Genomic DNA, 54,250 nt, shown 5'->3' with positions numbered 1-54,250 from the left:
GGCGCGCAGGTCGAGCGCAGCGTGCCCACGCCGCTCAACGACGGTGACACGATCCAGCTCGGGCTCGACGCCTCGGACTTCCAGACCGCGCGCCGCGTCGCCGAGGTCATCAACGCGCGCCTGGGCGCGGGCCTGGCGCGCGCGCTCGACGGGCGCACGGTGCAGGTGCGCGCGCCGCAAGACCCGGCCGGGCGCGTGAACTTCATCGCCGATCTCGAAGACCTGGAACTGCAGGCCCCCACGCCCGCGGCCAAGGTGGTGATCAACGCGCGCACGGGCTCGGTGGTGCTGAACCAGGCCGTGACGCTGGGCCCCTGCGCGATCGCGCATGGCAACCTCTCGATCACGATCAGCTCAACGCCCGTGATCAGCCAGCCCAATCCGTTCTCGCAAGGGCAGACGGTGGTGGCGCAAAAGAGCAACATCCAAATCAACCAGGAGCCGGGCCGCGTCATCCAAATGCCACCCTCGCCCCAGCTGGCCGACGTGGTGCGCGCGCTCAACACGCTGGGCGCTACGCCGCAGGACTTGCTCGCGATTCTGCAGGCCATCAAGGCGGCAGGGGCGCTCAATGCGGAGCTGGAGGTGATCTGATGGCGCTGTCCTCGGCCCCCGCAAGCCTGAGCGCCGGCACGGCAAATACGCTGGCTGCCGACGCGCGCTCGCTCAATGCCCTCAAATACGCCGCCGGCAACAAGGACCCGCAGGCCGTGCGCGCGGCGGCCAAGCAGTTCGAGTCGCTGTTCATGCGCGAGCTCATCAAAAGCATGCGCGAAGCGACCATGAAGTCCGGCCTGCTCGAGGGCCCGCAGGGCGATCTGGCGACCGACTTGCTCGACCAGCAGCTCTCGGTGCAGATGGCGGGTCAGCCCGGCGGCCTGTCAGATGCCATCGTGCGCCAGCTTTCGCAGCAAATGGGCGGCAGCGGCGACACCGCGCTGTCCGTGCCTTCGACACTGAGCCTTGCAGCGAGCCGCGCGCGCTTTGCGGGCGGCGCCGCCACCGGAAACGCCGGGGTCGGCAACGCTGGCGCCGCCGCACCGGCGGGACGTGAGGGCTTCGTGCAGTTCCACCGCGCCGCGGCCGAGCGCGTGGCGCAGGAAAGCGGCATTCCCGCGCACTTCATGCTCGGCCAGGCCGGACACGAAACCGGCTGGGGCCGGAGCGAAATCCGCCAGGCCGACGGCTCGCCCGCGTACAACCTGTTCGGCATCAAGGCCGGCAAGGGCTGGACGGGCAAGGTGGCGACGGTGACGACGACCGAATACGAAGGCGGCGTGGCGCGCAAAGTGGTGGCCAAATTCCGCGCCTACGACTCTTACGAAGACGCTTTCCGCGACTACGCGCGGCTCATCAACGGCAACCCGCGCTACGCCGCGGCGCGCGCCAAGGTCGGCTCGGCCGTAGCCTACGCGGCAGAGCTGCAAAAAGCCGGCTACGCCACCGACCCCGCCTACGCGCGCAAGCTCAGCAATGCCATTCATAGCGCCTCGAGCGTACAACGCACCTGAGGAGCACGATCATGAGCCTCTTCAACATCGGCGTGCGCGCATTGCAGACCAACCAGGTGGTTTTGCAGACCACCGGGCACAACATCGCCAACGTGAACACGCCCGGCTATTCGCGCCAGACCGTGGCGCTGCAGAACCTGCCGGGACAGTTCACCGGCAGCGGCTTCATCGGCCAGGGCGTGGAGGTGCAGGCGATCGTGCGCAACCAGAGCGACATGCTCACGCGCCAGGCCACGGCGGCTGCCGCCGTGAGCGCCGCTGACAGCGCACGCGCGCAGAGCCTGCAGCGCCTGCAGGACGTGTTCAGCGGCGGCGACAGCGGCCTGGGCGCCGCGATCAACGACATGATGAATGCGCTTGCCGACGTGGCGAGCGCCCCCACCGACCTTGCCGCGCGCACCGTGGTGCTCACGCGCATGGACGCAACCGCCACGCGCATGCGCTCGGCGTCCGACCAGCTCGACCAGATCGCTGCCGGCGTGCGCAGCGACCTCGACACCGGCGTCCAACAGGCCAACGACCTCGCCGGCCAGATCGCGCGCCTGAACGAGCTGATCGTGCGCGCGCAGGGTAGCGGCAAAGCTCCCAACGACCTGCTGGACCAGCGCGACCAGGCGATCCGCAATCTCAACCAGTACGTGCAAACCACGCAAGTGCCGGCCGACGACGGCTCGCTGGGCGTATTCGTGGGCAACCAGCCGCTCGTGCTCGGCACCACGGCGGCGACGCTGTCGGTGGGCGACGCGCCGGATTTTTCTGGCAGTGGGCAGCTCAAGCTGTTTTTCACGGCGCCAGGCGGCACGCCCCAGGCGATCGACGAACAGGTCATTGGTGGCGGCGCCATGGCCGGGCAGCTCAGGTTCTACAACGGTGACCTCGAGGAAGGGCGCAATCTGCTCGGGCGCATGGCGCTGAGCCTGACGCAGGCGCTGAATGCGCAAAACCGCCTGGGCCTCACGCTCGACGGCAAGGTCGGCGGCGATTTGTTCCAACCTGTCGCCTTGAAGGATGCCATTGCAGCCGCAGGCAATCCTTCGGGTGCAGGGGCTGGCATCGGCTTGGCGGTGGCCGACCCTGCCAAGCTCAAAGCCTCGGATTACACGGTCGCGTTCACGGCAGGCGCGGTCGGTACGGTCGTGCGCCAGTCCGACGGCGTGACCCTGTCCTTCGATGGCACAGCCGGCAATACGCTGCAGGACGTACTGCGGGGCGAAGGGCTCACGGCCACGGTGACGGGCGCGCCCCAGGCGGGCGACAGATTCCTGATCCAGCCGGTGCGGGACGCGGCCGGGAAAATGCAGGCGCTGGTGCACACACCGAGCCAGCTCGCCGCAGCCAATCCGGTCAATGCAGCCATGGGCACGGGAAACACCGGCTCGCTGCAGTTGGCGAGCCTGCAGGCGCTGTCGAACCCTCCGGGCACGTCGGTGCCACTCACGCTGACATTCACCGGGCCGAACACCTACACCCGCAGCGATGATCCGGCCGTCCCTCCGGCACTGCCCACCGCCTACAGCTATGTTTCCGGGCAGGCCATCAGCTACGACAACGCCACACCGCCCACGGGCTGGTCCGTGACCTTGAGTGGTACCCCGAACCAGGGCGACACCGTCACCGTGGGGAATGCGCTGGCTGCGGGCGACTACTTCCAGCGCGATGCCGGCAACGCCAAAGCCATGCTGGCCTTGCGCGACGCGCCCATGTTCGACGGCGCGCCTTTGAGCGACGGCTTTGCCAGCGCGATGGCGCAGGTCGGAACGCGCACACAGAGCGCGCAGTTCGCAGCGCAGATGTCAGGCACCATCGCCGCGAACCTCGAAAATGACCGCACCGCCGTCTCGGGCGTGAATCTGGACGAGGAAGCGGCCAAGCTGATCCAGTACCAGCAGGCCTACCAGGCCTCGGCCAAAATGATCCAGGTCGCGCAAACGGTCTTCGACAGCCTGCTGCAGACCATGGGCTAAGCGCCCGAGAAGCAAGGAGCACCACGCCATGAGCAGCAACCTCATCGCCCGCACGGGCACGGCCAACCTCTACGACAACACGATCCGCAATCTGCAGGCGCAGCAGACGACGCTCGCGCAGCAGCAGGAGCACCTCAGCGCCGGCAAGCGCGTGCTGCGCGCGAGCGACGACCCCGTGGCCGCCGCACAGGCCGAGCGCGCACGCACGCGCATCAGCCGCAACGAAACCGACTTGCGCGCCCTGAATGCGCAAAAGGACAGCATGGCACTGGCCGAGTCCACCCTGGGCAGCACCATGGACGCCATGCAGGCGTTTCGCGAACTCGTGGTGCAGGCTGGCAATGGCACCCTCTCGGCCACCGACCGCAACACCATCGCGTTGCAGTTGCAGGGCCTGCGCGAGCAGATCCTGGGCTACGCCAACAGCAAAGATGCCAATGGCCTGCCCTTGTTCCAGGCCCTGGGCAGTGCCAGCACCCCGTTCACGGGCGCTTCGCCCCCCACTACCTTCAAGGGCCTGCCCGGGCAGTTTGCCAGCGGCACAACCAGCATCGCGCCGCTGCTCGACGGTGACGCCGCCTGGATGAGCGTGCCCACGGGCAATGGCGTATTTGCCGTGACGGCAACGCCCGGCAATGCGGGTACGGCGCAAGTGACGGCGGATCAGGTCACCAATCCTGCCGCTGCGGGCGATGGCCACAGCTACCAAGTCAAGTTCACGGTCGATACCACCACGGGTGCCACTACTTACACCGTTACCGATCAAACACCTCCACCCGCCACGCCTACAACCGGCCTGCCCACCAGTCTGACCTACACCTCGCCCACGACCATCAGCTTCGCGGGCCGCGCTATAGACATCACGGGCGCACCTGCCAATGGCGACAGTTTCACGGTCGCGCCGAGCAAGCAGACCAGCGTCTTCCAGGTGCTCGACGACACCATCGCCGCGATCCGCAGCGGCAACCCAAGCACCGTGTACAGCGGCATCGCGCAGGGGCTGAGCCAGATCGACGTCGCCATGAGCCGGCTGTCGGATGCGCGCGGCCTCGCGGGCGAGCTGCTGAACCGCGCCGACCGCATCCAGAGCGACCTCGACACGCGAGGCTCGCAGCTCGAAGCCCAGCGCTCGAGCGCCGAAGACCTCGATATGATCAAAGGCATTTCAGACTTCCAAAACCAAAACACCAGCTACCAGGCTGCGCTGCAGTCCTACGCACAGGTGCAAAAGCTCTCCTTGCTCAACTACCTTGGCTGAGACTTTGGCAGGTGAGCTGAGCTGCTCCTCCAGCTTTGCGCCTATAAAGAAGTCCCATGCCCCGCCCCGAGATGCTCCAATCCGTTCTTCGCAGCCTGGTTCTGGGCTACCGTCCGCTATGGAACCGTGCGCGCCAGCTCGCCGGCATAGAGCTGTATGCCCAGTGCAAGTCTGCCGAAGGTGTGCAAGCCGTGGACGGCGCGCACCTGTTGCGCACGATGCAAGAGCTGTGGTCGTCCAGCTCTCCGCCCGTGCTCATCGCGGCGCAAACCAAGCCCTTGCTGTGCAGCCTGCTCGACCACCCCGAGCGCGTCGCGCCCTGGATAGAAGTGCGTGACCATTGGCTGCAGGACGCCGAGGTGTTGCAGCGCGTGCAGGCAGCGCACCGGCGCGGCCTCAAGCTCGTCTGGCGCGGCGACCTGGGCCGCGAGCCCGCGCCCGAAGTCCTCGATTGCTTCGACCACTGCCTGCTGGGCATCCCGCCCGCCTACGCGCTCGCGGCGCTGCAGTCCGCACCCGGCGCAAGCCCGCTGCCCGCGCGGCAGATGTTCGAAAACGTGCCCAGCCGGGCGCTGGTCGCGCACTGCTTCGACCAGTGCGACGCACTCGCGCTGGCTGGCTGGCCGGCCGAGGATGTGCTCTACAGCCTGCGCCACCAGCCCATCCAGCCGGCGCACGAGGTCGTGCACGCACTCATGAAAGCCATAGACCAGGAGCAGTCGATAGAAACCTTCGAGGACATCCTCGGGCGCGATCCTCTCCTCGCCTACCGCTTCCTGGTGCACGTGAACTCTGCCGCGCTGGGGCTGCGCACGGGCATCGATTCGCTGCGCCGCGGCTTGGTGCTGCTGGGCTACGGCACGCTGGAGCGCTGGCTCGCGCAGCAACTGCCCACCGCCAGCACCGAGCCTGACCTGCACCCCGTGCGTGCCAGCATGGTGATGCGCGCCGAGCTCACCGCGCGCCTGCTCGACGCCGGGGAGGGAAACGACCTGCGCCGTGAGGTGTATCTGTGCGGTCTGTTCTCGCAGCTCGACCTGCTGTTGGGCGAACCGCTGGGCAGCATCCTGCGCCGCATCCCGCTGTCCGAACGCATTTACGACGCCAACGTGCTGCGCACCGGCCCCTACGCGCCGCCTCTGGAGATGGCCTGCGCCCTCGAAACCGACGACGCGCAAACCATCCTGCAGCTGTGCGAAACCCACGATTACGACATCGAGGAAGTCAACCGCGCCCTGTTGCGCATGCTTGCCGACCTCGAAGTGGCGCACGCCTGACGCGCGGCCAGTGCACCGTCGGCGCCTTGCACTCCTGAGGAGCGCTTGCGCCACACCGCGCAATTGCTACGTAACTAATAGCTGCCGTCGCTTGTGTGAAAAGCACAAAGTGGCTTTTTCATCCACAATTTCGACATGGGAACCCTCTACCTCGTGCGCCACGGCCAGGCCTCGTTCGGCGCGCATGACTACGACCAGCTCAGCGCGCTCGGCCAGCGCCAGGCCGAACGGCTGGGCGCACACTGGCGCGCCCGCGGCCTGCGGTTCGACGCCATCCTCACAGGCACGCTGCGCCGCCACCTCCAGACGCTCGCAGGCATCGCCGCGGGCCTGCAAACCGCACTGCAGCCTGTCGAGCTGCCCAGCCTCAACGAGTACGACAGCCAGGCGCTGATCCACGCCATCCACCCCGAGCCGCTGCCGCGCCCGGACACGCCGGCGCTGTACCGCGCGCATTTCCGCCTGCTGTGCGACGCGCTCGCACAGTGGATGGCAGGCACCATCAGCCCCGCCGGCATGCCGAGCTGGCAGGAGTTTGCAGGCGGTGTGCGCGCCGTGCTCGAGCAGGTGCGCAGCCAGCACGCCCAGCAGAACGTGCTGCTCGTGAGCAGCGGCGGGCCCATTTCCACGGCGGTGGGCGAGGTGCTGGGCACGGCGCCTGAAGTGACGATCGCGCTCAACATGCGCATACGCAACAGTGCCGTGACCGAGTTCAGCGTCTCTCCCAAGCGGCTCATGCTGCAGACCTTCAACACCCTGCCGCACCTGCACGAAGTCGAGCACGCGGACTGGATCACTTTCGCCTGAGATTCCTAAAAAGAGAGCTTCTAGCGCACGTCTATTACCGTGTAGCAGGGCTTTTTACTATGGAAAGCTGCAGCTTCATAGACACCCACTGCCACCTCGACGCCCCCGAATTCGCGCGCGACATGGATGCTGTGCGCCAGCAGGCCGCCGCGCTTGGCGTGCGCCACTGCGTGCTGCCTGCCGTCACGCGCGCCGGCTGGCCCGCGGTGCAGCGGCTCGCGCAGCGCTTTGGCGACAGCTATGCGCTGGGCATCCACCCGCTCTACACGGGCGCCGCAGCCGACGAAGACCTGGCCGCGCTCGAGGCGCTGCTCGCGCAGCAGCTCAGCGACCCGCGCCTCGTGGCGGTCGGCGAAATCGGGCTCGACCATTTCGTGCCGGGGCTCGATGCGGCGCGGCAGCTGCACTTTTACCGTGCCCAGCTGCGGCTCGCGCGCCGCTTCGGCCTGCCGGTGATCCTGCACGTGCGGCGCTCGGCCGACGCCCTGCTGCGCGCGCTGCGCGAAATTCCGGTGCCGGGCGGCATCGCGCATGCGTTCAACGGCAGCTTGCAGCAGGCGCAAGCCTTTGTTGCGCTGGGCTTCAAGCTCGGTTTTGGCGGCGCACTCACTTTCGAGCGCGCGCTGCAGCTGCGGCGCCTGGCCACGCAGCTGCCGCTGGCCGCGCTGGTGCTCGAAACCGACGCGCCCGACATGCCGCCGCAATGGCTCTACACCCCTGCAGCGGCGCGTATGGCAGGCCAGGCACAAGAACGCAACAGCCCCGCCGAACTGCCGCGTATCGCCCAGGTGCTGGCCGGGCTGCGCGGCCTGACGCTGGAGGAACTGGCGCGGGCGACCACGGCCAATGCGTGCGCCGCGCTGCCACGGCTGGCGTTATTGATTGATGCGAAAAAGCATTAAGGCGCGCGTAATACGTGCGTAGATAGCTCTGCTTATAAGAGCATCAACTGGCGCTCAGGTTGGCCGAGGCCTCGCCCGCCAGCACCTGCTGCGCCCAGGGCGCGAGGCGGCGCGTGTCGGCGCGCAGCACTTCTTGCTTGACGGCCAGGATTTGCGCCGGGTGCATGGAAAAGCTGCGCAACCCCAGCCCCAGCAGCAGCCGCGTCATGCCCACGTCGCCCGCGGTTTCGCCGCACATGCTCACGCTCTTGCCCTGCGCGCGGCCCGCGGCGATGACCTCGGCCACGAGGCGCAGCACTGCCGGGTGCAGCGGGTCGTACAGGTGCGCCACGGATTCGTCGGCGCGGTCTATGGCCAGCGTGTACTGGATCAGGTCGTTCGTGCCGATCGAGAGGAAGTCGAAGTAACGCAAAAAAGTATGTACCGTCAGCGCAGCCGCGGGGATTTCGATCATGGCGCCGAGCTGCAAGGCGCCGTAGGCCACACCGCGCGCCTCGAGCTCGGTGCGCGCCAGGTCCAGCTGCGCCAGCGTCTGCTCGATTTCGTGCACATGCGCGAGCATGGGAAACAGCAGCTTCACCGGGCCGTGCGCAGCGGCGCGCAGCACCGCGCGCAGCTGCGTGCGGAACATGGCCGGGTCGGCCAGACTCCAGCGGATCGCGCGCAGGCCCAGTGCCGGGTTCAGGTGCTCGTCCTTGAAGGTTTTGTCGAGCTGTTTGTCCGCACCCACGTCTATGGTGCGAATGGTCACGGGCAGCCCCTGCATGCCCTCGATGGCGGCGCAATAGGCGCGGTATTGCGCGTCCTCGTCGGGCAGTCTGCCTGCGCGCCCCATGAACAAAAACTCACTGCGAAACAGCCCCACGCCCATGGCGCCGGCCTGCACTGCGGCCGCGGCGTCGGTGGGCTGCTCGATGTTCGCGAGCAGCTCGATCGGCTCGCCGTCCAGCGTCACCGCGGGCGTGTGCAGCAGGCGCGCCAGGCGTTCGCGCTCGAGCGCGGACTGGCGCTGGTGAAAGCCGTATTCGGCCAGCACCAGGGGCGAGGGATCGACGATGAGCACGCCCGCATCGCCATCGATGATCACCCAATCGTCCTGGCGCACGAGCTGGCTCGCAGTGCGCGCCCCCACCACGGCCGGGATGTCCATGCTGCGCGCGATGATGGCGGTGTGCGAAGTCTTGCCGCCCACGTCGGTCACGAAGCCCGCGAACACGCTTTGCTTGAACTGCAGCATGTCGGCGGGCGAGAGGTCGTGCGCCAGCAGCACCAGCGGCACATCGACACTGCCGTCGAGCAGCAGGTCCTGCGCAGTCTGGCGCCGCGGGCCGCTCGCAGGCGCCGCCACGGGTGGCGGCGTGCCCTTCATGTGGCGCAGGATGCGCTCGACCACCTGCTCGAGGTCGGCCTTGCGCTCGCGCAGGTAATCGTCCTCCATTTCGTCGAACTGGCGCGCGAGCACTTCGAGCTGCGTGGTCAGCGCCCATTCGCCGTTGTAGAGCCGCCGGCTGATCCACTGCTTGACCCCTTCGCTCAAGGTTTCGTCCTGCAACAGCATCAGGTGCACGTCGAGCAGCGCGGCAATCTCCGGCGGGGCGTCGTGCGGCATCTCGGCCTGCAGACGCTGCAGCTCCTCGACCACGGCGTTGCGGCCCCGGCGCACGCGCTCGATCTCCGCCTCCACCTGCTCGGGCTCGATGAAATAGTGCGCGACTTCGACGCGGCTCGACGCCACCAGCACGGCCCGCCCTATGGCGATGCCGCGTGCAACCGCAAGACCGTGGATGGCAAAGCTCATGAGCGCGTGCCTTTGTCCGCGGCTTATTCGCCTTCGCCGAACTTGTCGGCAATCAGGGCCAGCAGCGCGTCCATGGCCTCCTGCTCGCGTTCGCCGCTGGTTTCGACTTCGACCTCGGTACCCATGCCCGCGGCAAGCATCATCACCCCCATGATGCTCTTGGCATTGATGCGGCGCTCGCCGCGGCTCAGGAACACCTCGCACGGGAAGCTGCTCGCGAGCTTGGTGAGCTTGGCCGAGGCGCGGGCATGCAGGCCCAGCTTATTGCTGATGAGAGTACGGGTCTTGATCATGGGAGTTGCGGCGAAACGTCTGGTACTGCGGCGCAGTGGCGGCGACCTGCATCACCCCCTGCATGCCACCCACCACCGCACGCGAGGCCACGGCCTCTAGCGGCTCGGCGCGGTAGCTGATGGCGCGCAGCAGCATGGGCAGGTTCACGCCCGTGACCAGGCGCGCGTGCACGCCGTCGATCAGGCGCTGCGCGATGTTGCAGGGCGTGGCACCAAACACGTCCGTCAGGATCAGCGTAGGCTCGGTGCCGAATCGGCGCAGCAGGGTTTGCGCCAGCGCGAGCGACTCTTCGGGCGGCACATGGGGCTGCACGTCGAGTGCCAGCACGGCCGACCCGCAATCGGCAAACACGTGCAAGGCGCACTCCCGCAGCGCATGGGCCAGGGGCGCGTGGGCGATGATGAAAATGTTGGTGCTCATGGAATCAGCCGCACATTATCGCGTGCGCTATGTAGGCAGCAGGAAGGGGAGCACAGCGCCTGGCCACGGGGCTGAAGGCTGCACCGCAGAACAAACACCCCAGGAGCCTGTCGGACTTTGGAATCGTCGGCTGCGAATGCGCCGCAGCGGCCCATTTTTTATCGTCTTCTTGCCCCATAGCACCTCTATGGGGCGGCGAATCCGGCAAAAACTGGCCTCGCTGGGGCGCCTTCTCGCTATCGACGCCCAAAGTCCGACAGGCTCCCAGCGTCGAAACGCGCCGGTCATTGCAGCGTCAGTCCGTCAAAAAAACTGTCCGCCAACGCGGGCCGGGCCTTGTTCGTGTAGAGCGCGGCATGGTACAGCCGCACCTGCGGCCCCAGGGCGCGCGCAAACCAGACCGCCTGCAGCGTGACGGCGCCGCCCTCTGGCCGCTGCCCATGCGCCACGATGCGCACGGCACCCGGCAATGGCAAGGAACCACGCGGGGCAAAGTCTTGCTCGAGGACGACGCGCGCCGAAGCTCCCAGCCGCGCGAGCACCGCAGCACGCCAGCGCCCCAGCGTAGCGCTCGCCTGCGCGGGATCGGCCAGTGCCAGCTGCGACACGGCAAACAGCGCGCCATCAGCCTCGCAACCCACCATGGCCAGATCGGCCTTGACGCCGCCCAGGTCCACCGCGCGCACGGCGCGGTCGGGCTTGCAGGGCAGCGCGACGCTGAGCGCGGCCCCCTCGAGCGGCACGCTGCGCCAGTTCAGCGCCGGGCTGCAACCGGCCAGCAGCAATGGCAGCAAGCCGACTGCGCACAGTGCCCGCATGTTTCGTTGGATACGCATGCGTCAATTATCAGCAGCCCGCCATGCCGTCGCGAACTTTTTTCATTCCTGGCCGTCTCATGCGCAGAATCACGCGCTCTTGCACAATCACGGTTTTATGGAAATTGCCATGCAGATCAAGCAATGGAAACGCGGGGCTGTCGTCGCGGCCCTGGCCGTGTTGGCTCTCGTCGGGGCCTGGGTCTATCTGGGGTCGGGCCGCGCACCCGCGCCCGAATCCACCTTCGTGCTGCTCGACGGCTCGCGCCAGACGACCGCGGACCTGCGCGGCAAGGTCACGCTGGTCAACTTCTGGGCCACGAGCTGCACCACCTGCGTGGCCGAAATGCCGCAGATCGTCGCCACCTACGACAAATACCACGCCCGCGGCTTCGACACGCTGGCCGTGGCCATGAGCTACGACCCGCCGAGCTACGTGCTCAACTTCGCCCAAAGCCGCAAACTGCCATTCAAGGTCGCCCTGGACAACACCGGCGCCGCGGCGCGGGCCTGGGGCGACGTGAAGCTGACCCCGACCACCTTTATCGTCAACAAGCGCGGCGAGATCGTCAAGCGCTACGTGGGCGCGCCCGACTTTGCCGAGCTGCACCGGCTGATCGAAAAGCTGCTCGCCGAAGGGTGAAAACGCAGCGGCCGATTTGCAATGAAATCGGCCGAAAAAGCAGGTATATCAAGCGCAAGCAGCTCTTATAAAAAGAGCAAATCGCACATCACTTGCTGCGGAAGTCGTCGTGGCAAGCCTTGCAGGTATTGGCCGTGGCGCCGAAAGCCGTCTTGATCTGCTCCAGATTGCCGGTCTTGGTGGCGGCCACGAGCTTCGCTGCCTCGGCCTCGAACTTTTCCGCGTCCTCCTTGAATTTGGCGGATTCCTTCCAGACGGCAGGCTTGGCCTTGCCGCCCTCCGTGCCCGGCCCAAAGGCGGCCCAGGGCAGCTTGGCCAGGCTTGCCACCAGTTCGGCGTTCTCCTGCGCGGCCTTGGCGTCGAACGGTGCCTTGCCGTTGACCATCGCGCCTATGCGTCCGAAATGCTGACCGATGACGAACAGCGCACCTTGGCGGTATTCGATCGCGTCGTGAGCTTTAGCGAACTGCGCGGCGGCCGGCGCGCTCGCGCCCGCGGCGGCGACGGCAAGAATGAGGGCAGCAAAAGCTTTCATGGTTGAGCTCCTTGGGGATGGGGGGGGAAATTGCAGCGCGCAAGTATGCCGCAGTCTGCCTTTGCATGTGCATGGCACTCGGGCATTGCCGGTCTGCCTGACGGCCATCCTGCACAATGTGCGCTCTTCGCTGGGAGCGCATTTTCATGGTTTACACCGTTCGCATCTGGGATCTTCCGACACGCCTGTTTCACTGGGCGCTGGTCGTGTGCGTCGTCAGCCTGGTCGTCACGGCCGAAATCGGCGGCAACGCCATGGTGTGGCATTTCCGTCTGGGGTACACGATGCTCGCGCTGCTGCTGTTTCGGCTGGTCTGGGGCTTCGTGGGCGGGCACTGGTCGCGCTTTGGCACGTTTTTATCGTCCCCCGCCAGAGCGCTGCGCTACCTGCGCGGCATCCACGATCCCGCCGATCTGGTCGGGCACAACCCCCTGGGGGCTTGGTCGGTGCTCGCCATGCTGCTGCTGCTGGCGGCGCAAGTAGGCTCGGGCCTACTGAGCGACGACGAAATCGCCTTCGCCGGGCCGCTCACGCGCTTCATCTCCAGCGCCACCGTGGAGCTGGCGACGGCCTACCACACCGAGGTCGGTAAATTGCTGCTGCTGGCGCTGGTGACGCTGCACGTGCTGAGCATCGTCTTTTACACCGTGAAAAAAAAGCAGGCCCTGGTGCCGCCTATGCTGAGCGGTGACAAGCAATTGCCCATGCCCGTGCCCGCTGCGCGCGACGACGCCTGGACGCGCCTGGGGGCTTTGGTACTGTTCGCGCTGTGCGCGGCGCTCGCATGGTGGGTGTCGCGGCTCGATGTCATGTGATCGGTACACTGTGCTGCGCATACATGCTTTTTTCTTGCCACTGTGGACAAGCCCCAGATCACTTTGCTGACGCCTTCGACCGCCGAGGAGATCGAGGCGACGCGCACGATCTTTCGAGAATACGCTAACAGCCTCAGCATAGACCTGTGCTTTCAGGATTTCGAGGCCGAACTCGCAGCGTTGCCCGGCGAATACGCCCCGCCACGCGGCTGCTTGCTGCTGGCGCACATCGACGGCGCCATCGCGGGCTGCTGCGCGCTGCGCCCGCTGGACAATGCCGACTACCCCAATGCCGCCGAGATGAAGCGCCTTTACGTGCGCAAGGCCTTCCGCGGCTTCGGGCTCGGGCGCGAACTGGCGCAGGCCATTTTGGACGCGGCGCGGCAGTCGGGCTACGCCTGCGTGCTGCTCGACACGCTCGATGAGATGGAGTCGGCACGCGCCCTGTATGCCGGCCTGGGCTTCACGGAGATTCCACCCTACTACCACAGCCCGATTCCCGGGGCACACTACCTCAAGGTGGAGATCGATTGAACCCCGCAGGCTGGAAGCCTTTTTGGCCTCCAGCCCAGTCACATCAAGCGCAAGTAGCTCCTATCCGAGGAGCATCATGCGCCATTAGCCCTTGAGGCTTTTGGCTTGGGCGAGCAAGGTGTCGGCATCGCTGACCTCGAACTTGCCCGGCCCTTCGACGTTCAGCGTCAACACCTTGCCGTCACGCACCAGCATGGAGTAGCGGTTGCTGCGCAGCCCCAGCCCCTTGCCAGTCAAGTCCAGCGTCAGACCGGTGGCCTTGGCAAACTCCGCATCCCCATCGGCCAGCATGCGCACCTTGCCTTGCGCGTTCTGCTCGCGCCCCCAGGCGCCCATCACGAAGGCGTCGTTCACGCTCAAGCACCAGATTTCATCGACGCCGGCGGCCTTGAATTCCGCGGCCTTCTCGACGTACCCCGGCAAGTGCTTGGCAGAGCAGGTCGGTGTAAACGCACCGGGCACCGCAAACAACGCAATGGTCTTGCCCGCAGCCGCCTGCTCCACGGGCACCGGATTGGGGCCCAGGCTGCACCCTTCGGTGGGCGTGTCTATGTATTCCATCAGCGTGACGGCAGGCAGCTTATCTCCGACTTTGATCATGAAGTTTCTCCTCCGGGGGCTCGCCGGAGCGCACCATGCGCCCGCAAAGCAAGGCCCACAAAACAAAACGACCCACGATGTGGGTCGCACATTGTGGGTCGTTTGCCGGGGCTTTGCAGCCCGCGCGGCGATGGGCTTAAAGAAGACCCGCCTTTTGCACCAAGCGGGATGCCACCCAGTTCTTGGTTTTGGAGAGCGGACGGCTCTCGGTGATTTCGATCAGATCGCCGAGCTGGTACTCGCCGTTCTCATCGTGCGCGTGGTACTTGCTCGACTTGATCACGATCTTGCCGTAGAGCGGGTGCTTGACACGGCGCTCCACGAGCACGGTCACGGTTTTCGCACGCTTGTCGCTGACGACCTTGCCAACCAAGGTGCGCTTGAGGGATTTTTTAGTTTCCGTCATGACGGCTTCCTTACTTGGCGGCTTGCTTTTCGGCAAGAATGGTCTTGGCGCGCGCGATGGCACGGCGCGTGTCGCGCAGCGTGGCGGTGTTGCCCAGCTGTTGCGTGGCCTTTTGCATGCGCAGGCCGAAATGGGCTTTTTGCAAAGACTTGATCTCGGCCTCGAGGCCGGCCACGTCTTTTTGGCGCAGTTCAGAAGTATTCATCGTGGTTTCTCCTGCACTCAAGCGCCGACCAGACGGCTGACGAAGGTGGTACGCAGCGGCAGCTTGGCTGCGGCCAGGCGGAAGGCCTCGCGGGCGAGTTCTTCGGGCACACCCATGATTTCGAACACGACCTTGCCGGGCTGGATTTCGGCCACGTAGTACTCGGGGTTGCCCTTGCCGTTACCCATACGCACTTCGGCGGGCTTGGTCGAGATGGGCTTGTCCGGGAACACGCGGATCCAGATGCGACCACCGCGCTTGACGTGGCGCGAGATCGCGCGGCGTGCGGCTTCAATCTGGCGCGCCGTGAGGCGGCCGCGGTCGGTGCACTTGAGGCCGAAATCACCGAAGGCCACGGTGTTGCCACGCGTGGCGACACCGGTGTTGCGGCCTTTTTGCTCCTTACGGTATTTGCGACGAGCAGGTTGCAGCATGTTTATTCTCCTTTACCGTCCGCTGCTGTAGCGGGCGCGTCTTTGCGAACGCGCTTAACGGCGGTGTTGGCGTCGGTGCCACCGGCACCGGCAGGTTTGTCGCTGCCATCAGCAGGCGCGGCATTGACAGAGGGGCGGCGTGCGCGACCGGCACCGGCGCGATCGCCACCAGGGCGGCCATCGCGGCGCGGGCCACGCGGGCGACGCTCTTCCTCGGCACGCGGCGCCTCGGCTGCGGGCAGGTCGTTGCGACCCAGCGTGTCACCCTTGTAGACCCACACCTTGACACCGATCACACCGTAGGTGGTCTTGGCTTCAGAGGTGCCGTAGTCGATGTCGGCGCGCAGCGTGTGCAGCGGCACACGGCCTTCGCGGTACCACTCGGTGCGCGCGATTTCGATGCCGTTCAAGCGCCCCGAGGACATGATCTTGATGCCCTGGGCACCGAGGCGCATTGCGTTTTGCATTGCGCGCTTCATGGCGCGGCGGAACATGATGCGCTTTTCGAGCTGCTGCGTGATGCTGTCGGCGATCAGCTTGGCGTCGATTTCAGGCTTGCGCACTTCTTCGATGTTCACGGCCACGGGCACGCCCAAGCGCGTCGTGAGTTCCTTCTTCAGGTTCTCGATGTCCTCGCCCTTCTTGCCGATCACCACGCCCGGGCGGGCCGAGTAAATGGTGATGCGCGCGTTCTTGGCGGGGCGCTCGATCAGGATGCGCGAAACGGCGGCATTCTTGAGCTTGGACTTGAGGTACTCGCGCACCTTGATGTCCTCGGCGAGCATGCCGGCGAAGTCGCGGTTGTTGGCGTACCAACGGCTGGCCCAGTTGCGGCTGACCGCGAGCCGGAAGCCGGTCGGATGGATTTTCTGTCCCATGGTATTCCTTCAGGCTTTCAGGTGCCAACGGTCACGTACACGTGGCACGTGGGTTTGCTGATGCGATTGCCGCGGCCCTTGGCGCGCGCCGTGAAGCGCTTGAGCGTGGTGCCCTGCTCGACGTAGATGGTCTTGACCTTCAGTTCGTCGATGTCGGCACCGTCGTTGTGCTCGGCGTTGGCGATCGCCGACTCGAGCACTTTCTTGATGATTCCTGCCGCCTTTTTCTGCGTGAAGTTCAGGATATTCAGCGCCTGATCCACTTTTTTGCCGCGAATCAGGTCAGCGACCAGACGCCCCTTGTCAACCGACAAGCGGACGCCCCGGAGGACTGCACGTGTTTCAGACATGGTCGTTCCTTATTTCTTCTGGACTTTCTTGTCCGCAGGGTGGCCCTTGAAGGTGCGCGTGAGGGCGAATTCGCCCAGCTTGTGCCCCACCATCTGGTCGGTGATATAGACCGGCACATGCTGCTTGCCGTTGTGCACGGCGATGGTCAGCCCGATGAATTCGGGCAGCACCATGGAGCGGCGCGACCAGGTCTTCACAGGCTTCTTGTCCTTGGTGGCGATGGCCTTTTCGACCTTGGCCAGCAGGTGATGGTCAACGAACGGACCTTTTTTGAGCGAGCGAGTCATTGGCTCCCCTTACTTCTTGCGGCGCGACACGATCATGTTCTGCGTGCGCTTGTTGTTGCGGGTGCGATAGCCCTTGGTCAGATTGCCCCAGGGATCGACAGGATGGCGGCCCTCGCCGGTGCGCCCTTCACCACCACCGTGCGGGTGGTCGATCGGGTTCATGGCCACGCCGCGCACCGTCGGGCGGATGCCCATCCAGCGCTTCACACCAGCCTTGCCGAGCTGGCGCAAGCTGTGTTCTTCGTTGGCGACCTCGCCAATCGTGGCGCGGCACTCGATATGGATCTTGCGCACTTCGCCCGAACGCATACGCACCTGTGCGTAGGTGCCTTCGCGCGCCAGCAGCGTTGCCGAAGCACCCGCGGAGCGCGCGATCTGCGCACCCGCGCCGGGCTTGAGCTCGATGCAATGGATGGTCGAACCCACCGGGATGTTGCGGATCGGCAGCGTGTTGCCGGCGCGGATCGGCGCCTCCGCGCCACTCAGCAGCGTGGCGCCTTCCTGCACACCGCGCGGAGCGATGATGTAGCGGCGCTCGCCATCGGCGTAGCACAGCAGCGCGATGTGCGCCGTGCGATTCGGGTCGTACTCGATGCGCTCGACCTTGGCCGGAATGCCGTCCTTGTTGCGCTTGAAATCGACCACGCGGTAGTGGTGCTTGTGCCCACCGCCTTTGTGGCGCGTCGTGATGTGACCGTTGTTGTTGCGGCCTGCCTTCTGGAACTGGGGCTCCAGCAGCGGGGCATGCGCATCGCCTTTGTAGAGGTGGTCACGCGAGATCTTCACCGCCGCACGCTGGCCCGGCGAAGTAGGTTTCATCTTGATGACAGCCATGATTTACGCAGCTCCCCCGGTGAGGTCCAGCTCTTGGCCGGGCTTGAGCGTGACATAGGCCTTGCGCACATTGTCGCGACGGCCCATGGTCTTGCCAAACCGCTTTTGCTTGCCTTTGGTGTTGAGCACGGATACGCCCTGCACCTCGACCTTGAACAACAATTCCACGGCAGCCTTGATCTCGGGCTTGGTGGCGTTTTGCAGCACCTTGAAGGCCACGGCATTCGCCTTCTCGGCAACCATGGTGGCCTTTTCGGACACGATGGGCGCGACCAGCACTTGCATCAGGCGGCCTTCGTCAAACTTGGGCGCGCTCATGCGAACATCTCCTTGAGTTTGTCGATCGCGCCCTTGGTGACGAGCACCTTTTTGTAAAACACGAGCGACACGGGGTCGGCGTAACGCGGCTCGACGACGCAGACATTTTTCAGATTGCGCGAGGCGAGATACAAGTTTTCATCGACCTCTTCGGCAATCACCAGCACCGAATCCAGATTCATGGCTTTGAACTTGCCGGCCAGCACCTTGGTCTTGGGCGAATCGAGCTTGAGGGAATCAACCACCGCCAAACGACCTTCGCGCACCAGCTGCGACAGAATCGCAGACATACCGGCGCGGTACATCTTCTTGTTGATCTTCTGCGAGAAGTTCTCGTCGGGCAAATTCGGGAAAATGCGACCGCCCCCGCGCCACAACGGCGAGGAAGTCATACCGGCGCGCGCATTGCCCGTCCCTTTCTGGCGGAACGGCTTTTTGGTCGAATGGCGCACCTGCTCGCGGTCTTTCTGGGCACGCGTGCCCTGGCGCCCGTTCGCACGGTAGGCGACGACGATCTGATGGATCAGGTCTTCGTTGTAAGCACGACCGAACACGGTCTCTGGCACTTCCAGCGTGGACGCGGCCTGACCTTGGTCATTGAGGAGTTCGAGCTGCATCAGTTCGCTCCTTTCGCAGCAGGCGCCTTGATGGCGGGACGCACGGTGACAAAACCACCCTTGGCACCAGGCACCGCACCCTTGATCAGGAGCAGCTGGCGCGCTTCATCGACGCGAACGATGTCGAGGTTTTGCGTGGTACGGGTGACGTCACCCAGATGGCCCGTCATGCGCTTGCCAGGGAATACGCGCCCTGGGTCCTGCGCCATGCCGATAGAGCCGGGCACGTTGTGCGAGCGGCTGTTGCCGTGCGAGGCGCGCTGCGAGCCCATGTTGTGGCGCTTGATGGTACCGGCGTAGCCTTTACCAATCGAAGTGCCCTGCACATCGACCTTCTGGCCCGCGGCAAACAGCGAGGCCACGGGCAGCACAGCGCCCTGCTGGTACTGCGCCGCGGTTTCGGTGCTAACGCGGAATTCGCGCATGATTTCACCAGCTTCCACGCCTGCCTTCGCAAGGTGGCCAGCTTCAGGCTTGGTCACGCGCGATGCCTTGCGCGCGCCATATGTGACCTGCAAGGCCACATAGCCGTCGTTCTCTTGGGTCTTGACCTGGGTGACGCGGTTGTTCGACACATCGACCACCGTGACAGGCACTGCATCGCCGTCATCGGTGAACAGACGCATCATGCCCACCTTGCGCCCCAGCAACCCGAGGGAGTTGCTCTGACTCATTGGTTGTTTCTCCAAAACTTCCACCATCACAACTGCAATTGGCTGCGACGTTGCGCTGCGGCTGCCCTGGCCCCGCTCGCAAGCGAAGCTTTGGCCGCTACCGGCACATGGAAGAAGGTTGATAAATACTCCGCTTTTCTGCTCGCATGGGCGGGCTGAAAAACGAAGCCTTAAATTATAACGCGAACCTCACCACTGGGCAAGATTCGCGTGCTGCTTCAGCATCGCAGTGACATGGCGCCACCGCGCGTGAGTCTGATTACTGCAGCTTGATTTCGACGTCCACACCCGCTGGCAAGTCCAGCTTCATGAGCGCATCGACGGTCTTGTCGGTCGGGTCGACAATGTCCATCAGGCGCTGGTGCGTGCGGATTTCGAGCTGGTCGCGGCTCGTCTTGTTGACGTGCGGCGAACGCAGGATGTCGAAACGTTTCATGCGCGTGGGCAGCGGGACAGGCCCCTTGACGATGGCACCGGTGCGTTTGGCGGTATCGACAATCTCGGCTGCAGACTGGTCGATCAGTTTGTAGTCGAATGCCTTGAGGCGGATACGGATTTTTTGTTTGGACATGGCTTTTTCCTTGCTCGACGCGCCGCTCAGGCAAGAATCTTTGCCACGACGCCGGCGCCGACGGTGCGACCGCCTTCACGGATGGCAAAGCGCAGGCCTTCTTCCATGGCGATAGGGTTGATCAGCTTGACGGTGATCGTCACGTTGTCGCCAGGCATCACCATTTCCTTGTCGGCCGGCAGCTCGATCGCGCCCGTCACGTCGGTGGTGCGGAAGTAGAACTGCGGACGGTAGTTGTTGAAGAACGGCGTGTGGCGGCCGCCTTCTTCCTTGGACAGCACATAGACTTCGGCGGTGAAGTGCGTGTGCGGCTTGATGGTGCCGGGCTTGGCCAGCACTTGGCCGCGTTCGACGTCTTCGCGCTTGGTGCCGCGCAGCAGGATACCGACGTTGTCGCCGGCCTGGCCCTGGTCGAGCAGCTTGCGGAACATTTCCACGCCGGTGCAGGTGGTTTTTTGCGTGTCACGGATGCCGACGATTTCGATTTCTTCGCCGACTTTGATGACGCCGCGCTCGACACGGCCCGTGACCACGGTGCCGCGGCCGGAGATGGAGAACACGTCTTCGACGGGCATGAGGAAGGGCTGGTCGATGGCGCGCTCGGGCGTGGGGATGTAGCTGTCCAGGGCTTCGGCGAGCTTCATGATGGCTTGCTCGCCGAGCGGGCCTTTGTCGCCTTCGAGGGCGAGCTTGGCCGAGCCGCGGATGATGGGGGTGTCGTCGCCGGGGAAGTCGTATTTGTCGAGCAGTTCACGCACTTCCATTTCGACGAGTTCGAGCAGCTCTTCGTCGTCGACCATGTCGCACTTGTTGAGGAAGACGATGATGTAGGGCACGCCCACCTGGCGGGCCAGCAGGATGTGTTCGCGCGTTTGCGGCATGGGGCCGTCGGCGGCGGAGACGACGAGGATGGCACCGTCCATCTGGGCTGCGCCGGTGATCATGTTCTTCACATAGTCGGCGTGGCCGGGGCAGTCCACGTGGGCGTAGTGGCGGCTGGCGGTTTCGTATTCGACGTGCGCGGTGTTGATGGTGATGCCGCGCGCCTTTTCTTCGGGCGCTGCGTCGATTTCGTCGTATTTCTTGGCTTCACCGCCGAACTTGGCCGACAGCACCGTGGCGATGGCCGCCGTCAGCGTGGTCTTGCCATGGTCCACGTGACCAATCGTGCCCACGTTCACGTGCGGCTTCGTGCGTTCGAATTTTCCTTTTGCCATTTTCAAATCTCCAAAGAGCAAATCCCGTGTATCGGTTTAAGGTCTGCATCCAGTTGCTGGATCGCCCCGCACGGGGACAGGGCGGCGCTGGATCGCAGACCGGGGAATTCGGCCAAGGGAGGTGCCAGAGCAAAATCGCTGCGCGAAATTTCGGCCCGGCACGCTGTCTTAATCAGAGGTGCCAGAGCAAATTCGCTGCGCGAATTTTTTGTCCGGCACGCCCTAGGCAGAGGTGCCCGAGCAAAATCGCTGCGCGAAATTTCGGCCCGGCACGCTGTCTTAATCAGAGGTGCCAGAGCAAATTCGCTGCGCGAATTTGGTCTGGCACACTAAGAATTATTTAGCCCTCGCCGCGATGATGGCTTCGGCGACGTTCTTCGGCGCTTCGGCGTAGTGTTTGAACTCCATCGTGTAGGTGGCACGGCCTTGCGACATGGAGCGCAGCGTGGTGGAGTAGCCGAACATTTCCGACAGCGGGACTTCGGCCTTGATGACTTTGCCGCCGCCGGGCATGTCGTCCATACCCTGCACCATGCCGCGCCGCGAAGACAGGTCGCCCATGACGTTGCCCGCATAGTCTTCAGGCGTCTCGACTTCCACGGCCATCATGGGCTCGAGGATGACAGGGTTGGCGCGCCGGCAGGCTTCCTTGAAGCCGAAGATGGCGGCCATCTTGAACGCCTGCTCGGACGAGTCCACGTCGTGGTACGAACCGAAAGTCAGCGCCACCTTGGTGTCAACGACCGGGTAGCCGGCAAGCACGCCCGCCTGCAGCGCCTCTTCGACGCCTTTTTGCACCGCGGGAATGTATTCGCGCGGCACCACACCGCCCTTGATTTCGTCGAGAAACTCGAAACCCTTGCCAGGCTCGTTGGGCTCCACACGGAACACCACGTGGCCGTACTGGCCCTTGCCACCCGACTGGCGCACGAACTTGCCTTCCACGTCGGAGACGGTCTTGCGAATGGTTTCGCGATAGGCCACCTGGGGCTTGCCGACGTTTGCCTCGACGCCGAACTCGCGCTTCATGCGATCGACGAGGATTTCAAGGTGCAACTCGCCCATGCCCGAAATGATGGTCTGGCCCGACTCTTCGTCGGTGCGCACGCGAAACGACGGATCTTCCGCCGCCAGCCGCTGCAGGGCAATGCCCATTTTTTCCTGGTCGGCCTTGGTCTTGGGCTCGACGGCCTGCGAGATCACCGGCTCGGGGAAGACCATGCGCTCGAGCGTGATGATGGCATCGGGATCGCACAGGGTTTCACCCGTGGTCACTTCCTTCAGGCCCACGCAGGCGGCGATGTCGCCGGCGCGAATTTCCTCGATCTCCTGGCGGTTGTTCGCGTGCATCTGCACGATACGGCCGATGCGCTCCTTCTTGCCCTTGACGGGGTTGTAAACGGTGTCGCCCTTGCTGAGCACGCCCGAATACACGCGCACGAAGGTCAGCTGCCCCACGAAGGGGTCGGTCATGAGCTTGAACGCCAGTGCGGAGAACTTTTCGTTGTCGTCGGCCTTGCGCGAAGCCGGCTGCTCATCCTCGTCGAGACCGGCCACGGGAGGAATGTCCACCGGCGAGGGCAGGAAGTCGATCACGGCGTCGAGCATGCGCTGCACGCCCTTGTTCTTGAAGGCCGTGCCGCACAGCATGGGCTGGATTTCCGTGGCGATGGTGCGCAGGCGCAGACCCTGCTTGATTTCGTCCTCGGAAAGGTCGCCCTCCTCGAGGTATTTGTTCATCAGCTCTTCGTTCGCCTCGGCGGCGGCCTCGACCATCTTCTCGCGCCATTCCTGGGCACTGTCCGCGAGATCGGCCGGGATGTCCTCGTAGGCAAACTTCATGCCCTGCGAAGCCTCGTCCCAGATGATGGCCTTCATCTTGAGCAGATCGACCACGCCCTTGAAGTTGTCCTCGGCGCCGATCGGGATCACGATGGGCACAGGGTTGGCCTTCAGGCGCACTTTCATCTGGTCATAGACCTTGAAGAAATTGGCACCCGTGCGGTCCATCTTGTTGACGAAGGCCAGGCGCGGCACCTTGTACTTGTTGGCCTGGCGCCACACGGTTTCAGACTGGGGCTGCACACCGCCCACGGCGCAATACACCATGCAGGCACCGTCGAGCACGCGCATGGAGCGCTCCACCTCGATGGTGAAGTCCACGTGACCGGGGGTGTCAATGATGTTGAATCGGTGCTCCGGGTAGGACAGATCCATACCCTTCCAGAAACAGGTGGTGGCAGCGGACGTGATGGTGATGCCGCGCTCCTGCTCCTGCTCCATCCAGTCCATGGTGGCAGCGCCGTCGTGCACCTCACCGATCTTGTGGTTGACGCCGGTGTAGTAGAGGATACGTTCGGTGGTGGTGGTTTTGCCAGCGTCGATGTGCGCAGAAATACCGATGTTGCGGTAGCGCTCGATGGGGGTCTTGCGGGCCATGTTGGGATCCTTGTTGATCGTAGTGCAGTGAGGATGGTGACAGCTGTGTCGTGTCAAATGCTCCAACTGGAGCAGACGTCGAGCACAGGCAGTTCAAAAATTCTTGCCGCCTGAATCGACACAAGGCCGCAGGCAATAGTGCCGGCGGCCCGTGACAGGCGAGCGAACGACGTGCAGACTCAGAAGCGGAAGTGGCTGAAGGCCTTGTTGGCCTCGGCCATGCGGTGCACTTCGTCGCGCTTCTTCATGGCACCGCCGCGACCTTCGGTCGCCTCGAGCAGTTCGTTGGCCAGGCGCTGGGCCATGGACTTCTCGCCACGCTTGCGGGCGGCCTCCTTGATCCAGCGCATGGACAAGGCCAGGCGACGCACGGGACGCACTTCCACGGGCACCTGGTAGTTCGCACCGCCCACGCGGCGGGACTTGACCTCGACCATGGGCTTCACGTTGTTGATGGCGGTCGTGAAGATTTCCAGCGGGTCTTTGCCCGGGGTCTTCTTCTCGATCAGGTCCAGGGCGCCATAAATGATGCGCTCGGCGACCGCCTTTTTGCCACCTTCCATGATCACGTTCATGAATTTGGACAGTTCGACATTACCGAATTTGGGATCCGGCAGGATTTCACGTTTGGGGACTTCGCGACGACGTGGCATTTTTTACCTCTTGATTTGCTTCAGTTGGTACCTTTTCAGGTACCGCGAGAGCCATTTTGGGACTCTCACTTACTCGACCCATGCAAAAGCACTCTGCACTTCGGGCCACTACGCTGCATCACCGCGCCACGCGGGAAACAGCACCGATGAATGGAACAATGAAAAGCCTGAGCCAGATTACTTGGCCTTGGGCTTCTTGGCACCGTACTTGGAGCGCGACTGCTTGCGGTCTTTCACGCCTTGCAGGTCGAGCGAGCCGCGCACGATGTGGTAGCGCACACCAGGCAAGTCCTTGACACGACCGCCGCGCACCAGCACCACCGAGTGCTCTTGCAGGTTGTGGCCTTCGCCGCCGATGTAGGAAATGACCTCGAAGCCGTTCGTCAGGCGCACCTTGGCGACCTTGCGCAAGGCGGAGTTGGGCTTTTTGGGCGTCGTGGTATAGACGCGCGTGCAGACGCCGCGGCGCTGCGGGCAGTTTTGCATCGCGGGGCTCTTGGACTTGGTCTGCTCGACCTCGCGCCCGTGACGCACGAGTTGGTTGATGGTTGGCATGTAATACGTCCCTGAACGTGAAAACGAAAACGTGAAACCCTTCGGAAATTCCGAAAAGCCCGCGAATATAACAGGATGCGCCAAGTTGGGCAAGCGAAGTGGCCGAGGCACATCGCCCGGCTGTGGGTTGCCGACGCGCCCTCACTGGGGTTGCAAGCATCGCGCGGGGCTACGGGGCTACGGGGCTACGGGGCTACGGGGCTACGGGGCTACGGGGCTACGGGCTACCATACGGGGGCCCGCAGTTCTTCTCTTGGAGCCCTCATGATGTTTATGCTTTGTCCCCGCGCGCGCCCCTGGGGCGGTTCATGCTCTTTTGTTGCGGCAACCGCAACGGCGCTGCTAGCAGCCTGTCGGACTTTGGGCGTCGAAAGCGAAGATGCGCCCCAGCGAGGCCAGTTTTTGCCGGATTCGCAGCCCTATAGCGGGACTATGGGGCAAGAAGACGGTAAAAAATGGGCCGCTGCAGCGCATTCGCAGCCGACAATTCCAAAGTCCGACAGGCTCCTAGGCATTCGGTGCGCGCACTTTGAAAAAATGGGAGGCGCACATGTCTGACAGTGAGCGCAGCATCGACGCGCAATTGCTGGCGCAGCTCCAAGCCTGGCAGGGCCGAACCGAGACCTTGCACGACAGCATCACCGCCGCGCCCATGCGCGGGCTTTCGGCCACGCTCGACCGCGACGACCAAGCTCCGCTGCCGGGCACACCGCTGCCGCCGCTGTGGCATTGGCTTTACTTCTTGCCGCAGGTGCGCCAAAGCGGCATCGGCCCCGACGGGCATCCGCGCCGCGGCGGCTTTCTGCCGCCCGTGCCGCTGCCGCGGCGCATGTGGGCGGGGGGGCGCCTGCAATGGGAGGCCGACAACCCGCTGGCACTCGGTGACAAGGTGCACCGCATCTCGCGCATCGAGTCGGTGACGCACAAGGCAGGCCGCAGCGGCGACCTGGTCTTCGTGCTCGTGCGGCATGAAATTTTCAACGAGCGCGGCCTGGCGCTGACCGAGGAGCAGGACATCGTCTATCGCCCCGCCGCGCAGCCCGGCGACCCAGCGCCCGCGCCCACGCAGGCGGCGCAGGACGCGCCCTGGCAGCGTGCGCTGGTGCCCGACCCGGTGCTGCTGTTTCGCTACTCGGCATTGACCTTCAACGGCCACCGCATCCACTACGACCGCCAGTACGCGACGGAAGTCGAGTGCTACCCCGGCCTGGTCGTGCACGGGCCGCTGCTCGCGACGCTGCTGCTCGACTTGCTGCGCCGCCACCTGCCGGCCGCGCGCGTGCAGCGCTTCGAGTTCAAGGCGCTGCGCCCCACCTTCGACCTGCACCCGTTTCGCGTGCACGGCGCCCCGGCCGACGGCGGGCGCAGCGCGCGCCTGTGGGGCAGCGACCATGAGGGCTGGCTCACCATGCAGGCGTCGGCGCAATTGTTCTGAATCACGGCTGACGCAAGCCGGGTTCAGCCAAGGTCCCTGCCCCACGACTTTCTTCCTCAAGTGAACACTATGCATCCCGACACCCACGACACCCCTCACGACGCTGCGCTGATCGCCTTCATCGGCGGTGGCAACATGGCCAGCGCCCTGATCGGCGGCTTGCTGCGCCAGGGGCATGCGCGCGAGCGCATCCTGGTCGTCGAGCCCTGGGCCGAGGCGCGCGCCGCCTTGCTGCGCGTGCACGGCATTGCGGCAATGGCCGAAGCCGGCCCGGCGCTGGCGCAGGCCGACACCGTGGTGTGGGCCGTGAAGCCGCAGACCTTCCGCGACGCCGCCGCGCAGGCCGGCCCGCATACCGCCCAGGCGCTGCACCTGAGCGTGGCCGCGGGCATACGCTCGGACAGCATCGCGCGCTGGCTGGGCAACGAGCGCATCGTGCGCTGCATGCCCAACACGCCGGCGCTGATCGGCCTGGGCATGAGCGCGCTCTACGCGCGCCCCGCCGTGAGTGCCGCCGAACGCACGCGCGTGCAGGCCATCATGGCGCCTACGGGCGAATTCTTGTGGGTAGAGGATGAAGCGCAGCTCGACGCCGTGACTGCGCTCTCGGGCTCGGGGCCGGCGTATGTGTTTTATTTCCTCGAAGCCATGGTACGCGCGGGCACGGCGATGGGCCTCTCCGCCGCGCAGGCACACCAGCTCGCCGTGGGCACCTTCGCTGGCGCTGCGCAGCTCGCGCAGCGCTCGGACGAGCCACCCGCGGTACTGCGCGAGCGCGTCACTTCCAAGGGCGGCACGACCTACGCGGCGCTGCAGTGCCTGGAACAAAACCACGTGGCCGAGCACTTCATGCGTGCGATGGAGGCCGCACGCGAGCGCGCGCGCGAGCTCGGGGACGAATTCGGAGCCTGAGCACATGCCCCGCAAATTCCCAAGCGAAATCGCCGCTTTATGCAGTCGTATCAATCGCTTACAGCTATCAAAACATTAGCTTTTGAGGGCGTAAGAGAGCACGATACCCGCGAACAGCGTGCAGCCTAGCCAGTGGTTTTCGCGGAAGGCCTTGAAGCAGCCTGCGCGGCTGCGCGTGCGGATCAGGCGCCAATGCCACACGACCTGCGCGAGCGCAAGCCCAAGCGCTCCATAAAACGGAGCCCCTAGCGCATACGGTGCAAGCGCCCAGGCCCAAATCGCCAGAAAAATCAAATAAAACGCCGTAATCGCCGCCACGTCGAAGCGCCCGAGCGTGATGGCCGAGGTTTGGATGCCTATGCGCAGGTCGTCGTCGCGATCGACCATGGCGTACTCGGTGTCGTAAGCCAAGACCCAAAACAGGTTGCCCAACCACAGCAGCCAGGCCGTGGCCGGCACCTGCCCTTGCGCGGCAGCGAAGGCCATCACGATGCCGAAGCTGAAGGCCACGCCCAGCACGGCCTGCGGCATCGCGAAAAAGCGCTTGGTGTAGGGGTAGAAAACCGTCACGAGCAGCGCCGGCACCGAGCACAGCACGGCGGCGGTGCTGGTCGTGAGCACGAGCGCAAAGGCCAGCAGCGCCAGCACGGCGGCGACGAGCAGCGCCTCGCGTACCGAGACCGCGCCGGTGGTGACGGGCCGCTGCGCCGTGCGCTTGACGTGGCGGTCGAACGCGCGGTCGGCCACGTCGTTGACGCAGCAGCCGGCGCTGCGCATGAGCACCGTGCCCAGCACGAACACCGCGAGCAGGTGCCAGCCCGGAAAGCCCCCCGCCGCGACCCACAAGCCACTGAGCGTGGGCCACAGCAGCACGAGCCAGCCCGCAGGCCGGTCCCAGCGGATCAGATCGAGGTACAGCGCAAAGCGGCTGCGCGGCGTCGGGGGCTCAGGGGAAGAGGCTTGCGGGGGTATCGTCGGCATGGGCATCGATTCTGGAGGGGTTCGTTGCGGCCTGGGGATGACGTGAAGGCGGCTTGGAGGCGCATCGGCGCGCCGTTGCCAAAATCCGCAAAACCCACTCAAGATGCGCCGCATAGGCGCAGGCACCGGGTGGGCAGAAGCTGGACTGGGGGCGATGTTACCGCTGCTGCGCGGCCTGCTTCGATGGCTGCGGTCCTTCCTGCGCCGCCATGGCGCGCCCCACGGCCACGCCGCGCAGGAATTCGGCAATGCCGCGTTCGAGCGCACCCTGCTGCGCCAGCCTTTGCGCGAGCACGGCGGCCTGCACGAAGTCGCGTTGCACGCCGACGCCCTGCTGCAGGCGCGTGGCCTCTTGCAGCCAGCGCTGCATGCGCGGCGGCAGCAAAGGGCGCAGCACCTCGAGGTTGTAGCGCAGGCGCTTGGCGAGGATGCGCGCACGGTGCAGGTCGGCGACCTGGCCACTTTGCTCGGCCTGGGCGCACGCGCGCTGCCAATTGGCATGGAGCCGCTCCATGCGGCGGCGCAGCCAGCGGCGCGAAGCGTGGCTCTCTTGGGGCGCGGCGGCGCTCGCCACTGCCCAGGCCGAGGGCTCGGTCAGCAGATGCAGCCAATGCAGCAAGTCAAGCAAGGCCAAACCCGTCTGCGGCTGCTGCAAGGCCGCACGCAAAGCGGCACGCTCCCGCGCCGCAGCCTGCGCGAAGGCTTGCTCGGCCACCAGCCAATCCTGGGCACGCTGCAGATCGGGCGGCGAAGCTGCGCCGGACTCCGCCGGCAAGTCGCCATTCGGCGCCTCCTTGGCCACCTCCCCGACCACAACCCCACCCGCCGCCCCCACTGGCACGCGCGCCGCATCGGCGGCCAGATAGGCTGCGCGCAAGGCCGGCAGCACCTGCGTGCTGGCCACGTCCAGGTCACGCAGCGCGCCGAGGCGCTCGAGCATGGGAGCGAGTTGCGCGCGCCCGGGCGCATCGGGCTGCGCGAGCGCCGGGCGCAACAAACGCTGGGCGCTGCGCAGGCGCCGCCAGCCCACGCGCGCCTGATGCACCAGCTCGGGGTCGTCGGCCTGGCTCAGCGCGTACAGATTGGCGCTGAACTGGCCCCACATCTCTGACAGCATGGCGAATGCGAGCGCGGGCAGTGGCTGTCCCGGCGTCAACGCGGGCGCACGCGCGCGCCGCGGCGCGTGGAGCTTGCCCTGCGCCAGCGCAAACCCGCGCTCGGCCTTGCTCGCAGCGAGCGGCAGCACCGCCACATGCGCCGCGATCTGCCGCGCCAGATCGAACAGGTCGGCAGGCGCACCGGCCAGCAGTTCGAGCTCGATTTCGGCAATCGGCTCTGTGCGCTCGCCGGCCTCGATCTGCCCTATGTCCAGCGCCACTTCGATGGTGGCGCCGCCGCGCCGGCGCAGCGTCCAGGTAGTGCGCTCGCAGATGGTGCGAAAGCACGGTTGCAGCGCTGTGGCAATGCTGCCGTCCGGATCCAGCTGCAGCCAGGCGGGCAAAGCGCGTAAGGCCGCGATGTCTAGCGCCGGACCGGGTACGGGGCTTTCCCACTCGCCGCGCTGGCTCAGCGCCGAATCGCCGCCGTCGGTCTTGAGCGCCTGCAGCCATTGCCCGCGCTCGGGGGCGGGGGCGGCATGGGTGGCAGCGCGGTTGGCAGCAGCGGCGGCCTCCACGTCGGCCTCCACGTCGGTCACGCGGCGCAGGCGCAGGGCCGCACGTTGGGCGCACAAACGCAGGTCGGGCGTGTCGTAATAGACGCTGTGCAGCTGGCGCTGCTGCGCTTTGTGCCGCGCCAACGCGGGCACACGCGCGAGCGCGCGGGCCCACTGCGCCACGTCGCCGCCGGGCAGGGCGAGCTTGAGCTCGACTTCCTGCCCCGTCGCCAGGTGTGGTTCAGAGACCATGCGAGGGCTGCCGGGCTTGCGCCGAAGCGCTCTTATTCTTCGAGCAGCGAGCGCAGCATCCAAGCGGTCTGTTCGTGCACCGTGAGGCGCTGCGTGAGCAGGTCGGCCGTGGGTTCGTCGCCGGCTTTGTCGGCCGTCGGGAACAGGCTGCGCGCGGTGCGCGCCACGGCCTCATGGCCCTCGACGAGGATGCGCACCATCTCGAGCGCCTTGGGCGGCTTGGCCGGCGCGTCAGGCACGCTCGCGAGGCGGCCAAAATCGGCGTAGGAGCCGGGCGCCACATGACCCAGCGAGCGGATGCGCTCGGCGATCGGATCGACGGCGTTCCACAGCTCGGTGTATTGCTGCATGAACATGGTGTGCAGCGTGTTGAACATGGGGCCCGTGACGTTCCAGTGGAAGTTGTGCGTGGTCAGGTACAAGGTGTAGGTGTCGGCGAGCAGGCGCGACAGCCCTTGGGCGATGGCGGCGCGGTCTTTGTCGCTGATGCCGATCTGGATGGAGGGTGCCTCGGTTTTGCTGGTGGCTTTGGCCATGGTTTTCTCCTTGCGGTTGAAACTGTCCAATGGGGACGCTGGATTTTGCGCTTGCAAAAGCTTAGCGCAAGTTGCTTGCCGGTCGATGTATTTGGGGGCATTCGGGCCGGCGTGAAGAGCGCGGATCAGCTCATTTGACCTTGAAATGCGCGAGCGCAGGGTCGTCGGGCGGGTAGTGCAGGTCGAGGTTGCGCAGCACCTCGCGCAGCAAGGTAGCGACCATGAGGTTGCGGTGCGTCTTGGAGTCGGCCGGCACGATGGTCCAGGGCGCCCAGGGCGTGTGCGTAGCGGCGAGCAATTGGGCGTAGGCCTGCTGGTACTCGGCCCAGTGCTTGCGCGCGTCCACGTCGTCCATCTTGAACTTCCAGCGCTTGGTCGGGTCGTCTATGCGCTCCTGCAGGCGGCGGCGCTGCTCCTCGGCGCTGATGTGCAGCATGAATTTGAGCACCACGGTGCCGGTTTCGCTCAGCATGCGCTCGAAGTCGTTGATGTGCAGGAGCCGCTGGCGATGCTGCTCGGCGTCGATGGCGCCGCTGACCACGGGCACCAGCACGTCTTCATAGTGGCTGCGGTTGAACACCGTGAATTCGCCCGCCCCCGGCACGCGCTGGTGGATGCGCCAGAGGTAATCGTGCTGGCACTCGGCGCCCGTGGGCGCCTGCCAGCCGACGGCGTGCACGCCCAGCGCGCTCATGCGGCCGAACACCGTGCGTATGGTGCCGTCCTTGCCCGCCGCGTCGGTGCCTTGCAGCACCACCAGCAGCTTGAAGCGCCGGTCGGCATAGAAAAGGTCTTGCAGCGTGTCGAGTTCCACGGCCAAGGAATCGACCACGGCCTTGTCCTGGGCTTTTTCGCCCAGCGAAAACGGCTCGGCCGCGGGGTCGAACGCGGCCAGGTCGACCTGCGGCAAGGCCTTGCCGGCTTTGCCGTTCTTGCCACTGAGCAAGGGCGACCACTGCGACGGCTGCCATTGCGCCCAGAGACGGGAAAGCTCTTTGTTGTTGCTGTCGAAAGGCTGGGCCATGCGGTGCTTTCGTGAAGTTTTACTACTTTTAAGGTAGCTTATAGTGCTTGATGCATATGCGTCAATGGCCATTTTGACGCAAATATGACACCGGGGGCCCGCACATGCCCACAGCGCGACATGCCAGAATGAACGAGGCTTTTCCGTTCGTTCGCTTTTTCTGGAGGATCGCCAGATGACGCTACCGACATCCATGCGCGCCATGCTGCTCGAGCGCCCGGGCACGCCGCTGCGGCTCGCGCAGTTGCCCGTACCCGAGCCTGCCGAGGGCCAGATCCTGCTCGCCGTGCAGGCCTGCGGCGTGTGCCGCACCGACTTGCATCTGGTCGATGGCGAGCTGCCCGACCCCGTGCTGCCCATGGTGCCCGGCCACGAGATCGTCGGCACGGTGGCGGCGCTCGGGCACGGCGTGCAAGCCTTGCAAGGTTTGCATATAGGCCAGCGCGTGGGCGTGCCCTGGCTCGGCTGGACCTGCGGCAACTGCCGCTATTGCCGGCGCGGGCAGGAGAACCTGTGCGAACGGGCTTGCTTCACCGGCTACCAGTTGCCCGGCGGCTACGCCGAATACACGCTGGCCGACGCGCGCTACTGCTTTGCCCTGCCCGAGGAACCCGCGCCCGAGCACCTCGCGCCGCTGCTGTGCGCGGGCCTGATCGGCTATCGCGCGCTGCGCCTGGCGGGCGAGGCCCAGCGCGTGGGGCTGTACGGCTTTGGCGCGGCGGCGCACATCATCGCGCAGGTGGCCCGCGCGCAAGGACGCGAGGTGTTCGCCCTCACGCGCCCGGGCGACACCGCGAGCCAGGACTTCGCGCGCAGCCTGGGCGCGGTGTGGGCCGGCGGCTCGGACGAAACGCCGCCCGAGCTGCTCGACGCGGCGCTGATCTTCGCCCCCGCGGGGCCGCTCGTGCCCACGGCGCTGCGGCATGTGGACAAGGGCTGCTGCGTGGTCTGCGCGGGCATTCACATGAGCGACATCCCGAGCTTTCCCTATGCCTGGCTGTGGGGCGAGCGCCAGCTGCGCTCGGTGGCCAACCTCACGCGCCGCGACGGGGCGGAGTTTTTCGAGCTCGCCGCACGCACGCCACTGCGCACCGAGGTGCACTGCTTCGCTCTGGAACAGGCCAACGAGGCGCTCGAGCAATTGCGCCGCGGCGCCTTTCAGGGTGCGGCGGTGTTGTGCATGTGACCGTGGCCCAAGGGCCCGAAGAAGGAGGTTTTTCCATGATGAAACCATCGCCAAACACACCCAGCGGCAGCCGCGCCACGCTGGAGCAAGTGGTGCATATTCCGGCGGGCACCGCTGTCATCGAAGGCGCGCTGGCGCTGCCGCCAGCGCCGGCCGGCCTCGTGCTGTTTGCGCACGGCAGCGGCAGCAGCCGGCACAGCCCGCGCAACAACTACGTGGCCCGCGTGCTACAGCAGCGGGGCCTTGGCACCTTGCTGCTCGACCTGCTCACGCCCGAGGAAGACCAGGACATGCGCACCCGCTTCGACATCCCGCTGCTCACCGAGCGCCTGCTCGCGGCCACGCGCTGGGTGCGCGCGCAGCCGGCTATGCAAGCCTCGCCCTTGGGCTATTTTGGCGCGAGCACGGGCGCGGCGGCGGCCTTGATGGCGGCGGCCACGCTGGGCCCGCAGGTGCAGGCCGTGGTCTCGCGCGGCGGCCGCCCCGACCTCGCAGGGCGCGCGCAACTCGCACAGCTGCAATGCCCCGTGCTGCTCCTGGTGGGCGGGCGCGACGAAGAGGTGCTCGCGCTGAACCGCCTGGCCGCAGCGCAGATGCGTTGTCCGCACGAGATCGTCGTCATCCCCGGGGCCACCCATTTGTTCGAGGAAGCGGGCACGCTAGAGGCCGTGGCGCAGTGCGCGGCCGATTGGTTCGTGCAATACCTCGCGGGCCCTGCGACCTGAATGCTTCCGGCGGCTGGCTCAGCGTGCGCGCCGCTCGCGCAGCAGCGCGACTACTTCGTCGTCCTCGACCTGCGGGAACTGCCCGTAAAACTGCCCCACGGCCTGAAAGTACGGCGGCGCCTGCAGGCACACCACCTCATCGGCGAGCGATCGCACCTTTTCGAGCGCCTCGGGCGACGCCACCGGGACGGCGCAAACCAGGCGCTGCGGTTTGCGCGCGCGCAAGCCATGCAGTGCGGACACCATGGTTGCTCCCGTGGCCAGTCCGTCATCGACCACGATGACGATGCGCCCTGCCGGGTCTATGGGCGGGTGGATCGGCGTGTACTGCGCACGGCGTGCCGCGATCGTTTCGAGCTGGCGCTGTTTTTCCGCGGCGATGTAATCCTTGTCGGCGCCCACTTCTGCGGCGAACGGGGCGAGATAGGTCCAGCCGCTTTCATCGATGGAGCCGATCGCGAGTTCCGGCTGGTGGGGTGCGCGCAGTTTGCGCACCAACACCACGTCGAGCTCGCCCCCGAGCGCCTGCGCCAGCGCCTTGCCCATGGGCACGGCACCGCGCGGGATCGCGAGAATCAGAGGATTTTTGCCGTGGTAAGAGCCGAGGCGGTCGGCGAGTTGGCGCGCAGCGTCGAGGCGGTCTTTGAAAATCATCACGGGTGCTCTCCTTGCGGCGGTGCCGCGGTGCGTGCTGGGCGGGCCGGTCGTGGTTTCGGCGGGCCCCACTTTGCACTAGGAGCCTGTCGGACTTTGGAATCGTCGGCTGGGGCGCATTCTCGCTTTCGACGCCCAAAGTCCGACAAGCTCCTAGCATAAAGTGTAATGTCGCGTTTCCGCACGGATTTTGGTGCAGCCACTCGAGGAGGTCATGTATGTCAGAGCAACGCAGCGATGCGGCCAATGCGCCTGCTGCGGCAGCGCAAACGACTGCCGCCGAACATATCCGCAGGGCGGCCTCGCCCATAGACCGGCCCGAAAACGCCGACCTCGGCGCGCTGCTCGAGCGCATAGGCGACGCACGCGTGGTGCTGATCGGCGAGGCCACGCACGGCAGCTCGGAGTTTTATCGCCTGCGCGCGCGCATCACGCAGGCGCTGATCGAGCACAAAGGTTTCGACGCCGTCGCGCTCGAGGCGGACTGGCCCGATGCCGCACGCATAGACCATTACGTGCGCCAGCGCGACTTGCCGCCCGCCGAGTGGACGGCTTTTGCGCGTTTTCCGACCTGGATGTGGCGCAACCGCGAAACCGCCGACTTCATCGATTGGCTGCATGCGCGCAACGCCAGCCTGGAAACCGCCGGGGCCAAGACCGCGGCAAAGACTGCAGTCTATGGGTTGGACCTCTACAGCATGTTCACCTCGATCGAGGCGGTGCTCGCCTTCCTCGACGCCGAAGACCCCGAAACGGCGCAGATCGCGCGCCTGCGCTACGGCTGCCTGACGCCCTGGCAGTCCGACCCTGCCGTATATGGCCGCGCGGTGCTGACCGGGCGCTACCACTATTGCGCCGACCAGGCCGTGGCCATGCTGACCGAGCTGCTCGACCGGCGCCTGCGCTACCTCGCGCGCGACCCCGAGCGCTTTTTCGACGCGCTGCAAAACGCCCGGCTCGTCGCCGACGCCGAGCGCTACTACCGCGTCATGTATTACGGCGCGCACGAATCGTGGAATCTGCGCGACAGCCACATGTTCGAGACGCTGCAGGCCATCCTCGCCTTCCGCGGGCCCGCGTCCAAGGCCGTGGTCTGGGCGCACAACTCGCATGTCGGCAACGCCGCCGCCACCGAAATGACGGCGCGCGGCGAGCACAACATCGGCCAGCTGTGCCGCGAACACTATGGCCATGGTGCCTACCTGATCGGCTTCGGCACGGACCGCGGCACGGTCGCCGCCGCCTCCGAGTGGGACGGCCCCATGGAGGTCATGCGTGTGCGCCCCGCGCATGCCGACAGCTACGAAGCGCTGTGCCGCGCCAGCGGCGTGCCTGCGTTCATCTTGCCGCTGCGCCGTCCGCTCGGCGATGCGCTGCGCGAAGCGCTGACCGCGCCGCGCCTGGAGCGCGCGATCGGCGTGCTCTACCGGCCGCAGACCGAACTCGCCTCGCACTACTTTCACGCCATCCTGCCCGAGCAATTCGACGATTACATCTGGTTCGAGCAAACCCGGGCGATCACGCCGCTGGCCACCGAGGAGCTCGAAGGTATGCCCGAAACCTATCCGTTCGGCCTGTGAGCGCGGCCTGTGAGCGCGCGACAGCGTGCAATGCCGCTCAGCGCACCAGCAGCACCGGCACTTTGCAATGCGCGAGCACCGAGGTCGCGACCGAACCCATGACCAAGGTGGCCAATGCACCGTGGCCATGCGAGCCCATCACGATCAGGTCGTATTTACCTTCCTCGGCCTCTTGGGCGATGGTTTCACCAATCGGGCCGACCTTGACGCGACGCTCGGCCTGCACGCCGTGGCGTTCGAGGAAGGTGCACACGGGCGCAAGGATTTTCTCGGCCTCTTCGGCGTAGTATTGATCGACCACCGCCTTGCCCAGCGCGGCACGCGCACGCGGCGGCAGCGGCGGCTGCACCGTGAGCACGGTGTATTCGTTTGCGCTGGACAGCCAATGCTCGTGCGTGACCAGGTAGGCAAGCATTTTTTTGGTGTAGGCACTGCCATCGACGGCAAGCAGGATTTTCATGGGGCGTTCTCCGTGGGGGAATAGAAAAGAAGCGCGCCAGCATGTTGGTCGTTTTTCTCTACGCGCCCGCCTATCATAAAGTGAGCACGCACTGCGGCTGGAATTGCGCCTGCTCGCCTTTTTGCGCGTAACCGAGCGGATTGGCGACGACGCGGCAACGCCAGGGCGCGCCTGCCTCGGTGTGGCCGCTCGCAACGTAGTCGCTGGACGCGTGCAGGTGGCCGTGCAACCACAGCTGCGCCTGCGGCAGCAAGGCGTCGAGCGCATTGCAAAAACCCGCCGTGCCCGGCGTGAGACCGTAGCGTGGATCGGCGCTGCGCAGGCTAGGCGCGAAATGCGTGACCACGACCGTAGGCCCGTCAAAAGGCTGCGCGAGCGCGTTGCGCAGCCAAGCCTGGCACTCGAGCGCCTGCGCGCGCACGGCTTCGGCGAGAAAAGGGCGGCCCGCGCGCGTCGCGCCCGTCTTGCGCAGGTAAAAGTCGGCCGCGCGGAAGGCTTTTTCGCGCTGTTTGAGCAAGTGCGCGAGCGCATGGCGCGCGGCTTTGCCCGCGGGCGGCGTGGCCAGCGCGTCGAAGTCGCTCCACAGCGTGGTGCCTACGAAGCGCACGTCGCCTAGCACCACGGCTTCGCGTTCGAGCCAGAAGATGCCCAGCTGTGCGCAGCTGCGGCGCAGGCGCTCGTGCGCGGCGTCGAAGTCCTGCGCGTCGTATTCGTGGTTGCCCGACACATACAGCACGGGCACGGGCCAGTGGGCAAAGCGCTCGAGCCCGAAGTGTTCGCCTTGCAATGCCGAGCCGCTCTGGTACGCGCCGATGTCGCCCGCGAGTACGAGCACATCGGCGTGCGGCGCGGGCTCTGGCACGAACTGCGGGTTGACCTCGAAGTGCAGGTCCGAGAGCAACTGAATCCGCATCGGCGCGCGCCTCTTTTATGAATCAAAACGCCTCTCAAGGCAATGCCAGCGCGCGCTAGCAGCTATTTTCATAGTAGCAGCGCGTGGCTGGCAACGCGACACTGGCAGCGCGCGCCTCAAGCCGCCGCCAGGCGCTGCTCCATCGCCGCTTTGGTCGCGAGCAGCTCTTTGGGCAGGTGGTAGGCGAGCATGTCGAACAGCTCGGCGTGGAGTTTGAACTCCTCCGTCCATGCGGCCTTGTCGATGTGCGTCACGGCCTCGAACTGCGCGGGCGTGAAGTCCAGGCCCTGCCAGTTGATCTCGGCGTACTGCGGCGCGATGCCGAACATGGTCTCGCGCCCCTGCGCGCGGCCTTCGATGCGGTCTATCATCCACTTGAGCACGCGCATGTTCTCGCCGTAGCCGGGCCAGACGAACTGGCCTTCGGCATTTTTGCGGAACCAGTTGACACAGAAGATGTTGGGTAGCGTGTGCCCCAGGCGTTCGAGCTTGTGTTCCATATCCAGCCAGTGCTGGAAGTAATCGCTCATGTTGTAGCCGCAAAACGGCAGCATCGCGAACGGGTCGCGGCGCACCACGCCCTGCGCGCCAAAGGCGGCGGCCGTGGTCTCGGAGCCCATGGTCGCGGCCATATAGACGCCTTCCATCCAGTTGCGCGCCTCGGTTACGAGCGGCACGGTAGTCGAGCGACGCCCGCCGAAGATGAAGGCGTCGATTGGCACGCCGTTCGGGTCGTCCCACTGCGGGTCGAGCGCGGGGTTGTTGGTCGCGGCGACGGTGAAGCGCGAATTCGGGTGCGCAGCCTTGCGCCCGGCCTTGCCGTCCTCGGGCGTCCAGTCCTTGCCCTGCCAGTCGAGCAGGTGCGCGGGCAATGCGCCGCCGCCGTCTTTTTCGAGCCCTTCCCACCACACGTCGCCGTCGTCGGTCAGGGCTACGTTGGTGAAGATCACGTCCTGGTGCAGGCTGGCCAGACAGTTCGGGTTGGTGAGGTGGTTGGTGCCCGGCGCGACGCCGAAGTAGCCGGCTTCGGGGTTGATCGCGTACATCTTGCCGTCGGCGTGCGGCTTGATCCAGGCGATGTCGTCGCCAATGGTGGTGACCTTCCAGCCTTGGAAGGCCGGCGGCGGCACGAGCATGGAAAAGTTGGTCTTGCCGCAGGCGCTCGGGAAGGCCGCGGCGACGTGGTACTTCTTGCCCTCGGGGCTGGTCACACCCAGGATCAGCATGTGCTCGGCGAGCCAGCCCTGGTCACGCCCCATGACCGAGGCGATGCGCAGCGCCAGGCATTTCTTGCCCAGCAGCGCGTTGCCACCGTAGCCCGAGCCATACGACCAGATTTCGCGCGTCTCGGGGTAGTGCACGATGTATTTGGTCGTGGGGTTGCAGGGCCAGGGCTTGTCTTGCTCGCCGGGCTGCAGCGGCGCACCCACCGTGTGCATGCAGGGCACGAAATCGCCATCCACGCCGAGCACGTCGTACACGGCACGGCCCATGCGCGTCATGAGGCGCTGGTTCACGGCCACGTAGGCGCTGTCGGTCAGCTCGACGCCGATGTGCGCGATGTGCGATCCCAGCGGCCCCATGCTGAACGGCACCACATACATGGTGCGTCCGCGCATGCAGCCGTCGAACAGCGGCTGCAAGGTGGCGCGCATTTCGGCCGGGGCCATCCAGTTGTTGGTCGGGCCGGCGTCTTCCTTCTTTTCGGAGCAGATGAAGGTGCGGTCTTCGACGCGCGCCACGTCCGACGGATCCGACCAGGCGAGGTAGCTGCGCGGGCGCTTGGCAGGGTTGAGTTTCTTGAAGGTGCCGGCATCGACGAGTTGCTGGCACAGACGGTCGTATTCATCCTGCGAGCCATCGCACCAATAGACGCGCTCGGGCTTGCACAAGGCGACCATATCGGCCACCCAGGCGAGCAGGCGCGGGTGCTTGACGTAATCAGGGGCGTTGATCTCGAGGCCCTGCAGAGCGGGTGCATTCATGGGGAGCTTCCTTCCTTCGAAACGGTTTTCAAAGAAAGCGCCCCATCAGGGCATCTTGCGCAGGGGCGCGACGACGAAAGCGGGGCGCTGCCTTTGAAAAACGGCTCGAATCCGTTGCGGGCAGTCGGCGGGCGGAGAAGGGCTTGGGTCTTGTGGCGTCAAAGCGATGCCACGAGGAGACGGAGCTTTCCACGGGTCGGCTGGGGGTGACGATTTTATGAAGCACGCGCGCGGTTTTTCAGCGGCCTGCTGCGATTTACATGCAAAATTTGCATGAATTCATGCAAGCTGTTCGCGCCAGCGCTCGTACCCGGCCTGCCGCAGCGCACAGGCCGGACAGTTGCCGCAACCGTAGCCCCAGGCATGCCGCACCCCCCGCTCACCCAGGTAGCAGGTGTGCGTGCGCTCGATCACGAGGTCCACCAACGGCTGCCCGCCCAGGGCGTGCGCCAGCTCCCAGGTCTGCGCCTTGTCGCACCACATCAGCGGTGTCTCGAAAGTGAAGTGCTGCCCCATGCCCAGCGACACGGCCACCTGCAGCGCCTTGATGGTGTCGTCGCGACAATCAGGGTAGCCCGAATAATCCGTCTCACACATCCCGCCCACGAGCGTGTGCAACCCGCGTCGATAACCCAAGGCCGCGGCGAGCTGAAAAAACAGCAGATTGCGGCCCGGCACGAAGGTGTTGGGCAGGCCCGCAGCGTCCATCTGGATCGCCACGTCGCGCGTGAGCGCCGTGTCGCTGATGCGCCCCAGCACCGACAGGTCGATGACGTGGTCCTGCCCCAGGCGCCCGCCCCACACGGGAAATTGCGCGCGCAATGCGTCCAGCACTTGCACACGCGCCTGCATCTCCACATGGTGCCGCTGGCCGTAGTCGAAGCCCACGGTTTCCACCAGCGCAAAGTGCTCGAGCGCCCAGACCAGACAGGTCGTGGAGTCCTGCCCGCCCGAAAATAGCACCAGCGCATGTCCTGCTCGCATGGGAATCTCCTTGGCACGCAGACGAAAAAAAGCCCCGCAGAGCGGGGCCAGCAGGGGGATTCGACCCAATCCGATCAAGCCATGCTGACCGCGATGAAGGCCAGCAGAAACATCAGGAGCGCCCCCACGATGGGCAGGACGACAGGCACCACCGAAGTCACTTGCTCGACAGGGTCTGCGGCTTCATTGCCGGAATGCTGGACGGTGCTGGAATGGCTGGACATCGCAAGGCTCCCAAAAATGCTGAAAACTGGCTTGATTCTAGCAAGTCCCTCGGCGACGAAGTTTTGGTAGGCTTTCGACCCTCTTTTCGGCACCTTTGCCGGCCCGGCGGGCGCCAAACTCAGCGGCATATCCTTCGAGCCGAGGAGCCTGTCGGACTTTGGAATCGTCGGCTGCGAATGCGCCGCAGTGGTCCATTTTTGGCTTCGCCGCTCTTCGAGAACACCGTCTTCTTGCCCCATAGCACCACTATGGGGCGGCGAATCCGGCAAAAAATGGTCTCGCCGGGGCGCATTCTCGCTATCGACGCCCAAAGTCCAACAGGGGCTCCGAGGGAAAAATTGCCAGGAACTGAGCAGCCTGCGATAATCACAGGTTTTCCTGAGAATGAAGGGACCCGAGCCATGAAACGTACCTACCAACCCTCCAAAACCCGCCGCGCCCGCACCCACGGTTTCCTCGTGCGCATGAAGACACGCAGCGGCCGCGCCATCATCAACGCGCGCCGTGCCAAGGGCCGCAAACGCCTGGCCGTCTGAAGCACGCATGCGGCTGGATTGACCGGGCTGTGGCGGCTGACACCTTTTGACTGAAACCGCACCTCGGTGCGCCTGCATGCAGCGGCTTCGGAACCGCGCACAGTTTCAGGCCGTCCTGGCGGCAGGTACTGTGGCGCGCACGGCGCATTTTGCGCTGCACGCATTGAACTGGCCCGCGCCCGCCACAGCTGACGCACCAGACACCACGGCCCCTGCCCCCCAGCCCGGTGAGCCCCGCGCACGCCCCCTGTTCCCCACCACCGGCATCTGGCTTGGCGCCATGGTGCCCAAGCGCTGGGCCCGCAGGGCCGTCACGCGCAACACCATCAAGCGCCAGATCTATGCCCTGGCTCAGCAGTACGAAGCCCGCCTGCCGTGCGCGGCGTATGTGGTGCGCCTGCGCTCTGCGTTCGACCGCAAGCAATTCGCCAGCGCCACTTCCGAGCCGCTGCGCCGGGCCGTGCGCGCCGAATTGGAGTTGCTGCTGCGCCAGGCGGCGCGCCGAGCCGCTACGGCTGCGCCCACGGCGTGCGGGCAGCAAAAGCCGCAGGTGACGCCATGATGCGTGCACTGCTCATGGGCCTGGTCAAAGGCTATCGGCTGCTGCTGAGCCCCTGGCTGGGCTCGGCCTGCCGCTTCGAGCCCAGCTGCTCGGCCTACGCGCTGCAGGCCCTCGAACAGCACGGCGCCGCGGCGGGCAGCTACCTCACACTGCGCAGGCTGGCACGCTGCCAACCCTGGTGCGCCGGCGGCCATGACCCGGTGCCGCAAGAATTGCCGCGTACCATGCGGCTTTTTTCGCGCCTGCATGCGCCCGGCCCCAACCATCCTCACCAACAAAATCCTCATGAGTGACATCCGCCGCACCATCCTTTGGGTGATTTTTGGCTTTTCCGTGGTTTTGCTGTGGGATAAGTGGCAAATACACAACGGCAAGCCCCCCACCTTCTTTCCCTCGGCCACGCCAGCCGCCGCACCAGAGCCCCAGCGCGGCGCGAGTGCTGGGCCGTCCGCAAGTCCGGGCAGCGTGCCGCCCGCGTCCTCCCAAGCTGCAGCGCCAGGGGCTGTGCCGGGAGCCGCGGCAGTGCCAGCGCAGGGCACTGGGCCGCAGGTGCACGAGCGCGTCACCGTGGAGACCGACGTTTATCGCTTGCAGTTCGATAGCGAAGGTGGCACGCTGGTATTCGCCGAATTGCGCAAATATGCCGACATGGCAGACAAAGCCAAGGGCTTCGTGCTGTTCGACCAGAGCCCTACGCGCGTCTATCTGCCGCAAAGCGGGTTGATAGGTGGCGCGGGTGCAACAAGCGGCTTGCCCACACACAAGACGCCCATGAATCTGATGCCTGGGCCGCGCACGCTACAGGACGGCCAAAACACGCTGAGCATCCGTTTCGAGTCGCCCGACCTCGGCGGCGTCAAGCTGGTCAAAACCTGGACGCTCAAGCGCGGTGCCTACGACATGGTGGTGCGGCACGAGGTGCTCAACACCGGCAGCACCCCGGTCGCGCCGCAGCTGTACCTGCAACTCGTGCGCGACGGCAACAAGCCGCCGGGAGAGTCGTCCTTCTACTCCACCTTTACGGGGCCGGCGATCTACACCGAGGCCAAGAAGTACCAAAAAATCGAGTTCAAGGACATCGAGGCCGGCAAGGTCGACGTCGACCAATCCGCCTCCAATGGCTATGTGGCGATGGTGCAGCATTACTTTGCCTCGGCCTGGCTGCTGCCCCAAGGTGCACAGCGTGAATTTTTCGTGCGCAAGGTGGACAACAACCTCTATGCCGTGGGCATGCTCGCGCCGCTGGGCACGATCGCACCAGGAGCAAGTCAAGCGGTCGAGGCGCGCCTTTTTGCCGGCCCGGAGATCGAAAAAACGCTAGAGGCACTCGCGCCCGGGCTGGAGCTGGTCAAGGACTATGGCTGGCTCACCATTCTTGCCAAGCCGCTGTACTGGCTGCTCGACCACCTGCACAAGCTGCTGGGCAACTGGGGCTGGGCCATCGTGGCGCTGGTGGTGCTGCTCAAGCTCGCCTTTTACTGGCTCAACGCCAAGGCCTACGCCAGCATGGCCAAGATGAAGGCCATCAACCCCAAGATCATGGAGATGCGCGAGCGCCTCAAGGACAACCCGCAGCAGATGCAGATGGAGATGATGCGCATCTACCGCGAGGAAAAGGTCAACCCGCTGGGCGGCTGCCTGCCCATCGTGATCCAGATCCCGGTGTTCATCGCGCTGTATTGGGTGTTGCTGTCGAGCGTGGAGATGCGCAACGCGCCCTGGATCGGCTGGATCCAGGACCTTTCCTCGCCCGACCCGTACTTCATCCTGCCGCTGCTTATGACCGTGAGCTCGCTGCTGCAAACCGCGTTGAACCCCGCGCCGCCCGATCCCATGCAGGCCAAGATGATGTGGTTCATGCCGCTGATCTTCAGCGTGATGTTCTTCTTCTTTCCCTCGGGCCTGGTGCTTTACTGGCTCACGAACAACATCCTGTCGATCGCGCAGCAGTGGCTCATCAACCACCGCATGGGTGTGCCCTTGCGCCTGAACCTGCCCAAGTTCAAGGGCTGAGCTAAGAGGCCTCGTGCCGCCTCGCGCGGCCTTGGCACTGCGCGCGGGTTCCTACCCGCCCCGTCGCTACACTGCGCCCCATGCTTGCACGCCACGCCGACCCCATCGTCGCCATCGCCACGGCGCCCGGCCGGGGCGCCGTGGGCATCGTGCGTGTCTCTGGCAAGCAGCTCGCGGGCTTGGTGCCGGCGCTGTGCGGCCGCAGCCTGCGCCCACGAGAGGCGACCTACCTGCCGTTTCTGGACGCACGCGGCGAAGCCATAGACCAGGGCCTGGCACTTTTCTTTCCTGCGCCGCACAGCTACACCGGCGAAGACGTGCTGGAGTTGCAGGCGCACGGCGGCCCCGTCATCCTGCAGCTGCTGCTCGCGCGCTGCCTGGAAGCGGCCGCCGAGCCCGATCCGACGACCGGCGCGCCGCGCCTGCCAGGCCTGCGTCTGGCGCAACCCGGCGAATTCACCGAGCGCGCGTTTTTGAACGGCAAGATCGACTTGGCGCAGGCCGAGGCCGTGGCCGACCTGATAGACGCAAGCACCGAAGCGGCGGCGCGCGGCGCGAGCCGCTCGTTGAGCGGGGCGTTTTCGCACGAAGTGCAGTTGCTGCGCGACGCGCTGATCCAGTTGCGCATGCTGATCGAGGCCACGCTCGATTTTCCTGACGAAGAAATCGACTTCTTGCGCAGCTCCGATGCGCATGGGCAGCTACAACGATTGCAGCAACAATTGGCGCAGGTGAGGCAACGCACGCAGCAGGGCGCGCTGCTGCGCGAGGGCATCAAAGTCGTGATCGCGGGCCAGCCGAATGCCGGCAAGAGCTCGCTGCTCAATGCGCTCGCGGGCGCCGAGCTCGCCATCGTCACGCCCATCGCCGGCACCACGCGCGACCGCGTGCAGCAAACCATACAGATCGAAGGCGTGCCGCTGCACGTGATCGACACCGCGGGCCTGCGCGAAAGCAGTGATGAGGTCGAGCGCATGGGCATCGCGCGCGCCTGGGAGGCCATCGCCGCCGCAGACGCCGTGCTCTTTCTGCATGACCTGACACGCGCCGACGAATCCAGCTACCGCGCCGCTGACGCCGCCATAGAAAACGCCCTGGCGCAACGCCTGCCGGCGCGCGTGCCCATCATCGACGTCTGGAACAAAAGTGACTGCACGCCAGCAGCGCAGCCCGCACAAGCTGGCCCTGACCGCCCCGCCATCGCGCTTTCTGCGCGCACCGGGCAGGGGCTGGATGCCCTGCGCCGCATGCTGCTGCAGGTCGCAGGCTGGCAGGCCGCGCCCGAGGGCGTCTACATCGCCCGCGCCCGCCACGTGCAGGCTCTGCAAGCGGTGCAAAGCCACTTGCAGCAGGCCAGCGCGCTGCTTGAGGCGCCCGACCTGCCGCTGGATCTGCTGGCCGAAGAGCTGCGCCTGGCGCAAAACGCGCTGAACACCATCACGGGCGAGTTTTCGTCCGACGACCTGCTGGGGGTGATTTTTTCGCGGTTTTGCATCGGAAAGTAATATAACCTCACGCACCCAGATGCCGCGCCGGATACATGCTGTCGTGCAGGATGCGCAACACCTCGATCACGCCGTCTTGCTCATGGGCGCGAAAGACCAACAGATGCCGGCCCTTGCGGCCCTGGCGAGCCACATGGAGGCTGGCAATATCAGCCCCTAAATCAGGTCGTGTCCGACAACCCAAGACACTCGGGCCAGACGCAAGCGTTTTCAGTGCGCGGCGCAGTGTCGTTTCATAAACACGCGCCTGGCGCTTGCCAAACTGCTCGGTCGTCCAGCGCAATACGCTAAAGAAATCTCGTTCTGCTCCTTCAGCAAGCCAAACATGCCAAGTTTTTGTCATGCGGCATTGATCGCTCTGTCAGCGATTTCTGCCAAATAGGCATCCAGAGAAGCAGCGTCCTTGAATTCGGTGTATCGCCCGGCATCGATGTCTGCAATGCCCACGGCCACAGCCTCGCGCAGAGCGGCGAGTTTGGCGGCTTGCTCGGCTTCACGCGCCTGGACCAGACGCAAGCCCTCGCGTAACACCTCGCTGGCGTTCTGATAGTGGCCGCTTGCCACCATCTGTTCAACGAACTTCGCTTGGCTATCTGTCAGTACAACATTTCGTGTGGGCATAACAATCTCCATGGGCAAGCATATGGCACATTCTGCCAATTCTGCTTCAACAACGCAAGCCTCTTCACGTATCCTCCCGCGCCTTTTTGCACAGGAAGGAGATCTTGGAAGTCTGGATATGGACGCCGCTACGCTTCGCTGGCGGCTAACCGCCCATCACGCCGCCCGCCTGTCTTGCTCCGCTGCGCGCTCGAACACCGCCCGGGCCGCGCGCATGCCGCGCAGGAACTTGGTCTGGCGGGCGGTGGCGAGTTCGGTGAGCCTGGCTGGGGTGCCGACGGCGTGGCCGAATTCCTGCAACAAGCGGCTGGCGTGGGCGATGAAGGTTTCGGTGTCGATGCCGAGCTGGGCGAGAAGCCGTGGCGCCTTGGCAGGAATGGCGCCGCGCTTTTGGGGATGGATGGCACGGCCGACGGTGTCCACGAGTTCGAGGTAGTCCTCGAAAGCGTAGGGAATGGCGAGTTCGAAGCGGCCGGTGGCGTCGAAGGGCATCAGTGGCGCAGTTTGCAGGTGTCGCAAGTCCCATTCGCCGCGCAGGCGGGGTTGCGGGCTTGCGGCGGCCGTTTCAGCGGGTACTTCGGATGAAACTTCGGGCGGGACTTCAGCGACGGCGGCTTCGGCGGAAAGCTCGGTGAAGTCAGCGGCGATGCGGTCGGCGCCCTCCTCTGGCTTTGCGGGCAGCGGAATGGGCGCGTCGAGTGCATCCAAGCGGCGGCGGATGGAGGTGTGGGCGCTGTCCTGCACGGTCTCGGCCATGGCGGCGCGCACGGGGTTCAGGTCCACGTAGCTCATCGCGGCGAGCAGGGCTTGTTCGTCCAGCAGCGCCTGGCTCTTGAAGCGCCCTTCCCAGAAGCGCCCCTTGGCGCCGTCTTCCTGGTTGGCCTGGCGGGCGATGGTTTCGTTCAGGATGCGCATGAACCACGAAAGATCGGCGAGGCGTGCGCGGTACAGAGCGGCGAATTCCTCGACCTTGGCGATTTCGGCCTCACCCATGCCGGCGCGGGCGTCTGACAGGTAGCGCTGCACCAGAAGTGGCCCGGTAAAGAGCTGCGTCCAGCGCGTGAGCACGTCTTCGAGGCTCCAAACAGTGGCGCGCGCCGCGTCGATGCGCAGCACGATGTGGTAGTGGTTGCTCATCACCGCGTAGGCGGCGACGTCGATGGCGAATACCGAGGCGAGCTGGGCGATGCGCGCCTCTATCCAGCCGCGGCGGTGGTCGAAGTTCTGGCCGCTGTGCCGGTCAGCGCCGCACAAAAAGGCGCGGCGCACGCAGCGGCTCACGACGTGGTACCAGGGTGTGTCGATGAGCGAGACGAGGGCGCAGCGCGGGCGGGTCATGGGGCAAAGGATAACGGAAGCATGGTGGGGGTGCAAGAAATAAGTGGGTGTCCTTTATTTCGCCTGTCGCCTCGTGCACCGCTGACCTTCAGCTCAACCGCGTCGCGCGTGTTGACCAGAATGACCCGTTGGGCGCGCAGCAGCTCTCCGCGCTCAAACGCACCCAGTTGCCGTGAGCCCTTGACCCAGTAGTCGCGGCGGAATTGGGTATTGCACATGAAGTCACGCACCGTCTCACGGAACGTTGCGTCCGGAATGTCCTTGAGGAAAGCCTGCTGCTCCTCGCTCAGGTTCACCGCATCGACGTGATCGGTGTAGTGGGCCGAGCAGGCGAAGTTCAGTTTGGCCGGCGACAACCATTCCGCCATACGGGCGAAGGACATCGGGTGCCAGTCGCGGTTGAAGTATTCATGGGCCAGATAGTTGCGGTTCTGGCCCTTCATTTTCTTGATGCGCTCAGCCACTAGAGGATACGTCTGCCCATATACCGGGTTGGTGGCCAGCATACGCTCAGCGAAGTCGAGGGCCGAATCGATGCGACCGACAATTCCCTGGCCACTGGCGCCCATCACATCGGCGTGCTGGTTGAGCAGTTCGCGCATCGGTACCATCGCCGCCCAGCCGGGCTGCGTGTTGTAGCTGATGTAGAGCACGCCACCCACCTTGAGTTTGCGGCGTAGGAAGTCGACGATGATGTGGCGGTTCTCGTCGCTGATCCAGCTCCAGATGCCGTGCAAACCGATGTAGTCGAAGTCGGGCAGGTCTGGTCGGGCACAGAACTCGGCAAAGGCTTCATCGAACAATCGGGCATTGGCGCCTGAGACGTTGGCGATTTCCTGGGCAAAGCCGGCCTGGGACGGATTGAAGTCCGTGCCCGACCACGCGGTGACGGATGCTGCAGCGTGGATGCCGACACTCAAGCCCTGACCAAAGCCCAGTTCACAGGCAGTGCCGACCTCAGGGAAGACTAGGCCAGAGGCCAGAAAGGGCAGCTTGATGCGTTGCGGGTTCAGTTCGGTGTAGTAGCCGTAGGTGTAGCCAATGTCGGCCACGTAGCCGGCAGTCCAGTCTGTCATCGTGATTCCTTTGGATGTATGCGGAGTTTTTTCTTGTTGCTCGCAGGTCAATCAACAAGAAAAAACCCCGCCCCTTGAACAGGAGACGGGGTTTAGAACTTCTTGTCCGGCAAACCTAAGTTTGCCAGACATCTCATGGAGAGATTAGAAGTTGATGAAGGTCTCGGACACAGCACCCACGCCCGTCAGCTTGATGACCAAGTCATCAGCCGCCGTGAAGTTACCGTCCTTGTTGGCATCGACGAACACGAAGCTGTCGAGACCGATCTTCGTGTAGGCGACGCCACGATCACCCGCCGGCGTGTTGAACAGATCAACAATGCTGGTCAGGTTGGTGTCAGCCGTAACAGAAGCGGATACATCTGCAACGCCACGCTGGGAACCGGTGAAACCAAAGTTGGTCAGGTCCAGACGGTCGGAGGTGTTAGCCACCGGAGTCGTGTCACCGATCGAATCGAACTTGATCACTTCATCGAAGCCGGTGTCGCCACCCAGGGTGATCTTGCCATCCTTGGAGGTGTCGGTGATCTGCGAGTCGGTAGCGGCCTTCAGCACGAAGGTGTCACGGACTGCACCAACAGCACCAGCCTTAGCATCCAAGGTCACGACGTCAGCACCCTTACCGGTGTAGATGACGTCGCCAGCCTTACCAGCCTTGTAGGTGTCAACACCTTCCGAACCAGTGTAAGCAACGCCCTTAGCATGGCCAGTGAAGTCGATCGTCACGTTGCCGGTGGAGCCAGTCGCGTCAACCTTGGTCACAACACCGATGGTGGTAGCGCTGGACAGATCAACAGAGGCGTCGCCCTTGATGGTCAGGACTTCAGCCTTGTCAGCTGTCAGTTTGGCGGTCAGGGAGAGTTTGGAAGCCTTCAATGCGTCAGTGCCGCCGTCCAGCGTAGCAGCATTGGCCTGCACCACCAGGTTCTCGACGTTGGCGACGGTGACATCAACGCCCTTGATGTTGCCATCAGCACCATTGTCCTTGTTGCCGTCATTCAGCGTGGCGACCAAGGTAAAGGTTTCAGCATCGCCCTTAGCGGTCGTACCTGCGTAATCCTTGCCAACAACGGTAATAGCTTTGGCTACATCGAAGTCACCGTTGGTCTTAGCCTTGCTAGCGATGTTCAGCGTGAAAGTATCAGCTGCATTCGCGAACTTAACTACATCAGCCAGAGCACCGGCGATGGCTTCATCGATCTGAACGGTAGCGAAGCTGTTCAGGGAAACATCGTAGTCGCCCTTGCCGCCCGAAACATCCAGGGTTTCGAAGTTAGTGATGTACTTCGAGGTGGTAGCGTCCAGCTTGGAGCCATCGGTGATGTTGATGATGTCGGTACCATCACCGCCATTCACGCCCTTGTCGAAGGCAGCCAGGTTAGCACCGACGTACAGAGTGTCGTTGCCAGCGCCCAGGTTGGCGGAAGAGCCAGCCTTAGCAACCGCATCAGCGTCGATCACGTCGTTGCCAGTACCGGTCGTGATGGTCACAGCCTTAGCAGACTCGGTCAGTTCAGCCTTGATAGCGCCGGTCGAAGCAGAAGCGTCGAACGTGGTGACCTTGGCCAGCGCAGCGCCGCTCAGATCGACCGAACCAGCGCCAGTGATGGTCACCTTGGTCAGGGTTGCACCGCTGTCGGTGAAGGTCAGCGCGTTGGTGCCCGTCGCCGCGATGGTCGCGGTGGTGATCACATCTGCCTTGGTCGAATCAACTTTGACGTAGGCGTTGTTCGTGGTGATGTTGGCAGTGGTGGCTGCGCTGGCGTTATCAACGCCCAGATCCAGAGTGATCGGGGTAATCGTGCCTGCGACGTTGGTACCGACCGTATCCAGCTTCAGGGCCAGCGTGGTCGCAGTGCCGGCGGTGCCAGCGACATTGACGTTCTGGTTTTGATTCTTGATGGTCAGGTCAGCCAGTGCGCCGATTGCCTTCAAGCTACCAGCGGTCGTGCTGTCAGCTACGGTCACGGCGGACAGGCCCGTGGCATTTGACAGATTCAGGATAGCCTTTGCATCAGCAAAGCGCACGTTGACGTTTTCGATGTTCTTGATGGTTGCAGCGACCTCGTTAGCCTGAGCCAGGGTAGCCGTAAGCGTGTCGGTGCCAGCGCCGCCGTCGATCGCATCGACGCTTTGCAGGGTGTTGATCAGGTTGCCAGCGCCATCTTGAGCAGCAGCTGCGGTGAAGGTGTCGTTGCCCGAGGTGCCGGTGAAGGCAGAGCCGCTGTCCTGATTAACAGTGAGCGTAATAGCCAGCTACTCTGCAATCTCTTTGTAAGTCAAAGACTTACGCGCGTTTTGAAGCCTCCTAAGCACCCACTTCCGACCACTTTCCTACCGCAAAAGGCATATTTTCAGTCTGATCGGATATTTCCTTTGTCTTTTCAAAGACTTAGCCGCATCACCTATCTATATAGACGCAATTTGCAGCCAATCCGACGTACCAACTACCTACCAACCGAAGCCATCTAATGCAAAGGCCACCCAATGTGTCTCATCAGGTGGCCTTTGTGCCTTTTGGGGTGGCACAGGATGCTGTGCTCATTGTGGCGGCTGAGGCGGTTTTTGTGCCTCTGCTTTATGCGAACCAACCGTCATCATCGAGGATGGTACGCACCGCCGTGAGCTTGATCACTCCCTCACCAAAGCTGCCACCCACGGGGTTGAAAACGTCGAGATAGAAGTATTCGCTGGGCTCGGGCGTGCTGTCGCCGATGATCTCCACCGGGATGACCGCCTGGTTCTCATCGGGATACAGGTTCAGTGTGCCACTGACGGCAAGGTAGTCGGTTCCACCCAAGGCCGAGCCATCTCGCGTGGCGTAGTCCACGCTCAGAATCTCATTGGGGTTACTGCGCACGCCGGTGAACTGCAGCAGGAAGTAGGCGTAGCTGGTACCGCTGTTGCCCTCGGCTACTTCCTTCTTGACCTCCTCCGGCTTAGTCGGTGCGTTCGGATAGTGGGCTCGCAGACTCTGGTCGATCCACTGTTGATAGGCACTGACCCGCTGCCAGGCGGCGATTTCGCCGAAACTGCTGTTTGTGCTGCTATCGATATCAGGGTTGATGCTGCCCCGAGTCAGGCTGGCGGTGTAGCTTGCGACGCCGGCAAGCTTGTTCTGGAGGAAGGCTGGACCGCCGCTGTCACCTGATGCAATCAGGCCTTCATCAAGTCCTCGGCCGGTGTCATAGCGATAGATTAATTGGCCCAGTGCATCGTTGGTGGAGGTGCCGTTGTCGAAGTCGGCTATCAGTTGTGTGCCGGAGAGCGGTGTCCAAGCCATTCCTGAGCCGAGATAGCTTTTAAGTGTCGCTGCATCAGCATCGAACTGATTCGACGCCTTGAGCCGGATGGGAGTGGCGGTGTCGCTGCTGGTCGCGCCAGTGCTTCCCGTGCCGGTTCGGCCATAGCCTGAGAAGTTGAAGGCTTGGCCGATCTCGTCGCTGTCACGGTAGATGTCGTAGCGATCGGCCAACACAGGCGCAGTGCCGGACAGCCAGACAATCGCCAGATCGTTATTGCTGTCTACGTCGTACCCCGGGTGCTGGAGGATTTCGGTCGCGGTCAGCGTTTGCGTCCCTCTCCCCGTTTCGAAGGTGACGGTGGCAGATCCCGTCCGTCCTTCGAACAGGTGAGCAGCCGTCAGAATGGCTCGGCCGTCAAAAAGCAAAGTCCCCGTGCCGTAGTAGCCACCAAAGCTCACACGAACTACACCATCGTAACCGTCACCCGGATAGGTACGGTAGCGGGAATCGGTGTAGTAGGTGGTCGTGGTTACCATCGGAGATAAGTCAGCTGCGGAAAACTGCACATTGTCTCAAACGCTCAGTTTCCTTGCGACGCTTTCGCCTGTTCGGCCTTCAGGATTACCCCGATAGCCCCGTCATCGCGAGTGATGAATTCGATGCCGGCCAGGCTCAGGGCCTTGACCACCTTGTTCAGCGTGGAGCTTCGGCTGTCGGCCAGCGCTCCTTCCATGCGCAGCAGTGCCGACATCGAGATGCCCGAGGCCTTGAGCAGGTCCTCCCGGCTCCAGCCCAGCATCGCGCGTGCGGCACGGATCTGTCTTCCGTCGATCATGGTCGACTCCTCTTCTTTCTTGCCCGGTCTTGGTAGGTAAATATTCTGGTCTATCGGACGCTTTTTGTGCCCTTTCCGGCGCATTGTATCGTAATATGACCCTCAATTGATAGAGGAGCACGACGATGCCAGCACAAGCGTTGACGACCGAATTCCTGGCGACCCTGCCAGGTCGCGAGCCTGCCTCCGGGGCCGTGAGTTACTTCGATACGGAGATCAAGGGCTTCTTGCTGGAGCATCGCGCCAGTGGCGGAGCGACCTTCTACTTCCGCTACCGCGATGCCGCCGGCAAGGTGCGACTGAACCGGATTGGCCGGGCCGATGAGATTTCGGTGTCGGACGCCCGGGCCAAGGCGCACAAGATGAAGCAGATGGTCACCGAGGGTGGCGACCCCAAGGTGGAGAGCCATCGTTTCAAAGATGTACCGACCTTCGGGGATTTCGTGGCCGAGCGCTACCTGCCCTACGCCAAGACGAGGAAGCGCAGCTGGGAGACGGACGAGACGATGCTGCGCAATCACCTGCTGCCGGTGTTTGCCGATTTCCGGATGAACCGGATCACCCGCTCGGATGTGGTGGCCTTCCACCACGCGGTGTTCGAGAAGGGCTACGCAGCCGGCACCTGCAACCGGATGATCGTGCTGATGAAGTTCATCTACAACTGCGCGATCCGCTGGGACATCCTGCCGCCCAAGGGCAATCCCTGTGATGGCGTGGAGCCCTTTGAGGATCACGGTGCGCGGGAGCGTTACCTGACGACCGAGGAGGTGCAGCGGCTGTTTGATGAGCTGGACACCAACCGCAATGTGCAGGTCGGCCAGGTGATCCGGTTGCTGCTCTACACAGGTGCTCGCAAGCGCGAGATCCTGGACGCCCGGTGGGACGAGATCGATTTCAACCGCCGGATGCTGACGGTGCCGGCGGCGCGGTCGAAGTCGAAGAAGCCACGCCACATTCCGCTCTCCGATGCGGCGGTGGAATTGCTGCAGTCGCTGCCCCGGCAGGACGACATCCCCTGGGTGTTCTTCAACCCGAAGACGAAGAAGCCACCGGTGTCGATCTTCTACGCCTGGGACTCGATCCGCAAAAAGGTCGGGCTGGAGGAAGTGCGGCTGCACGACCTGCGCCACAGCTACGCGAGTTTCCTGGTCAATGCCGGGCGGTCGCTCTACGAGGTGCAAAAGCTCCTCGGCCACCACGATCCGAAGGTAACGATGCGCTACGCGCACCTGTCGCCGCAGGCGATGCTGGAGGCGGTCAATGTGGTGGGGAATGTCGTGGGACGGCGGCCGGTGGTGAATCAATCGGCGGCGGTGGCCACCGCCTGATTTTTTGTCCGAAGAATGTCATCACTTTTCGGACAACGCTGGAGAGGAATGGAGCGCGACACATTGCTGTCGCGCTTTTGCTTTATGCCTTCAGCTGCCCGATCAGGGACTCAGCCAACTCGATGAACACTGCCCGGGCCTCGGCAAATGTTACCGGCTCTCCGAACACCAGCTCATCAACGAAGCGAAGGTAGTCGCGCTCGAAGGCGTCCGCCTCGTGGTGCAAGGCATCCAGGACCACGCGCATCTGCCCTACGGGGTCTTCTTCAAATTCTGGGTACTGGTTGCGGAACTGGGTCGCATCGCCAGCCACCAGTGCTGCAAAGTGTTCGTGCGGCAGCGCCAGCCTTTCACGCCCTCGGGCGATGGCTCTCACATCGTAGAGGTGACGAACCAAGCGGTCGTCGTAGTCGGCACGATTGCGACCGGCGCGGGCTTCTGCCGTTCGGCGCAGGAAAGACAGCACCTTTTCAGCGAGGGTTTCCTCGACGCCAATGCACTCCACATGCAAATCCGTCCTGGGCGCCTGGATCAGGGCATCCAGCATGGACGCGATGGGCAGCGGTGCCGTGGGCAGCACAGGCGGGCGGGCATTGAGCTCCACTTTGATCTCTGGCCGCAGGCTGGCCACCGGCGCAAAGCGGCTCTCGTAATGCAGATTCAGTGAGACGTAGCTGTTCTCGTCGCGGGCGATGATCTCGTTGGCCGGCACCGCAAAGCCAGCGTCCACCAGCACGGCGGCCAAGCGTTTCTTGAAATGGCTGAGCAAGCGACTGCGCGCACTGCGCGACAAACCCTGCGGCAGCACCAGCTTGAAATCGATGTCTTCGGACATCCGCTCGATCAGTCCGTGCGCTTTGGAGAGGCAGGTTCCGCCGCAAAACACCAACTGGATGCCATCGCTGTCCACCGCCACGACGGTGCGCAGCACTTCGGTGATCAGAAGGTCTTTCTCGAAGATACCGGGGGGCAACGAAGTGAGCCCTTCGTTGCGCACATCCAGGATCAGGTCATGCTCGCGCGCTGTAATGGTTTTCATAGCGCACGGTGCTGATGCCGACGGTGATCTTGCG

Annotated in this window: 60 protein-coding genes and 1 pseudogene (2 of these 61 cut by a window edge); 21 read left to right on the top strand and 40 right to left on the bottom strand. The window is 64.5% G+C overall.

The genetic code is table 11. From position 1 onward, the window contains the following. From FK527_RS00645 to FK527_RS00615, 7 genes are all read left to right on the top strand, one after another. Positions 1-594 carry the 3' portion of a flagellar basal body P-ring protein FlgI gene (locus FK527_RS00645; RefSeq protein ID WP_144728668.1) on the top strand. It extends 534 nt beyond the left edge of the window, so only the last 594 of its 1,128 coding nucleotides appear in the window; its start codon lies beyond the left edge, outside the window; the stop codon is at positions 592-594. Continuing rightward, entirely contained in the window at positions 594-1,511 is a 918-nt protein-coding gene (flgJ, locus tag FK527_RS00640) for a flagellar assembly peptidoglycan hydrolase FlgJ (protein WP_144728666.1), read from the top strand. Before FK527_RS00645 ends, flgJ begins: the two co-directional genes overlap by 1 nt. Positions 1,512-1,522: 11 nt before the next feature. Further along, positions 1,523-3,475 (top strand): flagellar hook-associated protein FlgK, encoded by a 1,953-nt coding sequence (gene flgK / locus FK527_RS00635; protein WP_144728664.1) that lies wholly within the window; start codon positions 1,523-1,525, stop codon positions 3,473-3,475. A 28-nt stretch (positions 3,476-3,503) separates the two neighbouring features. Next, positions 3,504-4,733: a flagellar hook-associated protein FlgL gene (gene flgL / locus FK527_RS00630; RefSeq protein ID WP_144728662.1), complete on the top strand. Its 1,230-nt coding sequence runs from the start codon at positions 3,504-3,506 to the stop codon at positions 4,731-4,733. 71 nt (positions 4,734-4,804) lie between these two features. After that, positions 4,805-6,010, top strand: a complete 1,206-nt coding sequence (locus FK527_RS00625; protein WP_144729376.1) for an HDOD domain-containing protein — start codon at positions 4,805-4,807, stop codon at positions 6,008-6,010. Positions 6,011-6,145: 135 nt separating this feature from the next. After that, positions 6,146-6,817: a histidine phosphatase family protein gene (locus FK527_RS00620; protein WP_144728660.1), complete on the top strand. Its 672-nt coding sequence runs from the start codon at positions 6,146-6,148 to the stop codon at positions 6,815-6,817. Between the two features lie 59 nt (positions 6,818-6,876). Beyond that, positions 6,877-7,719: a TatD family hydrolase gene (locus FK527_RS00615; RefSeq protein ID WP_144728658.1), complete on the top strand. Its 843-nt coding sequence runs from the start codon at positions 6,877-6,879 to the stop codon at positions 7,717-7,719. 43 nt (positions 7,720-7,762) lie between these two features. Here FK527_RS00615 and ptsP read toward each other — a convergent pair whose 3' ends face one another. The 4 genes from ptsP to FK527_RS00595 form a co-directional block, all read right to left on the bottom strand. Continuing rightward, on the bottom strand, positions 7,763-9,517 hold the full coding sequence (ptsP, locus tag FK527_RS00610; RefSeq protein WP_144728656.1) for a phosphoenolpyruvate--protein phosphotransferase: 1,755 nt from the start codon (positions 9,515-9,517) through the stop codon (positions 7,763-7,765). 23 nt (positions 9,518-9,540) lie between these two features. Beyond that, the gene (locus FK527_RS00605) at positions 9,541-9,810 is read right to left on the bottom strand and encodes an HPr family phosphocarrier protein (RefSeq protein ID WP_144728654.1); all 270 of its coding nucleotides are present in this window, start codon (positions 9,808-9,810) and stop codon (positions 9,541-9,543) included. Continuing rightward, entirely contained in the window at positions 9,779-10,231 is a 453-nt protein-coding gene (locus tag FK527_RS00600; RefSeq protein WP_144728652.1) for a PTS sugar transporter subunit IIA, read from the bottom strand. The genes FK527_RS00605 and FK527_RS00600 overlap by 32 nt, the downstream gene beginning before the upstream one ends. A gap of 284 nt (positions 10,232-10,515) precedes the next feature. After that, a complete protein-coding gene (locus tag FK527_RS00595) occupies positions 10,516-11,067 on the bottom strand; it encodes a hypothetical protein (protein ID WP_246072609.1) in 552 nt (183 codons plus the stop codon). 109 nt (positions 11,068-11,176) lie between these two features. Here FK527_RS00595 and FK527_RS00590 point away from each other — a divergent pair, with 109 nt between their 5' ends. Then, positions 11,177-11,689, top strand: coding sequence for a TlpA family protein disulfide reductase (locus FK527_RS00590; RefSeq protein ID WP_144728650.1), 513 nt, complete (start codon positions 11,177-11,179; stop codon positions 11,687-11,689). Between the two features lie 88 nt (positions 11,690-11,777). Here the strand turns inward: FK527_RS00590 and FK527_RS00585 are convergent, their stop codons facing one another. After that, complete coding sequence (locus tag FK527_RS00585) at positions 11,778-12,224, bottom strand: c-type cytochrome (RefSeq protein ID WP_144728648.1); 447 nt, start codon at positions 12,222-12,224, stop codon at positions 11,778-11,780. Between the two features lie 146 nt (positions 12,225-12,370). On the opposite strand from FK527_RS00585, the gene FK527_RS00580 reads away from it, so the two are divergent. Together FK527_RS00580 and FK527_RS00575 are read left to right on the top strand one after the other, a co-directional pair. Further along, positions 12,371-13,039 carry a cytochrome b/b6 domain-containing protein gene (locus tag FK527_RS00580; protein WP_144728646.1) on the top strand — a complete coding sequence of 223 codons (669 nt, stop codon included), beginning with the start codon at positions 12,371-12,373 and terminating at the stop codon, positions 13,037-13,039. Positions 13,040-13,081: 42 nt separating this feature from the next. Continuing rightward, a complete protein-coding gene (locus FK527_RS00575) occupies positions 13,082-13,573 on the top strand; it encodes a GNAT family N-acetyltransferase (RefSeq protein WP_144728644.1) in 492 nt (163 codons plus the stop codon). Between the two features lie 84 nt (positions 13,574-13,657). Here the strand turns inward: FK527_RS00575 and FK527_RS00570 are convergent, their stop codons facing one another. From FK527_RS00570 to rpsL, 16 genes are all read right to left on the bottom strand, one after another. Further along, on the bottom strand, positions 13,658-14,173 hold the full coding sequence (locus tag FK527_RS00570) for a peroxiredoxin (protein WP_144728642.1): 516 nt from the start codon (positions 14,171-14,173) through the stop codon (positions 13,658-13,660). Between the two features lie 136 nt (positions 14,174-14,309). Then, positions 14,310-14,579, bottom strand: a complete 270-nt coding sequence (rpsQ, locus tag FK527_RS00565) for a 30S ribosomal protein S17 (RefSeq protein ID WP_144728640.1) — start codon at positions 14,577-14,579, stop codon at positions 14,310-14,312. Positions 14,580-14,589: 10 nt separating this feature from the next. Then, complete coding sequence (gene rpmC / locus FK527_RS00560) at positions 14,590-14,784, bottom strand: 50S ribosomal protein L29 (protein ID WP_144728638.1); 195 nt, start codon at positions 14,782-14,784, stop codon at positions 14,590-14,592. Between the two features lie 17 nt (positions 14,785-14,801). Beyond that, on the bottom strand, positions 14,802-15,218 hold the full coding sequence (rplP, locus tag FK527_RS00555) for a 50S ribosomal protein L16 (RefSeq protein ID WP_114484375.1): 417 nt from the start codon (positions 15,216-15,218) through the stop codon (positions 14,802-14,804). A 2-nt stretch (positions 15,219-15,220) separates the two neighbouring features. Continuing rightward, positions 15,221-16,096, bottom strand: coding sequence for a 30S ribosomal protein S3 (gene rpsC / locus FK527_RS00550; protein ID WP_144728636.1), 876 nt, complete (start codon positions 16,094-16,096; stop codon positions 15,221-15,223). 17 nt (positions 16,097-16,113) lie between these two features. Next, positions 16,114-16,446, bottom strand: coding sequence for a 50S ribosomal protein L22 (gene rplV, locus FK527_RS00545; protein WP_114484377.1), 333 nt, complete (start codon positions 16,444-16,446; stop codon positions 16,114-16,116). 9 nt (positions 16,447-16,455) lie between these two features. Continuing rightward, entirely contained in the window at positions 16,456-16,734 is a 279-nt protein-coding gene (rpsS, locus tag FK527_RS00540; protein WP_114484378.1) for a 30S ribosomal protein S19, read from the bottom strand. A 9-nt stretch (positions 16,735-16,743) separates the two neighbouring features. After that, positions 16,744-17,568 carry a 50S ribosomal protein L2 gene (gene rplB / locus FK527_RS00535; RefSeq protein ID WP_144728634.1) on the bottom strand — a complete coding sequence of 275 codons (825 nt, stop codon included), beginning with the start codon at positions 17,566-17,568 and terminating at the stop codon, positions 16,744-16,746. Between the two features lie 3 nt (positions 17,569-17,571). Then, positions 17,572-17,886, bottom strand: a complete 315-nt coding sequence (gene rplW, locus FK527_RS00530) for a 50S ribosomal protein L23 (protein ID WP_144728632.1) — start codon at positions 17,884-17,886, stop codon at positions 17,572-17,574. Further along, a complete protein-coding gene (rplD, locus tag FK527_RS00525; protein ID WP_144728630.1) occupies positions 17,883-18,503 on the bottom strand; it encodes a 50S ribosomal protein L4 in 621 nt (206 codons plus the stop codon). Before rplD ends, rplW begins: the two co-directional genes overlap by 4 nt. Then, a complete protein-coding gene (gene rplC, locus FK527_RS00520; protein WP_144728628.1) occupies positions 18,503-19,177 on the bottom strand; it encodes a 50S ribosomal protein L3 in 675 nt (224 codons plus the stop codon). The genes rplD and rplC overlap by 1 nt, the downstream gene beginning before the upstream one ends. 259 nt (positions 19,178-19,436) lie before the next feature. Continuing rightward, positions 19,437-19,748, bottom strand: coding sequence for a 30S ribosomal protein S10 (rpsJ, locus tag FK527_RS00515; RefSeq protein WP_005796953.1), 312 nt, complete (start codon positions 19,746-19,748; stop codon positions 19,437-19,439). A 26-nt stretch (positions 19,749-19,774) separates the two neighbouring features. Beyond that, positions 19,775-20,965: an elongation factor Tu gene (tuf, locus tag FK527_RS00510; RefSeq protein ID WP_144728626.1), complete on the bottom strand. Its 1,191-nt coding sequence runs from the start codon at positions 20,963-20,965 to the stop codon at positions 19,775-19,777. Between the two features lie 336 nt (positions 20,966-21,301). After that, positions 21,302-23,404 carry an elongation factor G gene (gene fusA / locus FK527_RS00505; RefSeq protein WP_144728624.1) on the bottom strand — a complete coding sequence of 701 codons (2,103 nt, stop codon included), beginning with the start codon at positions 23,402-23,404 and terminating at the stop codon, positions 21,302-21,304. A 179-nt stretch (positions 23,405-23,583) separates the two neighbouring features. After that, positions 23,584-24,057 carry a 30S ribosomal protein S7 gene (gene rpsG, locus FK527_RS00500; RefSeq protein ID WP_144728622.1) on the bottom strand — a complete coding sequence of 158 codons (474 nt, stop codon included), beginning with the start codon at positions 24,055-24,057 and terminating at the stop codon, positions 23,584-23,586. A gap of 177 nt (positions 24,058-24,234) precedes the next feature. Continuing rightward, positions 24,235-24,612, bottom strand: a complete 378-nt coding sequence (gene rpsL / locus FK527_RS00495; protein WP_144728620.1) for a 30S ribosomal protein S12 — start codon at positions 24,610-24,612, stop codon at positions 24,235-24,237. Positions 24,613-25,162: 550 nt separating this feature from the next. On the opposite strand from rpsL, the gene FK527_RS00490 reads away from it, so the two are divergent. Both FK527_RS00490 and proC read left to right on the top strand, forming a co-directional pair. Then, positions 25,163-26,047: an HTD2 family dehydratase gene (locus tag FK527_RS00490; RefSeq protein WP_144728618.1), complete on the top strand. Its 885-nt coding sequence runs from the start codon at positions 25,163-25,165 to the stop codon at positions 26,045-26,047. A gap of 69 nt (positions 26,048-26,116) precedes the next feature. Beyond that, positions 26,117-26,959: a pyrroline-5-carboxylate reductase gene (gene proC / locus FK527_RS00485; RefSeq protein ID WP_144728616.1), complete on the top strand. Its 843-nt coding sequence runs from the start codon at positions 26,117-26,119 to the stop codon at positions 26,957-26,959. Between the two features lie 75 nt (positions 26,960-27,034). On the opposite strand, the gene ubiA is transcribed toward proC, so the two are convergent. The 4 genes from ubiA to FK527_RS00465 all read right to left on the bottom strand — a co-directional run bounded on the left by ubiA (position 27,035) and on the right by FK527_RS00465 (position 31,406). Beyond that, entirely contained in the window at positions 27,035-27,940 is a 906-nt protein-coding gene (gene ubiA / locus FK527_RS00480; RefSeq protein ID WP_144728614.1) for a 4-hydroxybenzoate octaprenyltransferase, read from the bottom strand. 157 nt (positions 27,941-28,097) lie between these two features. After that, positions 28,098-29,846 (bottom strand): CYTH and CHAD domain-containing protein, encoded by a 1,749-nt coding sequence (locus tag FK527_RS00475; protein WP_144728612.1) that lies wholly within the window; start codon positions 29,844-29,846, stop codon positions 28,098-28,100. Positions 29,847-29,878: 32 nt separating this feature from the next. Further along, a complete protein-coding gene (locus tag FK527_RS00470; protein WP_144728610.1) occupies positions 29,879-30,382 on the bottom strand; it encodes a Dps family protein in 504 nt (167 codons plus the stop codon). Positions 30,383-30,512: 130 nt separating this feature from the next. Beyond that, entirely contained in the window at positions 30,513-31,406 is an 894-nt protein-coding gene (locus FK527_RS00465; RefSeq protein WP_144728608.1) for a PPK2 family polyphosphate kinase, read from the bottom strand. A gap of 193 nt (positions 31,407-31,599) precedes the next feature. Here FK527_RS00465 and FK527_RS00460 point away from each other — a divergent pair, with 193 nt between their 5' ends. Both FK527_RS00460 and FK527_RS00455 read left to right on the top strand, forming a co-directional pair. Further along, a complete protein-coding gene (locus FK527_RS00460) occupies positions 31,600-32,592 on the top strand; it encodes a zinc-dependent alcohol dehydrogenase family protein (RefSeq protein ID WP_144729372.1) in 993 nt (330 codons plus the stop codon). Between the two features lie 38 nt (positions 32,593-32,630). Next, positions 32,631-33,317, top strand: coding sequence for a dienelactone hydrolase family protein (locus FK527_RS00455; RefSeq protein ID WP_144729370.1), 687 nt, complete (start codon positions 32,631-32,633; stop codon positions 33,315-33,317). Positions 33,318-33,335: 18 nt separating this feature from the next. Here FK527_RS00455 and FK527_RS00450 read toward each other — a convergent pair whose 3' ends face one another. Then, on the bottom strand, positions 33,336-33,971 hold the full coding sequence (locus tag FK527_RS00450; RefSeq protein ID WP_144729368.1) for a phosphoribosyltransferase: 636 nt from the start codon (positions 33,969-33,971) through the stop codon (positions 33,336-33,338). Positions 33,972-34,189: 218 nt separating this feature from the next. On the opposite strand from FK527_RS00450, the gene FK527_RS00445 reads away from it, so the two are divergent. Beyond that, positions 34,190-35,551, top strand: coding sequence for an erythromycin esterase family protein (locus FK527_RS00445; protein WP_144728606.1), 1,362 nt, complete (start codon positions 34,190-34,192; stop codon positions 35,549-35,551). Between the two features lie 37 nt (positions 35,552-35,588). On the opposite strand, the gene FK527_RS00440 is transcribed toward FK527_RS00445, so the two are convergent. From FK527_RS00440 to FK527_RS00420, 5 genes are all read right to left on the bottom strand, one after another. Then, entirely contained in the window at positions 35,589-36,011 is a 423-nt protein-coding gene (locus FK527_RS00440; RefSeq protein ID WP_144728604.1) for a universal stress protein, read from the bottom strand. Positions 36,012-36,084: 73 nt separating this feature from the next. Then, complete coding sequence (locus FK527_RS00435) at positions 36,085-36,924, bottom strand: metallophosphoesterase (protein WP_144728602.1); 840 nt, start codon at positions 36,922-36,924, stop codon at positions 36,085-36,087. Positions 36,925-37,040: 116 nt separating this feature from the next. After that, positions 37,041-38,909, bottom strand: coding sequence for a phosphoenolpyruvate carboxykinase (GTP) (locus tag FK527_RS00430; protein WP_144728600.1), 1,869 nt, complete (start codon positions 38,907-38,909; stop codon positions 37,041-37,043). 279 nt (positions 38,910-39,188) lie between these two features. Further along, positions 39,189-39,893, bottom strand: coding sequence for a 7-cyano-7-deazaguanine synthase QueC (queC, locus tag FK527_RS00425; RefSeq protein ID WP_144728598.1), 705 nt, complete (start codon positions 39,891-39,893; stop codon positions 39,189-39,191). 74 nt (positions 39,894-39,967) lie between these two features. Further along, positions 39,968-40,357, bottom strand: coding sequence for a hypothetical protein (locus tag FK527_RS00420; protein ID WP_144728596.1), 390 nt, complete (start codon positions 40,355-40,357; stop codon positions 39,968-39,970). Positions 40,358-40,519: 162 nt separating this feature from the next. Here FK527_RS00420 and rpmH point away from each other — a divergent pair, with 162 nt between their 5' ends. The 5 genes and pseudogenes from rpmH to mnmE all read left to right on the top strand — a co-directional run bounded on the left by rpmH (position 40,520) and on the right by mnmE (position 44,734). Further along, a complete protein-coding gene (rpmH, locus tag FK527_RS00415) occupies positions 40,520-40,654 on the top strand; it encodes a 50S ribosomal protein L34 (RefSeq protein ID WP_114484042.1) in 135 nt (44 codons plus the stop codon). Positions 40,655-40,730: 76 nt separating this feature from the next. After that, positions 40,731-41,216, top strand: a complete 486-nt coding sequence (rnpA, locus tag FK527_RS00410) for a ribonuclease P protein component (RefSeq protein WP_144728594.1) — start codon at positions 40,731-40,733, stop codon at positions 41,214-41,216. Beyond that, a pseudogene (gene yidD, locus FK527_RS00405) lies at positions 41,213-41,505 on the top strand (membrane protein insertion efficiency factor YidD). The gene rnpA and the pseudogene yidD overlap by 4 nt, the downstream one beginning before the upstream one ends. Then, positions 41,502-43,229 (top strand): membrane protein insertase YidC, encoded by a 1,728-nt coding sequence (gene yidC / locus FK527_RS00400; RefSeq protein ID WP_144728590.1) that lies wholly within the window; start codon positions 41,502-41,504, stop codon positions 43,227-43,229. Before yidD ends, yidC begins: the two are co-directional and overlap by 4 nt. Positions 43,230-43,309: 80 nt before the next feature. After that, positions 43,310-44,734: a tRNA uridine-5-carboxymethylaminomethyl(34) synthesis GTPase MnmE gene (gene mnmE, locus FK527_RS00395; protein ID WP_144728588.1), complete on the top strand. Its 1,425-nt coding sequence runs from the start codon at positions 43,310-43,312 to the stop codon at positions 44,732-44,734. Between the two features lie 7 nt (positions 44,735-44,741). Here mnmE and FK527_RS00390 read toward each other — a convergent pair whose 3' ends face one another. The 7 genes from FK527_RS00390 to FK527_RS00360 all read right to left on the bottom strand — a co-directional run bounded on the left by FK527_RS00390 (position 44,742) and on the right by FK527_RS00360 (position 51,849). After that, entirely contained in the window at positions 44,742-45,077 is a 336-nt protein-coding gene (locus FK527_RS00390; protein WP_144728586.1) for a type II toxin-antitoxin system RelE/ParE family toxin, read from the bottom strand. Beyond that, a complete protein-coding gene (locus FK527_RS00385; protein ID WP_144728584.1) occupies positions 45,074-45,355 on the bottom strand; it encodes a type II toxin-antitoxin system ParD family antitoxin in 282 nt (93 codons plus the stop codon). The genes FK527_RS00390 and FK527_RS00385 overlap by 4 nt, the downstream gene beginning before the upstream one ends. A 156-nt stretch (positions 45,356-45,511) precedes the next feature. Beyond that, on the bottom strand, positions 45,512-46,693 hold the full coding sequence (locus FK527_RS00380; protein WP_144728582.1) for a transposase: 1,182 nt from the start codon (positions 46,691-46,693) through the stop codon (positions 45,512-45,514). Beyond that, the gene (locus tag FK527_RS00375) at positions 46,690-47,769 is read right to left on the bottom strand and encodes a class I SAM-dependent methyltransferase (protein WP_144728580.1); all 1,080 of its coding nucleotides are present in this window, start codon (positions 47,767-47,769) and stop codon (positions 46,690-46,692) included. Before FK527_RS00375 ends, FK527_RS00380 begins: the two co-directional genes overlap by 4 nt. A 144-nt stretch (positions 47,770-47,913) precedes the next feature. Next, on the bottom strand, positions 47,914-49,797 hold the full coding sequence (locus FK527_RS00370) for a beta strand repeat-containing protein (RefSeq protein WP_144728578.1): 1,884 nt from the start codon (positions 49,795-49,797) through the stop codon (positions 47,914-47,916). A gap of 550 nt (positions 49,798-50,347) precedes the next feature. After that, positions 50,348-51,550: a trypsin-like serine protease gene (locus FK527_RS00365; RefSeq protein ID WP_144728576.1), complete on the bottom strand. Its 1,203-nt coding sequence runs from the start codon at positions 51,548-51,550 to the stop codon at positions 50,348-50,350. 44 nt (positions 51,551-51,594) lie between these two features. Beyond that, a complete protein-coding gene (locus FK527_RS00360) occupies positions 51,595-51,849 on the bottom strand; it encodes a helix-turn-helix domain-containing protein (protein WP_144728574.1) in 255 nt (84 codons plus the stop codon). A gap of 125 nt (positions 51,850-51,974) precedes the next feature. On the opposite strand from FK527_RS00360, the gene FK527_RS00355 reads away from it, so the two are divergent. Next, entirely contained in the window at positions 51,975-53,177 is a 1,203-nt protein-coding gene (locus tag FK527_RS00355) for a site-specific integrase (protein ID WP_144728572.1), read from the top strand. A gap of 82 nt (positions 53,178-53,259) precedes the next feature. On the opposite strand, the gene FK527_RS00350 is transcribed toward FK527_RS00355, so the two are convergent. Continuing rightward, positions 53,260-54,216: a nucleotidyl transferase AbiEii/AbiGii toxin family protein gene (locus FK527_RS00350; RefSeq protein WP_144728570.1), complete on the bottom strand. Its 957-nt coding sequence runs from the start codon at positions 54,214-54,216 to the stop codon at positions 53,260-53,262. After that, positions 54,188-54,250 carry the end of a DUF6088 family protein gene (locus FK527_RS00345; RefSeq protein WP_144728568.1) on the bottom strand. The gene runs 363 nt beyond the window's last position, so the window shows 63 of its 426 coding nt (coding positions 364-426); its start codon lies beyond the right edge, outside the window — the gene reads right to left on this strand; the stop codon is at positions 54,188-54,190. Before FK527_RS00345 ends, FK527_RS00350 begins: the two co-directional genes overlap by 29 nt.

It is taken from the genome of Extensimonas perlucida (genome assembly GCF_007655255.1).
GTDB classification, from domain to species: domain Bacteria; phylum Pseudomonadota; class Gammaproteobacteria; order Burkholderiales; family Burkholderiaceae_C; genus Extensimonas; species Extensimonas perlucida.
The sequence above is the reverse complement of the archived record's forward strand: the minus strand, read 5'-3'. Positions and strand labels throughout refer to the sequence as shown.

Excerpts from the sequence above, each read along its gene's own strand:
- flgJ (WP_144728666.1), top strand. The coding sequence starts at position 594 with ATGGCGCTGTCCTCGGCCCCCGCAAGCCTGAGCGCCGGCACGGCAAAT.
- flgK (WP_144728664.1), top strand. The coding sequence starts at position 1,523 with ATGAGCCTCTTCAACATCGGCGTGCGCGCATTGCAGACCAACCAGGTG.
- flgL (WP_144728662.1), top strand. The coding sequence starts at position 3,504 with ATGAGCAGCAACCTCATCGCCCGCACGGGCACGGCCAACCTCTACGAC.
- FK527_RS00625 (WP_144729376.1), top strand. The coding sequence starts at position 4,805 with ATGCTCCAATCCGTTCTTCGCAGCCTGGTTCTGGGCTACCGTCCGCTA.
- FK527_RS00620 (WP_144728660.1), top strand. The coding sequence starts at position 6,146 with ATGGGAACCCTCTACCTCGTGCGCCACGGCCAGGCCTCGTTCGGCGCG.
- FK527_RS00615 (WP_144728658.1), top strand. The coding sequence starts at position 6,877 with ATGGAAAGCTGCAGCTTCATAGACACCCACTGCCACCTCGACGCCCCC.
- ptsP (WP_144728656.1), bottom strand. The coding sequence starts at position 9,517 with ATGAGCTTTGCCATCCACGGTCTTGCGGTTGCACGCGGCATCGCCATA.
- FK527_RS00605 (WP_144728654.1), bottom strand. The coding sequence starts at position 9,810 with ATGATCAAGACCCGTACTCTCATCAGCAATAAGCTGGGCCTGCATGCC.
- FK527_RS00600 (WP_144728652.1), bottom strand. The coding sequence starts at position 10,231 with ATGAGCACCAACATTTTCATCATCGCCCACGCGCCCCTGGCCCATGCG.
- FK527_RS00595 (WP_246072609.1), bottom strand. The coding sequence starts at position 11,067 with ATGCGTATCCAACGAAACATGCGGGCACTGTGCGCAGTCGGCTTGCTG.
- FK527_RS00590 (WP_144728650.1), top strand. The coding sequence starts at position 11,177 with ATGCAGATCAAGCAATGGAAACGCGGGGCTGTCGTCGCGGCCCTGGCC.
- FK527_RS00585 (WP_144728648.1), bottom strand. The coding sequence starts at position 12,224 with ATGAAAGCTTTTGCTGCCCTCATTCTTGCCGTCGCCGCCGCGGGCGCG.
- FK527_RS00580 (WP_144728646.1), top strand. The coding sequence starts at position 12,371 with ATGGTTTACACCGTTCGCATCTGGGATCTTCCGACACGCCTGTTTCAC.
- FK527_RS00570 (WP_144728642.1), bottom strand. The coding sequence starts at position 14,173 with ATGATCAAAGTCGGAGATAAGCTGCCTGCCGTCACGCTGATGGAATAC.
- rpsQ (WP_144728640.1), bottom strand. The coding sequence starts at position 14,579 with ATGACGGAAACTAAAAAATCCCTCAAGCGCACCTTGGTTGGCAAGGTC.
- rpmC (WP_144728638.1), bottom strand. The coding sequence starts at position 14,784 with ATGAATACTTCTGAACTGCGCCAAAAAGACGTGGCCGGCCTCGAGGCC.
- rplP (WP_114484375.1), bottom strand. The coding sequence starts at position 15,218 with ATGCTGCAACCTGCTCGTCGCAAATACCGTAAGGAGCAAAAAGGCCGC.
- rpsC (WP_144728636.1), bottom strand. The coding sequence starts at position 16,096 with ATGGGACAGAAAATCCATCCGACCGGCTTCCGGCTCGCGGTCAGCCGC.
- rplV (WP_114484377.1), bottom strand. The coding sequence starts at position 16,446 with ATGTCTGAAACACGTGCAGTCCTCCGGGGCGTCCGCTTGTCGGTTGAC.
- rpsS (WP_114484378.1), bottom strand. The coding sequence starts at position 16,734 with ATGACTCGCTCGCTCAAAAAAGGTCCGTTCGTTGACCATCACCTGCTG.
- rplB (WP_144728634.1), bottom strand. The coding sequence starts at position 17,568 with ATGGCTGTCATCAAGATGAAACCTACTTCGCCGGGCCAGCGTGCGGCG.
- rplW (WP_144728632.1), bottom strand. The coding sequence starts at position 17,886 with ATGAGCGCGCCCAAGTTTGACGAAGGCCGCCTGATGCAAGTGCTGGTC.
- rplD (WP_144728630.1), bottom strand. The coding sequence starts at position 18,503 with ATGCAGCTCGAACTCCTCAATGACCAAGGTCAGGCCGCGTCCACGCTG.
- rplC (WP_144728628.1), bottom strand. The coding sequence starts at position 19,177 with ATGAGTCAGAGCAACTCCCTCGGGTTGCTGGGGCGCAAGGTGGGCATG.
- rpsJ (WP_005796953.1), bottom strand. The coding sequence starts at position 19,748 with ATGTCCAAACAAAAAATCCGTATCCGCCTCAAGGCATTCGACTACAAA.
- tuf (WP_144728626.1), bottom strand. The coding sequence starts at position 20,965 with ATGGCAAAAGGAAAATTCGAACGCACGAAGCCGCACGTGAACGTGGGC.
- fusA (WP_144728624.1), bottom strand. The coding sequence starts at position 23,404 with ATGGCCCGCAAGACCCCCATCGAGCGCTACCGCAACATCGGTATTTCT.
- rpsG (WP_144728622.1), bottom strand. The coding sequence starts at position 24,057 with ATGCCACGTCGTCGCGAAGTCCCCAAACGTGAAATCCTGCCGGATCCC.
- rpsL (WP_144728620.1), bottom strand. The coding sequence starts at position 24,612 with ATGCCAACCATCAACCAACTCGTGCGTCACGGGCGCGAGGTCGAGCAG.
- FK527_RS00490 (WP_144728618.1), top strand. The coding sequence starts at position 25,163 with ATGTCTGACAGTGAGCGCAGCATCGACGCGCAATTGCTGGCGCAGCTC.
- proC (WP_144728616.1), top strand. The coding sequence starts at position 26,117 with ATGCATCCCGACACCCACGACACCCCTCACGACGCTGCGCTGATCGCC.
- ubiA (WP_144728614.1), bottom strand. The coding sequence starts at position 27,940 with ATGCCGACGATACCCCCGCAAGCCTCTTCCCCTGAGCCCCCGACGCCG.
- FK527_RS00475 (WP_144728612.1), bottom strand. The coding sequence starts at position 29,846 with ATGGTCTCTGAACCACACCTGGCGACGGGGCAGGAAGTCGAGCTCAAG.
- FK527_RS00470 (WP_144728610.1), bottom strand. The coding sequence starts at position 30,382 with ATGGCCAAAGCCACCAGCAAAACCGAGGCACCCTCCATCCAGATCGGC.
- FK527_RS00465 (WP_144728608.1), bottom strand. The coding sequence starts at position 31,406 with ATGGCCCAGCCTTTCGACAGCAACAACAAAGAGCTTTCCCGTCTCTGG.
- FK527_RS00460 (WP_144729372.1), top strand. The coding sequence starts at position 31,600 with ATGCGCGCCATGCTGCTCGAGCGCCCGGGCACGCCGCTGCGGCTCGCG.
- FK527_RS00455 (WP_144729370.1), top strand. The coding sequence starts at position 32,631 with ATGAAACCATCGCCAAACACACCCAGCGGCAGCCGCGCCACGCTGGAG.
- FK527_RS00450 (WP_144729368.1), bottom strand. The coding sequence starts at position 33,971 with ATGATTTTCAAAGACCGCCTCGACGCTGCGCGCCAACTCGCCGACCGC.
- FK527_RS00445 (WP_144728606.1), top strand. The coding sequence starts at position 34,190 with ATGTCAGAGCAACGCAGCGATGCGGCCAATGCGCCTGCTGCGGCAGCG.
- FK527_RS00440 (WP_144728604.1), bottom strand. The coding sequence starts at position 36,011 with ATGAAAATCCTGCTTGCCGTCGATGGCAGTGCCTACACCAAAAAAATG.
- FK527_RS00435 (WP_144728602.1), bottom strand. The coding sequence starts at position 36,924 with ATGCGGATTCAGTTGCTCTCGGACCTGCACTTCGAGGTCAACCCGCAG.
- FK527_RS00430 (WP_144728600.1), bottom strand. The coding sequence starts at position 38,909 with ATGAATGCACCCGCTCTGCAGGGCCTCGAGATCAACGCCCCTGATTAC.
- queC (WP_144728598.1), bottom strand. The coding sequence starts at position 39,893 with ATGCGAGCAGGACATGCGCTGGTGCTATTTTCGGGCGGGCAGGACTCC.
- FK527_RS00420 (WP_144728596.1), bottom strand. The coding sequence starts at position 40,357 with ATGGGGCAAGAAGACGGTGTTCTCGAAGAGCGGCGAAGCCAAAAATGG.
- rpmH (WP_114484042.1), top strand. The coding sequence starts at position 40,520 with ATGAAACGTACCTACCAACCCTCCAAAACCCGCCGCGCCCGCACCCAC.
- rnpA (WP_144728594.1), top strand. The coding sequence starts at position 40,731 with ATGCAGCGGCTTCGGAACCGCGCACAGTTTCAGGCCGTCCTGGCGGCA.
- yidC (WP_144728590.1), top strand. The coding sequence starts at position 41,502 with ATGAGTGACATCCGCCGCACCATCCTTTGGGTGATTTTTGGCTTTTCC.
- mnmE (WP_144728588.1), top strand. The coding sequence starts at position 43,310 with ATGCTTGCACGCCACGCCGACCCCATCGTCGCCATCGCCACGGCGCCC.
- FK527_RS00390 (WP_144728586.1), bottom strand. The coding sequence starts at position 45,077 with ATGACAAAAACTTGGCATGTTTGGCTTGCTGAAGGAGCAGAACGAGAT.
- FK527_RS00385 (WP_144728584.1), bottom strand. The coding sequence starts at position 45,355 with ATGCCCACACGAAATGTTGTACTGACAGATAGCCAAGCGAAGTTCGTT.
- FK527_RS00380 (WP_144728582.1), bottom strand. The coding sequence starts at position 46,693 with ATGACCCGCCCGCGCTGCGCCCTCGTCTCGCTCATCGACACACCCTGG.
- FK527_RS00375 (WP_144728580.1), bottom strand. The coding sequence starts at position 47,769 with ATGACAGACTGGACTGCCGGCTACGTGGCCGACATTGGCTACACCTAC.
- FK527_RS00365 (WP_144728576.1), bottom strand. The coding sequence starts at position 51,550 with ATGGTAACCACGACCACCTACTACACCGATTCCCGCTACCGTACCTAT.
- FK527_RS00360 (WP_144728574.1), bottom strand. The coding sequence starts at position 51,849 with ATGATCGACGGAAGACAGATCCGTGCCGCACGCGCGATGCTGGGCTGG.
- FK527_RS00355 (WP_144728572.1), top strand. The coding sequence starts at position 51,975 with ATGCCAGCACAAGCGTTGACGACCGAATTCCTGGCGACCCTGCCAGGT.
- FK527_RS00350 (WP_144728570.1), bottom strand. The coding sequence starts at position 54,216 with ATGAAAACCATTACAGCGCGCGAGCATGACCTGATCCTGGATGTGCGC.